The organism is Brachybacterium phenoliresistens (assembly GCF_000576425.1).
GTDB lineage: Bacteria > Actinomycetota > Actinomycetes > Actinomycetales > Dermabacteraceae > Brachybacterium > Brachybacterium phenoliresistens.
In genome coordinates this window covers 105,976-161,901 of record NZ_KK069988.1, presented here as the reverse complement: position 1 = coordinate 161,901, position 55,926 = coordinate 105,976, and the positions used below count along the sequence as shown (strand labels likewise).

Annotated in this window: 50 protein-coding genes and 3 tRNA genes (1 of these 53 only partly in view); 19 read left to right on the top strand and 34 right to left on the bottom strand. The window is 73.2% G+C overall.

The features are described 5' to 3' along the window. From obgE to BF93_RS00715, 4 genes are all read right to left on the bottom strand, one after another. Positions 1-662 carry the start of a GTPase ObgE gene (gene obgE / locus BF93_RS00735; protein WP_084148154.1) on the bottom strand. 952 nt of this gene lie to the left of the window's left edge, so only the first 662 of its 1,614 coding nucleotides appear in the window; it begins with the start codon at positions 660-662; the stop codon falls past the left edge of the window. Between the two features lie 140 nt (positions 663-802). Continuing rightward, positions 803-1,057 (bottom strand): 50S ribosomal protein L27, encoded by a 255-nt coding sequence (gene rpmA / locus BF93_RS00730; protein WP_038370030.1) that lies wholly within the window; start codon positions 1,055-1,057, stop codon positions 803-805. Between the two features lie 45 nt (positions 1,058-1,102). After that, positions 1,103-1,411, bottom strand: coding sequence for a 50S ribosomal protein L21 (rplU, locus tag BF93_RS00725; RefSeq protein ID WP_038370029.1), 309 nt, complete (start codon positions 1,409-1,411; stop codon positions 1,103-1,105). A 287-nt stretch (positions 1,412-1,698) separates the two neighbouring features. Beyond that, entirely contained in the window at positions 1,699-4,995 is a 3,297-nt protein-coding gene (locus BF93_RS00715) for an Rne/Rng family ribonuclease (RefSeq protein ID WP_084148153.1), read from the bottom strand. A gap of 482 nt (positions 4,996-5,477) precedes the next feature. Between BF93_RS00715 and BF93_RS00710 the strand changes: the two genes are divergently transcribed. The 6 genes from BF93_RS00710 to BF93_RS00685 all read left to right on the top strand — a co-directional run bounded on the left by BF93_RS00710 (position 5,478) and on the right by BF93_RS00685 (position 14,574). Continuing rightward, positions 5,478-7,034: a cytochrome ubiquinol oxidase subunit I gene (locus BF93_RS00710; protein ID WP_038370028.1), complete on the top strand. Its 1,557-nt coding sequence runs from the start codon at positions 5,478-5,480 to the stop codon at positions 7,032-7,034. Between the two features lie 14 nt (positions 7,035-7,048). Then, positions 7,049-8,131 carry a cytochrome d ubiquinol oxidase subunit II gene (gene cydB, locus BF93_RS00705; protein ID WP_038370027.1) on the top strand — a complete coding sequence of 361 codons (1,083 nt, stop codon included), beginning with the start codon at positions 7,049-7,051 and terminating at the stop codon, positions 8,129-8,131. Beyond that, entirely contained in the window at positions 8,128-9,867 is a 1,740-nt protein-coding gene (gene cydD / locus BF93_RS00700; protein ID WP_051486353.1) for a thiol reductant ABC exporter subunit CydD, read from the top strand. Before cydB ends, cydD begins: the two co-directional genes overlap by 4 nt. Continuing rightward, on the top strand, positions 9,864-11,690 hold the full coding sequence (locus tag BF93_RS00695) for an amino acid ABC transporter ATP-binding/permease protein (protein WP_051486352.1): 1,827 nt from the start codon (positions 9,864-9,866) through the stop codon (positions 11,688-11,690). Before cydD ends, BF93_RS00695 begins: the two co-directional genes overlap by 4 nt. Further along, complete coding sequence (locus tag BF93_RS00690; protein ID WP_051486351.1) at positions 11,687-12,910, top strand: sensor histidine kinase; 1,224 nt, start codon at positions 11,687-11,689, stop codon at positions 12,908-12,910. The genes BF93_RS00695 and BF93_RS00690 overlap by 4 nt, the downstream gene beginning before the upstream one ends. 281 nt (positions 12,911-13,191) lie before the next feature. Next, a complete protein-coding gene (locus BF93_RS00685) occupies positions 13,192-14,574 on the top strand; it encodes a heparan-alpha-glucosaminide N-acetyltransferase domain-containing protein (protein WP_156954002.1) in 1,383 nt (460 codons plus the stop codon). Positions 14,575-14,655: 81 nt separating this feature from the next. On the opposite strand, the gene BF93_RS00680 is transcribed toward BF93_RS00685, so the two are convergent. The 3 genes from BF93_RS00680 to BF93_RS00670 form a co-directional block, all read right to left on the bottom strand. Continuing rightward, on the bottom strand, positions 14,656-15,300 hold the full coding sequence (locus BF93_RS00680) for a response regulator transcription factor (protein ID WP_084148152.1): 645 nt from the start codon (positions 15,298-15,300) through the stop codon (positions 14,656-14,658). A gap of 117 nt (positions 15,301-15,417) precedes the next feature. Beyond that, entirely contained in the window at positions 15,418-17,763 is a 2,346-nt protein-coding gene (locus tag BF93_RS00675) for an outer membrane protein assembly factor BamB family protein (protein ID WP_198025315.1), read from the bottom strand. A gap of 191 nt (positions 17,764-17,954) precedes the next feature. Continuing rightward, positions 17,955-18,575 carry a TetR/AcrR family transcriptional regulator gene (locus BF93_RS00670; protein WP_038370434.1) on the bottom strand — a complete coding sequence of 207 codons (621 nt, stop codon included), beginning with the start codon at positions 18,573-18,575 and terminating at the stop codon, positions 17,955-17,957. A 296-nt stretch (positions 18,576-18,871) separates the two neighbouring features. On the opposite strand from BF93_RS00670, the gene BF93_RS00665 reads away from it, so the two are divergent. Both BF93_RS00665 and BF93_RS00660 read left to right on the top strand, forming a co-directional pair. After that, on the top strand, positions 18,872-19,072 hold the full coding sequence (locus tag BF93_RS00665) for a hypothetical protein (protein ID WP_038370025.1): 201 nt from the start codon (positions 18,872-18,874) through the stop codon (positions 19,070-19,072). Then, entirely contained in the window at positions 19,069-20,466 is a 1,398-nt protein-coding gene (locus BF93_RS00660; protein WP_084148150.1) for an MFS transporter, read from the top strand. Before BF93_RS00665 ends, BF93_RS00660 begins: the two co-directional genes overlap by 4 nt. A gap of 400 nt (positions 20,467-20,866) precedes the next feature. Here BF93_RS00660 and mutM read toward each other — a convergent pair whose 3' ends face one another. The 6 genes from mutM to BF93_RS00630 form a co-directional block, all read right to left on the bottom strand. Continuing rightward, positions 20,867-21,820 (bottom strand): bifunctional DNA-formamidopyrimidine glycosylase/DNA-(apurinic or apyrimidinic site) lyase, encoded by a 954-nt coding sequence (gene mutM / locus BF93_RS00655; RefSeq protein WP_038370024.1) that lies wholly within the window; start codon positions 21,818-21,820, stop codon positions 20,867-20,869. Between the two features lie 3 nt (positions 21,821-21,823). Then, entirely contained in the window at positions 21,824-22,576 is a 753-nt protein-coding gene (rnc, locus tag BF93_RS00650; protein ID WP_038370023.1) for a ribonuclease III, read from the bottom strand. A gap of 1 nt (position 22,577) precedes the next feature. After that, the gene (locus BF93_RS00645; protein ID WP_051486348.1) at positions 22,578-23,174 is read right to left on the bottom strand and encodes a YceD family protein; all 597 of its coding nucleotides are present in this window, start codon (positions 23,172-23,174) and stop codon (positions 22,578-22,580) included. Between the two features lie 61 nt (positions 23,175-23,235). Continuing rightward, on the bottom strand, positions 23,236-23,727 hold the full coding sequence (gene coaD, locus BF93_RS00640) for a pantetheine-phosphate adenylyltransferase (protein WP_038370021.1): 492 nt from the start codon (positions 23,725-23,727) through the stop codon (positions 23,236-23,238). Positions 23,728-23,736: 9 nt separating this feature from the next. Beyond that, the gene (locus BF93_RS00635) at positions 23,737-24,369 is read right to left on the bottom strand and encodes a GNAT family N-acetyltransferase (protein WP_051486347.1); all 633 of its coding nucleotides are present in this window, start codon (positions 24,367-24,369) and stop codon (positions 23,737-23,739) included. After that, positions 24,366-25,292 carry a helix-turn-helix domain-containing protein gene (locus tag BF93_RS00630; RefSeq protein ID WP_084148149.1) on the bottom strand — a complete coding sequence of 309 codons (927 nt, stop codon included), beginning with the start codon at positions 25,290-25,292 and terminating at the stop codon, positions 24,366-24,368. The genes BF93_RS00635 and BF93_RS00630 overlap by 4 nt, the downstream gene beginning before the upstream one ends. Positions 25,293-25,310: 18 nt before the next feature. Between BF93_RS00630 and BF93_RS00625 the strand changes: the two genes are divergently transcribed. Next, complete coding sequence (locus BF93_RS00625; protein WP_198025314.1) at positions 25,311-25,763, top strand: VOC family protein; 453 nt, start codon at positions 25,311-25,313, stop codon at positions 25,761-25,763. Between the two features lie 124 nt (positions 25,764-25,887). Next, positions 25,888-26,163: an HIT family protein gene (locus tag BF93_RS19680; RefSeq protein WP_198025313.1), complete on the top strand. Its 276-nt coding sequence runs from the start codon at positions 25,888-25,890 to the stop codon at positions 26,161-26,163. Positions 26,164-26,450: 287 nt separating this feature from the next. Here BF93_RS19680 and BF93_RS00615 read toward each other — a convergent pair whose 3' ends face one another. The 4 genes from BF93_RS00615 to BF93_RS00600 form a co-directional block, all read right to left on the bottom strand. Continuing rightward, entirely contained in the window at positions 26,451-27,077 is a 627-nt protein-coding gene (locus BF93_RS00615) for a GNAT family N-acetyltransferase (protein WP_051486345.1), read from the bottom strand. Then, a complete protein-coding gene (locus BF93_RS00610) occupies positions 27,074-27,682 on the bottom strand; it encodes a TetR/AcrR family transcriptional regulator (RefSeq protein ID WP_038370020.1) in 609 nt (202 codons plus the stop codon). The genes BF93_RS00615 and BF93_RS00610 overlap by 4 nt, the downstream gene beginning before the upstream one ends. Positions 27,683-27,788: 106 nt before the next feature. Next, positions 27,789-28,361, bottom strand: coding sequence for a 16S rRNA (guanine(966)-N(2))-methyltransferase RsmD (gene rsmD / locus BF93_RS00605; RefSeq protein ID WP_038370019.1), 573 nt, complete (start codon positions 28,359-28,361; stop codon positions 27,789-27,791). A gap of 1 nt (position 28,362) precedes the next feature. Further along, positions 28,363-30,720, bottom strand: a complete 2,358-nt coding sequence (locus tag BF93_RS00600) for an ATP-dependent DNA helicase RecG (protein WP_084148148.1) — start codon at positions 30,718-30,720, stop codon at positions 28,363-28,365. 257 nt (positions 30,721-30,977) lie between these two features. Here BF93_RS00600 and rpmB point away from each other — a divergent pair, with 257 nt between their 5' ends. Beyond that, the gene (rpmB, locus tag BF93_RS19205) at positions 30,978-31,172 is read left to right on the top strand and encodes a 50S ribosomal protein L28 (protein ID WP_084148147.1); all 195 of its coding nucleotides are present in this window, start codon (positions 30,978-30,980) and stop codon (positions 31,170-31,172) included. 588 nt (positions 31,173-31,760) lie between these two features. On the opposite strand, the gene BF93_RS00590 is transcribed toward rpmB, so the two are convergent. The 3 genes from BF93_RS00590 to thiL form a co-directional block, all read right to left on the bottom strand. After that, positions 31,761-32,843: an NAD(P)-dependent alcohol dehydrogenase gene (locus BF93_RS00590; RefSeq protein ID WP_038370018.1), complete on the bottom strand. Its 1,083-nt coding sequence runs from the start codon at positions 32,841-32,843 to the stop codon at positions 31,761-31,763. A 109-nt stretch (positions 32,844-32,952) separates the two neighbouring features. After that, positions 32,953-33,804: a hypothetical protein gene (locus tag BF93_RS00585; RefSeq protein WP_156954001.1), complete on the bottom strand. Its 852-nt coding sequence runs from the start codon at positions 33,802-33,804 to the stop codon at positions 32,953-32,955. 313 nt (positions 33,805-34,117) lie between these two features. Next, positions 34,118-35,071, bottom strand: a complete 954-nt coding sequence (gene thiL / locus BF93_RS00580; protein ID WP_038370016.1) for a thiamine-phosphate kinase — start codon at positions 35,069-35,071, stop codon at positions 34,118-34,120. A 40-nt stretch (positions 35,072-35,111) separates the two neighbouring features. Here thiL and BF93_RS00575 point away from each other — a divergent pair, with 40 nt between their 5' ends. Then, a complete protein-coding gene (locus BF93_RS00575; RefSeq protein WP_038370015.1) occupies positions 35,112-35,603 on the top strand; it encodes a DUF3515 family protein in 492 nt (163 codons plus the stop codon). 46 nt (positions 35,604-35,649) lie between these two features. After that, the gene (locus BF93_RS00570) at positions 35,650-36,396 is read left to right on the top strand and encodes a hypothetical protein (RefSeq protein WP_038370014.1); all 747 of its coding nucleotides are present in this window, start codon (positions 35,650-35,652) and stop codon (positions 36,394-36,396) included. 18 nt (positions 36,397-36,414) lie between these two features. On the opposite strand, the gene BF93_RS00565 is transcribed toward BF93_RS00570, so the two are convergent. From BF93_RS00565 to leuC, 7 genes are all read right to left on the bottom strand, one after another. Next, a complete protein-coding gene (locus BF93_RS00565; protein ID WP_038370013.1) occupies positions 36,415-37,530 on the bottom strand; it encodes a D-alanine--D-alanine ligase family protein in 1,116 nt (371 codons plus the stop codon). 13 nt (positions 37,531-37,543) lie between these two features. After that, positions 37,544-38,554, bottom strand: coding sequence for an NAD(P)H-dependent glycerol-3-phosphate dehydrogenase (locus tag BF93_RS00560; RefSeq protein ID WP_038370012.1), 1,011 nt, complete (start codon positions 38,552-38,554; stop codon positions 37,544-37,546). Beyond that, on the bottom strand, positions 38,551-39,285 hold the full coding sequence (locus BF93_RS00555) for a lysophospholipid acyltransferase family protein (protein ID WP_038370011.1): 735 nt from the start codon (positions 39,283-39,285) through the stop codon (positions 38,551-38,553). The genes BF93_RS00560 and BF93_RS00555 overlap by 4 nt, the downstream gene beginning before the upstream one ends. A gap of 2 nt (positions 39,286-39,287) precedes the next feature. Then, the gene (locus tag BF93_RS00550; protein WP_084148146.1) at positions 39,288-39,953 is read right to left on the bottom strand and encodes a DUF2867 domain-containing protein; all 666 of its coding nucleotides are present in this window, start codon (positions 39,951-39,953) and stop codon (positions 39,288-39,290) included. A 7-nt stretch (positions 39,954-39,960) separates the two neighbouring features. Further along, positions 39,961-41,277: a UDP-N-acetylglucosamine 1-carboxyvinyltransferase gene (gene murA, locus BF93_RS00545; RefSeq protein WP_038370010.1), complete on the bottom strand. Its 1,317-nt coding sequence runs from the start codon at positions 41,275-41,277 to the stop codon at positions 39,961-39,963. A gap of 174 nt (positions 41,278-41,451) precedes the next feature. Beyond that, a complete protein-coding gene (leuD, locus tag BF93_RS00540) occupies positions 41,452-42,057 on the bottom strand; it encodes a 3-isopropylmalate dehydratase small subunit (protein ID WP_038370009.1) in 606 nt (201 codons plus the stop codon). A gap of 28 nt (positions 42,058-42,085) precedes the next feature. Continuing rightward, a complete protein-coding gene (gene leuC / locus BF93_RS00535; RefSeq protein WP_038370008.1) occupies positions 42,086-43,546 on the bottom strand; it encodes a 3-isopropylmalate dehydratase large subunit in 1,461 nt (486 codons plus the stop codon). Positions 43,547-43,747: 201 nt separating this feature from the next. Here leuC and BF93_RS00530 point away from each other — a divergent pair, with 201 nt between their 5' ends. Beyond that, positions 43,748-44,500, top strand: coding sequence for an IclR family transcriptional regulator (locus tag BF93_RS00530; RefSeq protein ID WP_038370006.1), 753 nt, complete (start codon positions 43,748-43,750; stop codon positions 44,498-44,500). Positions 44,501-44,731: 231 nt separating this feature from the next. On the opposite strand, the gene BF93_RS00525 is transcribed toward BF93_RS00530, so the two are convergent. The 5 genes from BF93_RS00525 to BF93_RS00505 all read right to left on the bottom strand — a co-directional run bounded on the left by BF93_RS00525 (position 44,732) and on the right by BF93_RS00505 (position 47,707). Then, positions 44,732-44,804 (bottom strand) — tRNA-Glu (locus BF93_RS00525). Positions 44,805-44,855: 51 nt separating this feature from the next. Further along, a tRNA-Glu gene (locus BF93_RS00520) sits at positions 44,856-44,928 on the bottom strand. 45 nt (positions 44,929-44,973) lie between these two features. Continuing rightward, positions 44,974-45,045: transfer RNA gene (locus tag BF93_RS00515), tRNA-Gln, on the bottom strand. Between the two features lie 308 nt (positions 45,046-45,353). Further along, positions 45,354-46,883, bottom strand: a complete 1,530-nt coding sequence (gltX, locus tag BF93_RS00510) for a glutamate--tRNA ligase (RefSeq protein WP_038370005.1) — start codon at positions 46,881-46,883, stop codon at positions 45,354-45,356. 47 nt (positions 46,884-46,930) lie between these two features. Then, positions 46,931-47,707, bottom strand: coding sequence for a fumarylacetoacetate hydrolase family protein (locus tag BF93_RS00505; protein ID WP_038370003.1), 777 nt, complete (start codon positions 47,705-47,707; stop codon positions 46,931-46,933). 170 nt (positions 47,708-47,877) lie between these two features. On the opposite strand from BF93_RS00505, the gene BF93_RS00500 reads away from it, so the two are divergent. The 3 genes from BF93_RS00500 to BF93_RS00490 all read left to right on the top strand — a co-directional run bounded on the left by BF93_RS00500 (position 47,878) and on the right by BF93_RS00490 (position 50,269). Further along, positions 47,878-48,834, top strand: a complete 957-nt coding sequence (locus BF93_RS00500; RefSeq protein ID WP_038370002.1) for a hypothetical protein — start codon at positions 47,878-47,880, stop codon at positions 48,832-48,834. A 13-nt stretch (positions 48,835-48,847) separates the two neighbouring features. Continuing rightward, a complete protein-coding gene (locus BF93_RS00495; protein ID WP_038370001.1) occupies positions 48,848-49,381 on the top strand; it encodes a PH domain-containing protein in 534 nt (177 codons plus the stop codon). 72 nt (positions 49,382-49,453) lie between these two features. Further along, positions 49,454-50,269, top strand: coding sequence for a hypothetical protein (locus BF93_RS00490; RefSeq protein WP_038370000.1), 816 nt, complete (start codon positions 49,454-49,456; stop codon positions 50,267-50,269). A gap of 3 nt (positions 50,270-50,272) precedes the next feature. On the opposite strand, the gene BF93_RS00485 is transcribed toward BF93_RS00490, so the two are convergent. Further along, the gene (locus BF93_RS00485; protein ID WP_038369999.1) at positions 50,273-51,268 is read right to left on the bottom strand and encodes a WXG100 family type VII secretion target; all 996 of its coding nucleotides are present in this window, start codon (positions 51,266-51,268) and stop codon (positions 50,273-50,275) included. 89 nt (positions 51,269-51,357) lie between these two features. On the opposite strand from BF93_RS00485, the gene BF93_RS00480 reads away from it, so the two are divergent. Together BF93_RS00480 and BF93_RS00475 are read left to right on the top strand one after the other, a co-directional pair. Further along, positions 51,358-51,879: a hypothetical protein gene (locus tag BF93_RS00480; RefSeq protein ID WP_038369998.1), complete on the top strand. Its 522-nt coding sequence runs from the start codon at positions 51,358-51,360 to the stop codon at positions 51,877-51,879. Positions 51,880-51,963: 84 nt separating this feature from the next. After that, a complete protein-coding gene (locus tag BF93_RS00475; protein WP_051486342.1) occupies positions 51,964-54,522 on the top strand; it encodes a DEAD/DEAH box helicase in 2,559 nt (852 codons plus the stop codon). 15 nt (positions 54,523-54,537) lie between these two features. Here the strand turns inward: BF93_RS00475 and BF93_RS00470 are convergent, their stop codons facing one another. Beyond that, positions 54,538-55,800: an MFS transporter gene (locus BF93_RS00470; RefSeq protein WP_084148144.1), complete on the bottom strand. Its 1,263-nt coding sequence runs from the start codon at positions 55,798-55,800 to the stop codon at positions 54,538-54,540. Positions 55,801-55,926 lie beyond the last annotated feature (126 nt).

Sequence of the window (55,926 nt, the reverse complement as noted above, 5' to 3'; positions counted from 1 at the left end):
CTCGCCCCCGGGATCAGGCCGGGGACGTCGGCGATGGTGTAGCGGAACTCCCCCGCCTCGACCACGCCGAGGTTCGGCACCAAGGTGGTGAACGGATAGTCCGCGATCTTCGGGCGGGCCGCGCTCATCGCCGCGATGAGCGAGCTCTTGCCGGCGCTGGGGTAGCCGACCAGGGCCACGTCCGCGACGGACTTGAGCTCGAGGATCAGCCGACGCTCCTGCCCGGGCTCGCCGAGCAGCGCGAAGCCGGGGGCCTTTCGCTTGCTCGAGGCGAGCGCCGCGTTGCCCAGTCCGCCCTGGCCGCCGCGGGCGGCCACGAAGCGCGAGCCGATGCCCACGAGGTCCGCGAGCACCGTGCCGTCCTCGGCATGGACGACCGTGCCGTCCGGCACGGGCAGGACGAGGTCCTCGCCGCGCGCCCCGTGACGGAGATCGCCCTTGCCGAAGTCCCCGGAGGGAGCCTTCTGGTGCGGCTTGTGGTGGTAGCTGAGCAGCGTCGTGGTGGAGGCGTCGACCTCGAGGATCACGTCCCCGCCGCGCCCTCCGTTGGCGCCGTCGGGACCGGCCAGGGGCTTGAACTTCTCCCTCCGGATCGAGGCGGCGCCGTGTCCGCCGTCGCCGGCCTTCACGCTCAGCACGACGCGGTCGACGAACGAGACCATGGGCTCTCCTCCTGGGATCGGGATGGTGTGATGCTATGCGCGACGGGGGTCCCGCCGCGACGACGACAAGGGGCGGAGCCGTCGGCTCCGCCCCTTGTCTGGGTGTGCTCGCCGCCCCGGTCGCCCGGGGCCGTGCCGGATCAGGCTCCGGCGACCACGTTGACGACGCGGCGGTCGCGCTTGCGACCGAACTCCACGACGCCCGCGGTGAGGGCGAACAGGGTGTCGTCGTTGCCGCGACCCACGCCGTCACCGGGGTGGATGCGGGTGCCGCGCTGGCGGATGAGGATCTCGCCCGCGCCGACCTCCTGGCCGCCGAAGCGCTTCACGCCGAGGCGCTGCGCGTTGGAGTCGCGGCCGTTCTTCGAGGAGCTTGCGCCCTTCTTATGTGCCATGTCGGTACCTTCTTCCGTCTCGTTGTCGCCGGGTGGGGATCGCGCTCAGGCGATGCCCGTGATGGTGAGCCGGGTCAGTTCCTGACGGTGGCCCTGGCGCTTCTTGTAGCCGGTCTTGTTCTTGTACTTGAGGATGCGGACCTTGGGGCCGCGGAGGGCCTCCACGATCTCGCCGGTCACGGTGACCTTCTCGAGCTCCTCCTGCGAGGAGGTGACCTTGTCGCCGTCGACCAGGAGGACGGGAGCGAACTGAACGCTGTCGCCCGCCTCGCCGGCCACACGGTTGATCACGATGGTGTCGCCGACCGACACCTTCTCCTGACGACCGCCTGCGCGGACGATTGCGTACACCACGTCAATGCTCCATCTCGTTCAATGCGAATATGTCTGGTTCCGTCGAAGGCCCGCGGACCAGCGACCGTCGACCGCGCCCTGCCCGATGGGGATCAGGCCGGGCGGGAGGGGCGGTCGCGCGTAGCCGGAGCGACGAACACGACTGCGGCGCCGAAGTGCGCCAGGGGACAGCTTACGATCTCCGCAACCCCCGGGTCAACCATCAAACCCCCCGCGACCAGCGCAGATGCGCTCCAGAGCTGTGGAACGCATCACGCGCGGGCCGCCGGTGGAGATGGTCGCGCCCCTCAGGACGCGGGATCCCCCTCCGAGGCGCCGGCAGGGGCCGACTCCTCCGGGGCGGGATCCGGCGCCGGAGCCGCATCCGAGGCCGGAGCGGCATCGGGCGCCGGGGAGGCGTCGGAGGCGGGCTCCGGCGACTCCTGCGCCGAGGCGGCGGGCTGCTCGGCGGCAGCAGGCTGCTCGGCGGCAGCGGGCTGCTCGGCGGCCGGGGCCGCCTCCCCCGCCGTCTCCTCGGCGGCCGAGGCCGCGCTGCTGCGGGTGCGGCGACGGCTGCGGGACGTGCGGGGGGCGCGCGAGGACTTCTTCGCCGGCTCCTCCGCCGGCTTCTCCGTCTGCTCGGCCTCCGCGGAGCCCTCGGCGGCGTCGGGCGCCGGCGCGTCCGCGGCGGGGGCCTCCGCCGCGGCGTCTGCCGAGTCCGCGGCCGATCCGTCCGCGGGCTTCGCCGTCGCCGGGGCGTCGGCCTCCTCGGAGGCGCTCCGGCCCGCATCCCCGATGCTGATCACCTGGCCGTCGACGACGACCTCCGGGTGCGCGTGACCGGTGGTGGCCGCCGCGATCGAGGCGATGGTCGCCCGGGCGAGGGCCCGGGAGCTCTCGTCCTCCTCGAGGCGGTGCACATCGGCGGAGCGCTCCTCGACCAGGTCGCTCACGGCATCCTTCGCGGAGCCGCCGCGGGACTTGCGCCCCTTGCGTCCCGAGCGGGAGGAGGACGACTCGTCCTCGCTGCGCTCGGCGGCGGGCGCGTGGTCGTGGCCGCCGTCGATGTCGATGGTCACGCCGCGGCCGTTGCAGGCCTCGCAGGTGGTCGAGAAGGTCTCCACCAGTCCCTGGCTGACGCGCTTGCGGGTCATCTGCACCAGGCCCAGCGAGGTGACCTCGGCGACCTGGTGCTTGGTGCGGTCGCGGCCCAGGCACTCGACCATGCGGCGCAGCACGAGGTCGCGGTTGGCCTCGAGCACCATGTCGATGAAGTCGATGACGATGATGCCGCCGATGTCCCGCAGGCGCAGCTGGCGGACGATCTCCTCGGCCGCCTCGAGGTTGTTGCGGGTCACGGTCTCCTCGAGGGAGCCGCCCGAGCCGGTGAACTTGCCGGTGTTCACGTCGACCACGGTCATGGCCTCGGTGCGGTCGATCACCAGGGACCCGCCCGAGGGCAGGTAGACCTTGCGGTCCATGGCCTTGAGCAGCTGCTCGTCGATGCGGTGCTTGGCGAACACGTCCTTGTCGCCGACGTGCTTGGTCAGGCGCTCCAGGAGGTCCGGCGCCACCGAGGAGACGTACTCGTGGACCTCCTCGTAGGTGCGCTCCCCCTGGACGATGAGCGAGGTGAAGTCCTCGTTGAACACGTCGCGCACGACCTTGATGGCCAGGTCCGGCTCGGTCGACAGCGCGGCGGGGGCGCTCTTGGACTTCTGGGCCTTCTGGATCTTCGCCCACTGGGCGCGCAGGCGCTCGACGTCGCGGGTGAGCTCCTCCTCGCTGGCGCCCTCGGCGGCGGTGCGCACGATGACGCCCGCGTCCTCGGGGATGACCTGGCGCATGATCTTCTTCAGGCGCGTGCGCTCGTTGTCGGGCAGCTTGCGGGAGATGCCCGTCATCGAGCCGCCCGGGACGAACACGACATAGCGGCCGGGCAGAGAGATCTGGCTCGTCAGGCGCGCACCCTTGTGGCCGATGGGGTCCTTGGTGACCTGCACCAGCACGGGGTCGCCGCTCTTGAGGGCGAGCTCGATGCGACGCGGCTGGCCCTCCAGGCCCGCGGCGTCCCAGTTGACCTCGCCGGCGTACAGCACGGCGTTGCGGCCCTTGCCGATGTCGACGAAGGCGGCCTCCATGGACGGCAGCACGTTCTGCACCTTGCCGAGGACCACGTTGCCGACCATCGAGGTCTGCGACTTCTGGGCGACGTAGTGCTCGACGAGGATGTCGTCCTCGAGCACGGCGATCTGCACCCGGCCGGAGCGCTCGCGCACCACCATCGAGCGCTTGACGGACTCGCGGCGCGCCAGGAACTCGGCCTCGGTGATCACGGTGCGGCGGCGGCCGTTGTCGCGGCCCTCGCGCCGACGCTGCTTCTTGGCCTCCAGGCGCGTGGAGCCCTTGACGGACTTGACCTCGTCGCGGGCCTCGCGCACCTTGACCACGGTGTTGGGCGGGTCGTCCGAGGAGGCGGCGTCCCCCGTGGAGGAGGAGCTGCCCGAGCGGCGGCGACGACGGCGACGGCGGGAGCTGGAGCCGCTCTGCGCCTCCTCCCCGGACTCGTCCTTGCGGTCCTCGGAATCCTCGGAGGCACCGGCGGCGTCCTCGTCGGCCGCGGTCTCGGGGGCCTTCTCCGACTCGCGCGAGGAGGTGCTCTCCTGACGGCGGCGGGAGCGGCGCGAGGGGGCGGCCTCCTCCTCGGAGTCCTCGGTCTCCTCCTCGTCCTGGCGCCCGCGACCGCGACGGCCGCGGCCTCCGCGACGGCGGCGGCGACGGCTCGCCGAGCCCTCGTCGTCCTCGTCCGCGGCCGGGGAGGAGGCGGCGCCGTCGGCCGAGGTGTCGTCCTCGTCCTCGCGGGCGTCCTCGCCGGCCTCCGGGGCGCCGAAGGCGATGTCGGTGGAGCCCACCGGCGCGTCCTGGGCGCCGACGGTGGTGCGGGGCGCCACCGGGGTGGGCGCCTGGAAGAGCAGGGAGGCGAAGTCGATCTGCGCCTGGGCGCGGCGGTCGGTGTCCGCGCCGCGCGACGAGCCGGCGGCGCCCCGGGCGGTGGCCAGGGCCTCGAGGTCCGCAGCGATGCCGCCGTCGGCGCGGGGGGCGGGCTCCTCGGCGGGAGCCGGGGCGCCGCCGTCCTGCGCGTCCTCGGCCGGCGCGTCCTCGTCCGCGGCGTCCTCGTCCGCGGCGGCGTCCTCGTCGGTCCCGGGGGCGGCGGTCTCGTCCTCGGCCGGTGCAGGGGCGGAGGCCTCGGGAGCGGCCGGGACGTCCGCGGCGGGCGCGTCCTCGGCCGGCGCGTCCTCGGCCGGCGCGGCCTGCTCGGCGGGGGCCTGGGCCGGCTTCTCCTCCAGCACAGGCGGACCGGCGGGGGCGCCGGCGCGGCGGCGCTTGGTGCGGGCCGGTGCGGCGGGCGTCTCGACGACGGCGGCGGCGTGCTCGGGGACGCTCGTGAGCGGGGTGCGGGGGGCGTCCTCCGCGGGGGCGGCCGTCGCTGCGGGCGCTCCGGCCGGCGCTCCGGCGCGGCGGCGGGTCCGGCGGCGCGGTGCCTCGGTGCTGTCGTTCTCGGTGGGCGACGACGAATCGTCGGGCGTGCGGGTGTCCTCAGCCATGGGGGCTGCTCCTTCTGCGAAACCCAGCGCACCCTGCGTCCGCGTGTCATCGTCCCTGGGGACGGAAGTCGTCTGCCCTCGCCGTCGCGCTGCTCCCCGGAATCAGGGAGCGCAGCGATGCTGTCTGCTCGAAGCCACCTCGGTCGCGTAGGACGCGCAGCCGGTGCTCGGCGGGACAACGCCGGGAGGTTCCTCTGCCCGGTACGGGGCGGAGGAGCGCTGTCGACAGTATCGCACAGCACCCGTTCTCCGGCGCAGGCACGTCGCACCGCCGCCCCTCGACCCCCGCCCGGCGCCGGCCCGCCCGCGCCCCCGGGGCGGGCCCCGGGGGCGGGGTCGGACCGCCCCGGCGGCGGTGTGAGCGGCGTTACGCTGAGGGCCGGGTCCTGTGCGTCCCGGTCGCCCCGGGACCTTCGTCCCCTCCCCGTCCCGGTGCGCGGTCGTACGGTCGTCCCAGCGCCCAGAACCTTGGAGGAGGCCTCGTGGAAGCCCTGGACCTGGCACGGTGGCAGTTCGGCATCACCACCGTCTACCACTTCATCTTCGTCCCGCTCACGATCGGGCTCTCGCTGCTGGTCGCCGTCATGCAGACCGCGGCGCACCGCTCCCGGGACGTCGAGCGCGCGGACGCGTGGACGCGGCTCACGAAGTTCTTCGGCTCCCTGCTGATCGTGAACTTCGGGATCGGCATCGCCACCGGCATCGTGCAGGAGTTCCAGTTCGGGATGAACTGGTCGGAGTACGCGCGGTTCGTCGGCGACGTCTTCGGGGCCCCGCTGGCCCTCGAGGGGCTGGCCGCCTTCTTCCTCGAGTCCGTCTTCCTGGGCCTGTGGATCTTCGGCTGGGGCAGGATCCCGGCCCGCGTGCACCTGGCGTGCATCTGGATGGTGGCCCTCGGCACGACCCTGTCGGCCTACTTCATCATCGCCGCCAACTCGTTCATGCAGCATCCCGTCGGCGCGATGCTCAACCCCGAGACGGGGCGCGCGGAGCTCGATCCCTCCCAGGGCTCGCTGTGGGCGGTGCTCACCAACGTCACCGCCCTGGCCGCCTTCCCGCACGTGATCGCCGGCGCCTGGCTGGTCGCCGCCGCCTTCGTCACCGGGGTCGCGGCCTGGCACATGGTGCGCCACCACAACCGTGCCCGGCAGGAGGGGCTGGAGACGGCCGACGGTGCCGCCCACGAGCGGCAGGCCCGCACCGTCTTCCGCCCCGCCCTGCGCCTGGGCGTGGTGGCGATGCTCATCTCCGGGGCGCTGCTCGCGATCACCGGCGACACGCAGGCGCAGATCATGTTCCAGCAGCAGCCGATGAAGATGGCCTCGGCCGAGGCGCTGTGCGAGACCCAGGAGGGCGCCCCCTTCTCGGTGCTCACCATCGGCGGCCCGGACGCCTTCGCCCAGGACTGCTCGAGCGTCACCCACCTCATCGAGATCCCCAACCTCACCTCCTTCCTGGCCACGCACACCTTCGACGCGGAGCTGCAGGGCGTGGACGACCTCAACGCCCAGTACAAGGAGCAGTTCGGCGAGAGCGTCACGGACGTGCACGGCACCGTCCACGAGGCCGACTACCGTCCCAACCTGTTCGTCACCTACTGGTCCTTCCGCCTCATGATCGGCCTGGCCATGTTCAGCGCGGTGCTCGCCCTGTGGGCGCTGTGGATCACCCGCGGTCGCGGGGAGGCCGCCCGCACCACCGGATCGACGGCCTTCGCCTGGTTCGCGGTGCTCGCGATCCCCATGCCGTTCCTCGCCAACATCGCCGGCTGGGTGTTCACCGAGATCGGCCGGCAGCCGTGGGTCGTGGTCCCCAACCCCGATGACCCCACGATCCGCCTGATGACCATGCAGGGGGTCTCCAACCACCCGTCCGCGATGGTCATCACCTCGCTGCTCGTGTTCACCGTGCTCTACGGGATCCTCGCCGTGGTGTGGTTCCACCTCATGCGGCGCGCCGCCCTCGCGGGCATCCCCCTGCCCCGCCGGGACGAGAGCACCGACGAGCTCGACACCCCGACCCTCTCGTTCGGCTACTGAGGAAGGACCCCGCCATGGACGCATTCACCGACCCGACCGGCCTGCAGATCCTCTGGTTCTGCCTCATCGGCCTCATGTTCCTGGGCTACTTCGTGCTGGAGGGCTTCGACTTCGGGGTGGAGATGGACCTGCTCGCGCTCGGCCGCGGCAGCTCCTCGCGCCGCTCCACCATGCTGCGCACCATCGGCCCGCTCTGGGACGGCAACGAGGTGTGGCTGATCGCCGGCGGGGCCGCCATGTTCGCGGCCTTCCCCGAGTGGTACGCCACCCTGTTCAGCGGCTTCTACCTGCCGCTGCTGGCGATCCTGGTGGCGCTGATCGTGCGGGTGTGCGCCTTCAAGTACCGCGACAAGCGCGAGGACGCCGCCTGGCGCGGCGCCTGGGACGTGCTGCACGTGCTGTGCGGGACCGCCCCGGCCCTGCTGTGGGGCGTGGCCTTCTCCAACATCGCCGCCGGTGTGCAGCTGGACGAGAACCGCTGGGTGACCAGCACCCTGGGCGAGCTGCTGAACCCCTTCGCCCTGCTCGGCGGGCTCGTGTTCGTGCTGCTGTTCTGGCTGCACGGCACCCTGTACCTGACCCTGCGCACCGAGGGCGCGATCCGGGCCGATGCCCGCCGCCTGGCGGCGGTCCTCGCCGTGCCCGTGCTCCTCGCGGGCGGCGCCTACCTGCTGTGGCACCAGCTCGCCCATTCGGGCACTGCGGTGACCTGGGCGGCGCTCCTGGTCGCCGCGCTCGCGCTCGGCGCGGTGCTGCCGGCGGTGCGGGCCGGCCGCGAGCGGCTCGCCTTCGCCGCCACCGCGGTGGCCATCGCCGCCGCGACCGTGCAGCTGTTCGCCGGACTGTTCCCGAGCGTCCTTCCCGCGGCGAACGACCCGGCCCTGTCGCTGACCGTCGCCAACGCCTCCTCCAGCGAGCACACCCTGCTGGTGATGACCGTCGTCACCGCGATCCTGCTCCCCCTGGTCATCGCGTACCAGGCCTGGTCGTACTGGGTGTTCCGGCACCGCATCTCCGGGGACGAGGGGCCGATGCCCGGCACCGCCGCCGTGGCCGGCCTGCGCCGGCGCTACCGCGACGCCTTCGAGCAGGAATGAGCCGGACCGGGACGCGCCCGGGCACGCGCCGCGGGCCGATCGATCCGCGCCTGGCCTCGCAGGTGCGGGCCGCCCGCTCCCACCTGGTCCTCTCGACCGTGCTGGGGCTCGTGCAGTCCGCCTGCGTGATCGTCACGGCGCTGGCCCTCGCCCGGCTCGGCAGCGATCTGCTCGAGGACAGGGTCCCGCCGGCGGCCTCCCCCCGCCTGCTGGTCCTGCTCGCCGCGGCCCTCGCGGTCCGGGCCGGAGCCGTCCTCGTCCAGCAGCGCACGGGGCACCGGGCCGCCACGCGCGCCATCGCCGAGCTGCGCGCCCGGGTGGTGGGCCACGCCGCCCGGCGCGGCCCGCGCGCCGGGGCGGGGCGCGGCGCGGACGTCACGGCCCTGGCCACCACCGGGCTGGAGCGGCTGCGCCCGTACCTCGTGGGATATGTCCCCCAGCTGCTGCTGGCGGCGACGCTCACCCCGCTGTGCCTGGTGGTCATCGGGGTCCTCGACCTCACCAGCGCGATCATCGCCGCGGTGACGCTGCCGCTGGTGCCCGTGTTCATGATCCTCGTCGGCCGGCTCACCGAGGGCCGCTCCGCGAGGCTGCTCGCGGACATGCGATCGCTGTGGACCCAGCTGCTGGATCTCGTCGAGGGACTGCCCACGCTCGTCGCCCTCGGCCGCGAGCGCGGGCCGGAGCGCTCCGTCCGCGAGCTCGGGCGGCGCCACCACGCCTCGGCGATGGGCTCCCTGCGCTACGCCTTCCTGTCCGCGATGGTGCTCGAGCTGCTGGCGACGCTGTGCGTGGCGCTGATCGCCGTGAGCATCGGACTGCGCCTGGTGTACGGGCAGATGGACCTCGCCCCGGCGCTCGCGATCCTCGTCCTGGCCCCCGAGGTCTACCTGCCGCTGCGGGCCGTGGGCCAGCAGTACCACGCCTCCACCGACGGGCTGGCCGCGGCCGATGCCGCCTTCGCGGTCCTCGACGAGCCGCTGCCCGCCCCCGGGGACGTGCCCGCCCCGGACCTGCGCAGCAGCATCCTGCGGGCCGAAGCGGTGAGCGTCGCCTCCCGCACCGGCACGGCGCCCCACGCGGCCGCCATCGCCCTCGAGCCCGGCCGGATCACCGCCCTGACCGGTCCCAGCGGCGCCGGGAAGACGACCCTCGCCCACGTGCTCCTGGGGCTGCTGCGCCCCGACGCCGGCGGCGTCGAGATCGTGCCCTCCGGCGGGACGCCGATCCCCCTGGAGCAGATCGACCGGGCGAGCCTGTGGCGCCAGGTCGCCTACCTCCCCCAGCGGCCCGTGCTGCCGCCCGGGAGCATCCGGGAGGTGCTCGCCGCCGCCCTGCCCGCCCCCGCCGCCGGCACCGCCGGTTCCCCCGGCGCCGCGCAGCGCGCGATCGCGGATGCCGCCCGCGCGACCGGCCTGGACGCGGTGATCGCCCTGCGCGGCGAGGATGCGCCCGTGGGCCGGGCCGGGGCCGGGCTGTCCCTCGGCGAGCGCCAGCGCCTGGCCCTGGCCCGGGCGCTGCTCTCCCCCGCCCAGCTGGTCGTCCTCGACGAGCCGACCGCCCACCTCGACGGCGCGAGCGAGCAGGTGGTCCTCGACGCCCTGGACGCCTTCCGCGCCGCGGGCCGCACCGTCCTGGTGATCGCCCACCGCGAGACGCTCCTCGCCCGGGCCGACGCCGTCGTCGCGGTGCACGCCCGGGGGACTGCGGACAGCACCGAGGAGGCCGCCGCATGAGCACCGCACCGCTCGCACGGATCCTGCCGCTGCTGCGGATCCCCCGCACCCGTCTGCTCGCCGCGGTGATCGCCTCCGCCGCGACCCTCGGCGCCGCCTTCGCCCTCGCGGCGGTCTCCGCCTGGCTGGTCACGACGGCATGGACGATGCCGCCCGTGCTGGACCTGACGGTCGCCGTCGTCGGCGTGCGCGCCCTCGGCGTCAGCCGCGGCGTGCTGCGCTGGGCGGACCGCATGCTCACCCACGACGTCGCCCTGCGGGGCGTGGTCGAGCTGCGCACCGGCCTGTTCACGCGCCTGGCCTCCCGTCCCGCCGACGCGATCAGCCGCCTGCGCCGCGGCGACCTGCTGGCCCGCCTCGGCGATGACGCGCAGGAGATGGCCGACCACGTCATCACCGCGGTGGTCCCCGCCGCGGTCGCCGCGGTGATGGCCCTCGCGGTGCTGGCGACCATCGGCCCGCTGTCCCTGCTCGCCGCCGGGACGATGCTGCTCTCCCTGCTGATCGCGACCTGCCTCGCCCCCTGGACGGCGCACCGGGCGGCAGGCGCCACGCAGGCGGCGGTGCTGGAGACGCGGTCCGCGGTGGTCTCCGCCGCGCTCGAGATCCTCGACGACGCCACCGCACTGCGGGTGGCCGGCCGTCTCGATGCCGCCGAGGCCGACCTGGCCGCGGCGCAGCGCGACCACGACCGGGCCGTCGACCGGGCCGCCTGGCCCGCGGCGATCGCCGCGGCGGCCGTGCCGCTGGCGATGATCCCCGCCGTGCTCGGCTCCCTCCTCGCCGCCGGGGCCGTGTGGCTGCAGGGTGCGGCGAGCGCCGGGACCATCGGCATCCTCCTGCTGCTGCCGCTGTCGAGCTTCGAGGCGGCCACCGCCCTGCCCGCGGCCGCCGCGCAGCGCGCCCGCTCCCGTGCCGCCGCCGCCCGCCTGGTCGAGGCCATCGGCCCGCAGGACGCCGACGCGACCCGGACCCCCGCGGCGGAGCCCGGAGCCGGGCGCGACGCCGGCACCGACGCCGCGGCAGCGGGCCGGGCCGTGCCCGCCCTCCGAGCCCGGGGCCTGGACGCCGGCTGGTCCGCGGAGGGCCGCGGGGTGCGCGGTCTGGACCTCGAGCTCGCGCCCGGGACGCGCCTGGCGATCACCGGCGCCTCCGGCATCGGCAAGTCCACGCTGCTCATGACGCTCGCGGGGCTGCTCGAGCCCCTGCGCGGGAGCGTGGCCCTGGAGCCGGCGCGCCCCGACCCCGAGTCCGGTCCGGTCGCCGGGCCGACCGCTGGGCCGACTGCCGGGCCGACCGCTGGTCCGGTCGCCGCCGCGGCCCACCGGCCGGATCCGCACGACGGCGAGGTGATCCTCTTCGCAGAGGACGCCCATGTCTTCGCCACCACCGTACGGGAGAACCTGCGGGTGGCCCGCGGCCAGGTCACGGACGCCGAGATCCGGCAGGCGCTGGCCGAGGTCGGGCTCGAGGACTGGGTCGACGCGCTGCCGGCCGGGCTGGACACCATGCTCGGCCCGGACGGCACGACCGTCTCCGGCGGGGAGCGCCGCCGGCTGCTGCTGGCCCGCGCCCTGGTGCGCGGCGCCCCGATCTCCCTGCTGGACGAGCCCACCGAGCACCTCGACGCGGCCCGCGGCGACGCCCTGCTGACCCGGCTGCTGGATCCGGGTGCGCCGGGCGGTCCGCTGCTGCCGCGGGAGCATACGGTGGTGGTCGTGACCCACCGCCGCGACCGGATCCCGCCCGGCGCCGCCGTGCTCGACCTCGAGCCCGACGGCCGATGGACCCTGACGCCGGGGCGCCCGGGCGGCGACGCATGAGCATCCCGCTGTCCGCCCCGGAGCCGCGCGGTCTCAGCCCGGACCGCGCCCGTCTGCAGGACCTCTCGGTGAAGGTGCTGGCCGCCGAGGAGGTCGAGGACGCCCTCGCGCTCCTGGTCGACGAGGCCGCCGAGGACCTGGGAGCCGTCTCGGCCGCGCTCGTGCTGCCCGCGGACACGGGTCGCTGGGCCTACGAGATCGTCACCGGGGCGCTGGGCCCCTATCTCCTGGGCCAGGAGATCGAGCGCTCCTCCCCGCTGGGCAGGGCGCTGGCCACGGCCGATGCTCCCGCCTCCGAGCACATCGCCGCGATCCGCCTCGACGCCCGGGCGGTCGGTGCGGCCGTCGGCGGTGCCGTCTCCGGCGACGGCGGGATCGGCCAGGACACGGGCGACGGCCGGCGCACCATCCCTGCGGCGCTGTCGCTGGTCAGCGGCGGGAGCCACGGCATCGGCGCGCTCATCGTGTTCTCCCCCGCCTGCGGGGTGCCGCTGCGGGTGGACTGCCGCGAGCGTCTGGACGCCCTCGCCATGCTGCTGGGGCTGTGCCTGGACGGCATCGGCGCCGCGGGCGGCGAGTCCCTCGAGGACGAGCGCGGCAGGATCGCCCGGGACCTCCATGACCTCGCCATCCAGGAGCTGTTCGCGGTCGGCATGGAGCTGGAATCCCTGACCGGCGCGCTGGCCACCGAGGTCGCCGCCCCGTCCGACGCCCGCGTGCGCGGCAGCGTCGAGGCCTCGGTGCGGGGCGTCGAGAACGCGGTCGCGCAGATCCGTCAGGTGGTGCAGTCGCTGCGCCGCGAACGCCCCGAGGCCACCCTCAGCGAGCGGCTGCGCCACGAGGCGGGCCTGGCCACGGCCGGGCTGGGCTTCGCCCCCACGCTGCGCCTGCCCTCCCCGCCGGCGGATCTGGACGCCGAGGTCGAGGCAGATGTCGCCGAGGACGTCGTCGCCGTCGTCCGTGAATGCCTCGCCAACGCCGCCCGGCACGCCCACGCGAGCGCCGTCGCCGTGAACATCACGATGTTCTGGGAGGGCGTGGACCGGGTGCTGCAGGTCAGCGTCTCCGACAACGGCCGCGGCATCGACCCCGCGGTCTCGCGCCGCAGCGGCCTGGCGAACATGGCCAGCCGGGCACGCCGCCACTCCGGCTGGGTGGATGCGCTCGAGCTCGAGCAGGGGACGATGATCAACTGGCGGGTCACCCTGCCGGCGCGGTGAGCGCCGACGCGGGCACGGCATCGGTGGCGTCTCGCGTCAGAGGGACATCCCCGTCCAGGTGCCGACGACGGTCACCCCGTCAGAGGCGTAGGCGGTGATCGAGATGTGGTCGAGGCCCTGGGCGCGCAGCGCCGCGGCCATCGCGCGAGTCTTCGCGGCCCACCGGACCGCCTGCGGGACGGCGACGCCGGAGGAACGCCACCGGCAGATCGGACGTCCCGCTCGTGTCGAGGCCGGTCGCACCGACCTCGCGGGCGATCGGGGCCGTCTACTATCCGGGAGTGACCTCACCTTCCGCCGCCGCGCTTGCTCCCGCGGCACCCTTCACGCCCGGTCCCCGCGCACGCCTGGGCCGTCTGGTGTCCCCGCCTCGCCTGAACGGTCTGGACATCGCCCGAGGGCTCGCCGTCCTCGGCATGGTGACAGCCCATCTCGGCGACATCCCGCCCTTCCGCTGGAGCTCGCCGCTCTCCTATCTCACCATCGTGCACGGCAACTCCTCGATCCTGTTCGCCGTCCTCGCCGGCATCTCCATCGCGCTGCTCACCGGTCGTGAACGGATCCCCCGGCCCGAGGACCTGCCCCGGCTGCGGTTGTCGCTCGTGGGCCGCGGGGCGGCGATCTTCGCGGTCGGCCTGGCACTCGAGATGACCGGCGTGGGCATCGTCGTGATCCTCACGTTCTACGGTCTGATGTACGTCGCGGCCATCCCGGTGCTGCGGCTGCGGCCGTCACGTCTGATCCTGTGCGCGATACCCCTCGCGCTGTTCGGCCCCGTGCTGGTCGCTCTTCTCGAGGCTCTCTCCCTGGGAGCCTATGGAGCCGGCAGCAGCCTCCTGATGGTCGGCGTCTACCGATTCACGACCTGGGCGCCCCTCATGCTGGTCGGCATGGCGCTGGGGCGGCTCCCGCTCACGCAGCCCCGGGTCGCGGGCCTGATCACGGCGATCGGCGCGACCCTCGCCATCGCCGGCACCATCTGCGGTGCGGCGCTCGGCTCCGCGCTGGGATTCCTGGTCCCGGAGTTCTCGTCGGGATACGCCAGCTCCAGCGGCTCCTCATCCTTCGAGGACGCGGAGCCCATGGTGCCCTTCGAGGACGTCGACGGGACGGGACTGCTCTGCTATCCCCCTGCACCGTACGACCCCAGCGTGTACTGCGAACCCGAGGGGTACGGCCAGGCATGGGGCACCGGGAGCAGCTCGTTCTCGTACTCCTGGGACGAGGACATGGGCTGGAGCACCTACCCCGATCGGCTCGCGGAGATGCGACCGTTCGAGATGCTCGTCGTCTCCGTGACATCCTCGGCGCCGCACTCCGGCTCCGTGCTGGAGACCTTCACATCGGGCGGGTTCGCACTGTTCGTCATCGGCGTGTCCCTCCTGCTCTCGAGGCCGATCCGATGGGTGCTCCTGCCCGTCGCCGCGATCGGTGCGATGCCTCTGACCGCGTACACCCTGCATGCTCTCGTGATCCTGGCCCTGACAGGACCTGCGGGCTCTCTCAGCAGCAATCTCGCCTGTCTGCTTCTCGTCCTCGGCCTCGCCATCGCCTGCCTGGCCTGGGCCGCCTTCCTCGGCCGTGGCCCCCTGGAACGCGCAGCAGCCCGATCTGCCGCCTGTTTCGCTGCTCAGTCCGCTCCGCCGGCACGACCTCACGAGTAGGCGCGGCGGTCGACGTCCGGCCCCCTCATCGACGGGGCATCTCGGAGATCGGGATCCCGCCTCGGGCGGGGCACGGACGCCTCACCGCCAGCCGGCGCGGCGGCGCGCGGCCTCCATTGCCGCGACCTGGGTGCGGCGCTGGAATCCGAGGGTCTGCAGGATGACGGTGACGCGGTTCTTGACGGTCTTCTCGGCCACGCCGAGGCGGTCGGCGATCTCCCGGTTGGAGTGCCCGTCGCCGATGAGGGTGACGATGCGGCGGTCCGAGGCGGACAGCTCCGGCCCCTCCTCCTCGTGGCCGGCTGGCCAGATGGAGCGCCCCGCGCGGACGGCGAGCACGCCCTCGACGATGTCCTGGCTGCGCGCGGACTTCAGCATCATGCCGCGGGCCCCGGCCTCGCGGGACTCGGTGACGGCGGAGTCGTCGTCGAAGCTGGTCAGCACGAGGACCACCTGGTCGGGGTCCAGCTCCCGGGCGCGGCGCATGACGTCGATGCCCGTGCCGTCGGGAAGCTGCAGGTCCACGACCAGGACATCGGGACGCACCGCCGGCAGACGGCGGATCGCCTCCGCGACGGTTCCGGCCTCGCCGACCACCTGCAGGTCCTCCTGGGCCTCGATCACGGCGACGATTCCGCGACGGACCACCTCGTGGTCGTCGACGAGCATCACGGTGATCGGCGCCGGGGCGAGCGGACCGGCCGGCGGGGCGGGGGGCGTGGACATGAGGGGCAACCTCCGGGCATGGGTCTCGCCGCGGGTGCGACATCTCGACCCTCCCATTATCGCGGACCGTCCTGGAGCGTCCCTCCCGCGCAGGTCCCGCGCCGCCGTCCGGGGCCGCTACCGGGCCGCGAGGAGCTCCTCGGCGATGCGCGTGGCCTCGGCCCTCGAATGCTCGAGCGCGCGGTCCTCGGCATCGGGGGTGTCCTCGTCCTCCTCCGTGCGCACCTGGGCGATGACGACGACATCGCCCGACCGCGCGACGACGCGCGCGGAGCCCTGCCAGGAGCGGGGCGAGAGCTCGAGATGCGCCTCGTCGGCGCCGTCGATCTGCAGCGGCTCCCCCCGGGACGTGCCGTACACCGCCGCGGCACGGTCGGCGGCCGTCATGCCGCTGAGCGGCCCCGGCCCGGCCTCGTACGCCGCCGCATAGACGAACCCGCTGCGGGCGACCTCGTCGTCCCCCTGCCACAGGCAGGCGGAGACGCGCGGATCCGTGCCCGAGGCGAGCGCGTCCGGCGCCGCGTCGAGGCCCTCGACCGTGATCGTCCCGCACACGTCGGGCACGCCGGTCGGGCCCTCGACGGCCGGGGCATCGAGCGGGCCCGCGCCCGCGGCGACGAGGACGTCGTCCGCCGCCCGGATCGCGATCTGCTCCAGCCGGGCGCCGGAGACCGGGAGCAGGCTCTCCGGGGGCGAGGTGAACATCGACGGCGTCTCGCCGCTGCCGACGCTGATGGCGACGACAAGATTCCCCTCGCGCACGACGAGCTCGACGGCGGCGGAGGACACGGGAGGAGTGCGGAGCTCGTCGTGCGCCGGCGCCCCGACGGTCTCGGAGGTCACCACGATCGCCTCGTCCCCGAGCCCGGCGACCTCGGAATAGGCGCCGTCGGAGCGCAGCCCCTCGAAAGCGGTCCGTGCCCGTTCGGCGCCCGAACGTCGCTCGCCCTCCTCGCCGGTCACGGGATCCGTCGTCCCCGGGGCGAAGGCCGTCGCCCCCGCAGAGAGGTAGACGCCTCCACCCTCCCACGCGCAGCCGAGCGGGGCGGGGCGGTCGGCGGCGTCGCCGATCCCGAGCTCGCGGAGGGTCTCCGGCGCCACCTGCGCGCACAGGTCGACCGTGGGATCCGTGCGGACATCGTCATCGGCCCAGGCGATCGGCGCGGCCGCCGACTTCGGCGCGGGAGGCTCGACCTCGGTGCCCTGCTCCGGCAGCCGGTACGCCGTCGTGATCGCGCCCTGCAGGCCCGAGTCGTCCCCGGGATCCGCCCATCCGTGCACGAGCAGCAGATCATCGACCTTCATGAACTCGAGCACCTGGTCGTCGATCCAGCCCACCGACTCGACCTCTCCCCCGGGCGGACGGTGCATCACCCAGTAGGCGTAGCCGCCGCGCGAGTCGGTGTCGATCGTGCGGCCGAGGTAGGCGCCCGTCTCGTCGACGCCGATCAGCTCGTCGCCCGCGGTGTGCCAGACGAAGGTCTCCTCGCCGCTCGCACGGTCCCACGCCCGCAGGCTCGACCCGTAGGTGCCGTCGATCCCCCCGATCAGGTTCTCGTAGCTCCCCACGATCTCGTCCCCGCCGGGCTGGGCGATGGGGAAGTCCCCGGAATGGATCCTCGGCAGGGGGCGGCCGATCAGCGGTCCGATCTCGCCGGTCGAGACGTCGACCTCCCGGATGCCGGGGACGCCGTCGACGGTCATGTCGAGCACGAGCGGATCGTGCGAGCGCACCTCGTCGATCTCGAGCGCGGTGCCGGGCGTGCGCCAGACCTCCTCCCCGGAGGCCGCGTCGAAGGCGGTGAGGGCCTCCGCTCCGGGCACGATGATGAGCTCGCCGGTGGTGATCGCGCCCGTCCCGGATGCCAGCTCGTCGCCGCAGGGGGAATCCGGCAGGCGCCCGAGCTCCTCGCCCGTGGCGGCGTCGAGCCGGAGGATCCCGCAGGCGGTCGGCACGGTCACCGTGCGATCGGTCGCCGCCACGCTCTTCGGGCCGAGGCCGCCGCGGTGCACCGGGTCCTCGACCTGCTGCGTCCACAGCGTCTCGCCCGTGTCGGCCGACAGGGCCGTGACGGCGTCGCAGTCCGATCCCTCGCGCTGGCTGCTCTGCCAGGCGACCAGGATGCCCGATGCGGACGGCTCGGACAGGCCGCACAGCAGGTTCGTCCCGGTCTTCCAGAGCGTCTCGCCCGAGGTGAGGTCGACGGCCTGCACCCCGGAGGTCATGCCGTCGCCGTGATACGTCGCGAAGTACCGGTCTCCGGAGGTCGCGCTCGTGCTCTCGGGCGTTCCCGCGCCGTCGAAGGGGATGATGGGCACCTCGCCCTCGACTCTCCAGGCGACCTCGAGCGTCGGGACGTCATCCCGCGGGTCGGGCGTGGCCATGGAGCTGAACACGGAGCAGCTGCTGAGCACGAGCGCCATGAGGCTCGTCGCGACCGCCAGGCGCAGGCGCTTCGTCACGGATCCCCCCATCGTCGGCAGCGGTGGGCGTCCAGAATGCCACACGGGCTCCGGCGGACGACCGCCCGCGCGGCATCGGCCGGACGGCGCGGTGCCACCTCCCGAACCAGCCCCAGCAGCGATGCGGCGGGGAACGTCGCGCCGCTGTACGGACCAGTCGTCCGGGCGGGATCCGCGGCTCGAGGTCGAGGTCAGAAGTCGACGAGGGTCCGCATGAACGCCTCGAACTCATCTCCCAGATGCTCGACCTCCGGCTCGAGGATCCATTGGGTCTGCAAGCCGTCCATGGCCGCGACGACGATCCGCGCGGCTCGCTGCGGATCGACGCCCTCCCGGAGTCGCCCGGCCTCCCGGCACGCCTCGAGGATCGCACCGATGCGCGTTCGCGCATCGACGTAGCGCCGCCGAAACGAATCATGCGCCGGATGGCCCGAGGTGACCGCCTCGCCCGCGATGGCGCAATGAAGCGCGACGATGCCCGGATGCGCTTCGTTGTGGCGCATCAGCTCCACGAGCGCGCGCACGGACTCCACGGGCCGGGAAGGGTCCAGCGGGGAGATGTCGAAGCCCCGGTCGTCCCGCAGCTCCAGCACGGCCGTGAGCAGCTCCTCCTTGCTGGAGAAGTAGCTGTAGATCAGCGGCTGGGTCACCCCGATGCGCTCGGTGATCGCCTTCATCGTCGCCCCGCGGAACCCGTTCTCGGAGAACTCGTGGAGGGCTGCCTCCACGATCTCGCGCCGGCGCTCGGCGGACTTCGCATAGGGCCCGCGTCGCCGTCGCGGGCCCGGCCCGGTCGTGTCGTCGTCCGGCATCGCGCGGATCACATCCTTCTCGTTCGAGGGTCGCCCGTGGAGACGGTACCGGCCGCGGAGCTGCCCCGGGACACCCAGAACTTTATACATGATTAAGTTTCTATGGTAGTCTGCGGAGAGCCTGCAGCGGACGAGACGTCCACCTCCGCGCCCAGGCGTGACGCGCTGGCCCCTCACTCCGTCCTCGGCCCGCACCTCCGGGTCGGTCTGCACCGGCCCATCGGCCCCGCCGGGGCCGCTCGCTCATCGGAACATCTCGTCGAAGGGACCCCGGCTTGCACACGGCCTCTGCGCCCATGTCCGTCGTCATCACCAGGACCGCCACCGTCGGCGCCGACGGGGCCGTCTTCCCCCTGCCCGGAGCACCCACCGAGCCCGTCCGGATCGACGCGATGGGCCTCATCTCGCACCGTCGCGAGCGTCTGCTCGCGTCCGACGAGCGCTATCGCTTCGTCAGCGCCATCAGCACGCTCGACACCACAAAGGCCCTCGCATGACGATCGCTCCGCCCGCCCATCCGAAGACCGCCCTCGCGGTCTCGACCTGCGCATTCTTCCTCACCACCCTCGACATCCTCATCGTGAACATCGCCCTCGCGGCGATGGGCGACGATCTCGGCGGCGGCACCTCCGCCCTGCAGTGGGTCGTCGACGGCTACACCGTCGCGTTCGCCGCGCTGCTGCTCTCGGCCGGCAGCCTCGCCGACCGCATCGGCGCGCGCAGGGCCATGGGAGCAGGCATCATCCTGTTCGGCGTCACCTCGGTGCTGTGCGCCCTCGCCCCTTCGGCGATGTTCCTCATCGCCGCCCGCGCAGGGCAGGGAGCCGCCGCCGCGCTCATCCTGCCCGCATCCATGGCGCTCATCCGGGAGGCCTATCCCGACTCCGGCGAGCGCGCCCACGCCCTGGGGATCTGGACCGCCGGCGGAGCGGTCTCCGCCGCTGCCGGCCCGCTCTTCGGCGGGTTCCTCACCATGGTCGACTGGCGGCTCGTCTTCGCGATCAACATCCCCGTGTGCCTCGCGATGCTCGCGATGATGCCCCGGATCGCCCCCTCGCCCCGCCACGAGGGTCGCTTCGACATCGCCGGGCAGCTCCTCGCCGTCATCGCCCTGGTCGCGCTCGTCTACGGCCTCATCGAGGGCGGGGCCACGAGGTTCGCCGACCCGGTCGCGGTCGGCGCGCTCGTGGTGGCGGTCCTGGGCCTGGCCGCGTTCGTCCTCGTCCAGGCACGCGGCGCGCACCCGATGATGCCGCTGTCGCTGTTCCGCCCCCGCGACGTGCGCATCGCCCTGCTCGGCGGGTTCGCCAACATCGGCGCGTGGTTCGGCACCGTGTTCCTCACCAGTCTCTTCCTCCAGCAGGAGCTCGGGCTCAGCCCCGTGGTCGCCGGCCTCGCGTTCCTGCCCGCGGCCCTGGTCGCGCTGTTCGGGAATCTCGGCAGCGGGCCCCTCATCACCCGCTTCGGCCCGCGCGTCCCCGTGGTCTCCGGCCTCGCCTGCGCGACCATCGCGATGCTGCTCATGGCCGCGACCCTCCCCCTGCACAGCCCATGGCTGATCGCCGGCATCGTGGTCATCGCCGCGATCGGTGGGGCCATCGGCATGCCGCCGCTGACCGGCCTCGTCCTCTCCAGCGTCGAGCATGGTCAGGCAGGCATCGCCAGCGCCGTCCTCAACACCTTCCGACAGATCGGCGGAGCCCTCGCCATCGCCGTCTTCGGCGTCCTCGCCTCCACCGCCGTCACCTTCGAGACCGGTGCCCGCATCAGCTTCCTGATCGCCGCCGTCCCCACCGCGCTCGCCGCGCTGTACGCGCTGCGGATCCCCGGCCCCCTGCCGCGCACGGGAGCCTCCGGGGCGGAACGCGCGGAGACTGCGGTCCGGGACTGAGCCCTGCTGCCCCCGAGTTGTCGCAGCAGCCGGCGCGTCACCGCTCTAGTCATCTCAGGCACGGAGCCGCCGGGATCATCGGTCGGTGGTGAGCCGGCCGCGCAGCCAGCGCCGTCCCGCTCCGGAGACTTCGTTCTCGGGAGGGAACGGACGGGGCCGACTCGTCGAGGCAGCCGAGGGATGGCGGCGAGTCACGGTCGCATCGATCCCCGATCCCGCCGCGCCCCGACGTCGTTCGGAGGGGGCGATCGAGGTGCATGCACCTGATCCGGTCGCGGCGGGACTCAGCGACCGAGTTCCCGCGTCGCCCAGGCATCCAGGACGACGGCGATGGGCCGTACGTCGACGGAGTCCAGATCGGGGCGGCATGACGATCGGGGCGAGGTGCGGGCGATCGACCTCACGAGCGTTTCCGCTGGCAGGCCGGACAGAAGTGGCTGGACCGGTTCATGAAGGACACCCGTCGGATCGCCGTCCCGCAGCGGGGGCACGGCTCCCCCTCCCGTCCGTAGGCCGACAGCGAGCGGGCGAAGTACCCGCTGCGCCCGTCCACGTTCACGTACAGCGCATCGAAGCTCGTCCCGCCGACCTCGAGCGCGCGGCGCATCACGGCGGCGGTGGCCTCGAGCAGCGCCAGCGTCCGGGCGCGGCTGACGCGCGACCCGGGGGTGTCATAGCGGACCCGCGCCTCCCAGAGGCCCTCGTCGGCGTAGATGTTGCCGATCCCGGAGGCGATCTCCTGGTTCAGCAGCAGGGACTTCACGCTCGCGCTGCGGGCGCGGATCCTCGCGGCGACGGCCTCGAGGTCGATCGCGGGGTCCAGCAGGTCACGGCCGATGTGCGCGGCGTCCGCGGGGAGCAGGGCGTCGTCCCCGCCCATCCCGGCGGCCTGCCCATCGGATGCCGTGACCAGCGGCGAGGTCCAGAGCCCGCCGAAGATCCGCTGGTCGATGAAGTCGACGAGGGTGCCGTCGTCCAGGCGCAGGGTGATGCGGCGGTGGCGCAGCGGGTCGGGGCGCGGCCCGCTGGAGGCGGCCACGGCATCCGACGACGCGGCGTCGCTCTGTGCGTCGGCCCCGCGGACCCGCAGCTGCCCGCTCATGCCCAGATGCGTCATGAGCGCGACGCCGAGGTCCTCGCCGCCGGCGTCCTCGAGGCGCCACCACAGGAACTTGCCGCGCCGCACGAGGGCGGCCACGCGCACGCCGCGCAGCTGATCGACGAGATCCGCCGGACCGCCCGCGTGGCGGCGCGCGGCCCGCGGCTCGAGCACCTCGACCTCGGCGATCGTGCGGCCGATGACGTGCGGGGCCAGGCCCCGGCGGACCACCTCGACCTCGGGCAGCTCGGGCATGCCTCAGCCCTTGGGCAGCAGCGGCTCGCCGCGCTCGGCGAGGACGGTGCGCACGGCGTGCTGAGCCGCCAGCAGCTCGGCGTCCTTCTTGGAGGCGCCGTCGCCGCTGGCGGTGACGATCCCGGGGACGGTCACGGTGGCGGTGAAGATCCGCTCGTGTTCGGGGCCGGAGTCGGTGATGACGTACTTGGGCACGAGCCCCGTCTCGGCGGCGATCTCCTGCAGGCGGGTCTTGAAGTCGTAGCCGGCCTCGAGCACCTCGTCGGATTCCAGCAGGGGGCGCAGCAGCTCGAGCACGAAGCGGCGCGAGACGTTCTGCCCGCACGCCAGGTGCACCGCGCCGATCACGGCCTCGGTGGTGTCGGCGAGGATCGAGGCCTTGTCCCGGCCACCGGAGAGGTCCTCCCCGCGGCCCAGCTTCACGTAGGCGCCGAGGTCGATGCGCCGGGCGATGAGCGCGAGGGCCCGGGTGTTGACCGTCGCGGCGCGGCGCCGCGCGAGGTCCCCCTCGGGCAGCGTCGGGTGCACGGTGTACAGCTCCTCGGTGGCGGCGAGCTGCAGCACCGCGTCGCCCAGGAACTCGAGGCGCTCGTTGTGCGTGGCCAGGTCGTTCTCGTAGGCGAAGGAGCGGTGCGTCAGGGCCAGGTCCAGCAGCCCGGACTCGCGCAGGTCCGCGGCCTGGGCGCCGTCCAGCGGGAGGCTCGCCAGGAGCACCTCGGCGTCGGCGGCCGGGGTGGAGCGGCGGCGCCGGGCCATCTCAGGCGTCCCCGCGCGTGCCCGTGCCCGGATCGCCGTCCGCGTCCTCGTCCTCGAACAGTCCCTGGAGGGCGGCGAAGCGCGGGTCGATCACCTCGTGGTGATGGTCCGGGTCGTCCTCGAGGCGGGCGCCGCACTGGGCGCACAGGCCCGGGCAGTCGGGGCGGCACAGGGGGCGCTCGGCGGCGTTCACGGCGAGGGTGTCGTGGACCAGCGGGGCGAGGTCGATCTCGTCGCCGTCGAGGGTGACGATGTCGTCCTCCTCCGCGCCGGCGGGGACCTTCTCGGGGTAGGTGAACAGCTCGTCGAGGCGGGCGTCGACGTCCTCCTCGACCGGGTCGAGGCAGCGGGAGCATTCGCCGACCAGGTGCGCCTGGACGGTTCCGGAGACGTAGAGGCCCTCGACGACGGACTCGATCTGCCCGGAGACCTCGATGGGGTCGCCGGCGGGCACGCGCATGGCCAGCGAGCCCTCCTCGCCGGTGGCCCGGGCGGTGCGCTCGTAGGGACGGTGCGCTCCGGGGCGGCCGATCAGGTCGACGACCTCGAGGCGGAGGTCAGACGCAGGGCCTGCGGAGCCGGTGGGTGCAGGTGTCACGGGGTGCTCCTGTTCGGGTCGGGGCGCGGTTCGGCGCGGGCGGGGCCCGCGGGGCCGACGGTCAGGATACGGCCGCGCGGATCGCGCGGGCTGCCGCAGGCGGGAGCATGTCGTCGACGTCTCCCCCGAGCTGCGCCACCTCGCGCACGAGGCTCGAGGAGATGTGCGACAGCGCGGCGTCGGTGAGGAGGAAGAGGGTGTCGATGCCGGCGAGGTGCCGGTTCATCCGGGCCATCTGCTCCTCGTAGGCGAGGTCGAGCTGGGAGCGCAGCCCGCGGACCACGGCGCCGGCCCCGACCTCCCGGCAGAAGTCGACCAGCAGCCCGCGGGGAAGGGCCTGGGAGCGGACGGCGCCGTCCAGGCCCTCCGCCGCCAGGGTCTCGTCGATCACGGCGCGGCGCTGGTCGAGGTCCAGCAGGCCCTTCTTGCTGGGATTGTGGGAGACCGCCACGATCACGTCGTGCCCGAGCGCGGCGGCGCGCCGCACGAGGTCCAGGTGGCCCAGGGTGAAGGGGTCGAAGCTGCCGGGCAGCACGACGGTCGACTGGCTCATGGAGCAAGCCTAGTCGTCGGCACCGTCGCCCGGCGTCCCCGCCGGGCCTCCCGGTGCCGCGGGATCGTAGAACTCGGAGGCGAGCAGGGCGTAGGTCAGCGCGTCCAGCCAGCGCCCGCTGCGGTGCAGGGAGCTCTCGCGCTCCCACGCCTCGCGCCGCATGCCGATGCGCTCCATGATGCGCCAGGAGGCGGTGTTGTCGGCGAAGCACACCGCCTGCACGCGGCGCACGTCCAGCCCGTCGAAGGCGATCTCGAGCAGGGCCGCCGCGAACTCCGTGCCCAGCCCCCGGCCCTGGTGGGCGGGGTCCAGCACCCAGCCGAGCTCCGCCTCGAGGCCGCGGGCCTGCGCGGCGACATCGGCCTGGGACCACGGGGGCTGCCGGTGGATCTTGCCGACGGCGATGATCTCGTCCTCGTGCAGGCCGACGACGGAGCTGTCCAGCAGCTCGAGCCAGCGCTCCTGGTGGGCGGCCTCGTCCGTGGGCAGCACGGTGGTCCATTCCTGCACCTCCGGGCGCCGGTACCAGGGCCAGATGGCGGCGGCGTCCTCCGGGCGGCCGGGCCGGATCTCCAGGCGGTCCGTGCGCTGGGGCCAGGAGAGGTCGTCCAGGCGCGTCTGCTGCGTCGCGTCCGTGGTCATGGCTCGAGGGTATCGCCGCCGGCGGCCGTCCCCGGGGACGCCGGGCCCGTGCCCGCCCGGGCCGCGTCGCGGGTCGCGGCGGCGTACCGTGCCGGCGTGCGCCCGGTGACGGCGCGGAAGTCGCGGATGAAGTGGGACTGGTCGAACCAGCCGAGATCCTGGGCGAGCGCGGGGATCTCGCGGGGGTCCCCGCGGTCGATGGCGGCGACGGCGTCCATCACCCGCGAGCGCATCAGCATCCGCTTGGGGCCGATGCCGACGTGCCGGTCGAACATGCGCTGCAGCGAGCGGGCGCCGATGCCGGCCCGGTCCTCGAGCTCCGACAGGCGGCTGATCTCGCTGCGCTCGAGCAGCGCGAGGATCCCGAGGAGCTCCTCGTAGCCATCGGGGTCGCGGGGCTCGCGCGCCAGCAGCCAGGCATCCAGCATCCCGGCGGCGCGGACGGCGTCCTCGGGCAGGTCCGCCGGCGGGAGGTCCTCGCCGAACCAGTCCGCGGCCGGGATCGTCCGGTCCCTCAGGGGCCGCAGGTCCCGGGGCATCCGCGCGGCGGGCACGAGCGCTGCGGCTCCGCCGATGCGCAGCTTCACCCCGACCACGCTGCCGGTGCCCAGCAGCGACACCTGGAACAGCTCCCGGGAGACGGGACCGGTGATCCAGGTGCCGGCGCCGTCGGTGCCCGCGCGGGCCACGCCGCCGCGCTCGAGCGTGAGGTTGATCGACGGCTCGTCGACGGTGACCACCGGGAAGATCTCGTCCTCGCCGAGCTCCCAGCGCACCGACCAGTAGCGCTCGACCCAGCGGGCCAGGCGCGGATCGGGCGGCGCGAAGTCGTATCGGGTGCGGGCGCGGAACTCCTCGGGTCCCAGCACATGGCCGTACATGTGCTCGGGTGTCGTCTTCGTCCAATCCATCGGCTCGGCCATGGTGGAAGTCTGGCAGGCATGAACACCGCACCTGCCGATGACACGACCACCCCCGCCGACGCCGCCCCGCAGGACGCCGCCTCGCAGGAGGCCGCCTCGTCCCCCGACCCGGTCGCCCGGCTCGCCATGATGACCCTGGATGCCGCCGAGACCGCACCGATGGCGGCGTTCTGGCATGGCGTCCTGGGATGGCCGATCTCCTACCAGGACGAGGACTACGCCATGCTCACCGGACCCAGCAGCGCCCTGGGCATCGGCCGGATCCCGGACTTCCAGCCGCCGGCCTGGCCGGACGCGGGCCTCAAGCAGTACCACCTCGACCTCGCCGTGACGGACCTCGAGGCCGCCGCGGCCCGCTGCGTGGAGCTCGGGGCGACGCGCCCCGTGCAGCAGCCGGGCAGCACCTGGATCGTCCTGCTGGACCCGGCCGGCCACCCGTTCTGCCTCACCGACGCCTCGGCCTGGGGCTGATCGGGCGCGGACGCGGTTCCGCAGGCGCGGGGCGACGCCCCGGGGTGACACCGGTTCTCATCGAGGCGTGCTTTCCTGCGGCGACACGCCGACCTGCGACATACCCGCGTGCCATCATCGGTCGATGACCACCGACGGCTGTGTCTTCTGCCGGATCGCTGCACGGGAGCTCGATGCTTCCGTGGTGCTCGAGTCGGCGACTGTCCTGGCGTTCCTGGACGCAGACCCGGTCACGCCAGGTCACGTCCTGGTCGTGCCCAGAGCTCATCTGCCGACGCTGGCAGATCTGGACGAGGACATCGCAGCCGAGATGTTCCTGGTGGCCCGATCGGTGGCGGGCGCTCTTCGACAGTCATCGCTCCGATGCGACGGCGTGAACCTGTTCTATGCCGACGGTTAAGCCGCGTTCCAGGAGGTGCTCCACTCGCACCTGCATGTCTTCCCGCGCTTCGAGGGCGACGGCTTCACGATCGAGGCCAGATGGGGATCGAACCCCCAGCGCTCAGAACTCGACGCTCACGCCGCAGAGATCCGAGCCGCGCTCGAGGGCGGGCCCTGAGCTGATCGCAGACGCGCGAGGACGGCAGACGGAGCAGTGCCGCCTCGACAGTCGATGTCGGGCGAGTCGCAGCGGGGTGCCGGACCTCGTCGGTGCTCCGGCGCGGCCGCCGGACATCGGCACGGTCATCAGCGGGGGTCGGGAGACACGTCCGCGGCCTGTCGGCGCTCCGCGGGACGGCACGTCATCGAGATGTAGGACGAGAAGCCGGCCCATCGGGCGAACCGCACCGGGCGGGCGGCCGATTCCTCGAAGCCGACCTTCCGGTAGAGGCCCAGCGCGGGCGCATTGGTGTCCTTGATGTCGCGCAGGACGAACTCCTCGTACGGCAGGCGCAGCAGCTCCTCCATCAGCGCGGTGGCGACCCCACGTCCCTGGAAGGCTGGGGCGGTCGTGACGAACCCGATCTCGGCCAGGCCCGGCCGCGCCTCAGGATGGGCGCCGAGGAACTGGCTGCGCACGATGTGGTAGCTCACCAGGCCGTGCCACGGCCCGAGCCGGCGCTGGAAGGTCCGGCGGTCGGGGGCGAAGCACTCCTGGTCGCCCACGGTCACCGAGGCGATCGCCGCCGGCGCGCCGTCCACGAGCGCGACGTGGAAGCGCTCGGGCAGGAGCATGTGTGCGAAGGCGTCGCCCAGCACCTGCGGGTCCTTCGAGAAGTAGGCGAAGTCCTCGGCGAAGCCGCGGACCAGGACGTCCGCCGCGGCGCGCCGCGCGTCCTCCCCCAGCTCGTCGGCCCGGCGGATCTCGATCATGGGTGCTGCCCTCCGGTGAGAAGGCGGAGGACGATGTCGACGTCGGGCGCATCGGCCCCGTCGCCCATGACCTGCCGCATGGTCGCGATGCCCGACAGCATCGCGCAGTAGTGCGCGGTGGTCTGCTCGGCGTCTCCGGAGGCGAACTCGCCGCTGCCCTGCCCGCGCCGCACGAGCTGCGCGAAGGCGCTCCAGAGGCTCCGCTGCGCGCGGGCCAGGCGGCGTGCCGCACCGGGCGGCGTGTCGGTGAGGACGGCCTGGTTGATCACCAGGAAGAACTCCCTCCCGCCGTGCTCGCCCGCCAGATCGTCGAGGAAGGTGGTCGTGAAGTCCCGGACCAGCGCGAGGGGCGGCCCCTCCCCTGCGAGGCGTTCCGCGGCGGCGACGAGGCCGGTCGACGCCTGTGCGAGGAGGTGCTCGAAGAGCTGCTCCTTGCTGGCGTGGTGGCGGTAGATCGAGCCGATGCTGAGCCCGGCCTCCGCGGCGATCTGCCGCATGGAGGCGGCGGCGAAGCCATGCCGCGCGAACACCCGGACGGCTGCGGTCTCGATCGCCTCCTGCGTCGCAGCGCGGAGCACGTCGTTCTGGGCGGGCGTCCGCGGCATCGCACCTCCAAGGAATGAACAGATGTTCACTCTATGGGGCAGGCGTTCCGTCGGCAAGGGCCCCGGGCGCCTCACGAGGCCGCCATCGATCCCGCGGCGGATGCGTCTAGGACGGGCCGCCGTACTGCAGGATGGTCTCCCCGTAGCTCTTGGTGCCGTCGTCCGTCCAGTCCTCGGGCCAGGCGACGGGGCGGCTGCGGCTCGAGCGCTCGATCACCACCAGCGCGTCCTCGCGCAGGGCGGGGCGGAGCGTCTGCAGCATCTGCTCGAGGTCCTCCGTCGGCAGGTCGTAGGGCGGGTCCAGGAACACCAGGGAGGCGCGGACCTCGGGCGCGGTCGCTGCGGCGGCCAGCTGCGCGGCGACCTGCTCGGCCCGGCCCGCGCGCACCTCGCATCGCGGGGCGAGCCCCAGACCCGCGGCGGTCTCGCGCAGCCGTCGCGCCGTGGGGGCGTGCATCTCCACCAGCAGGGCGCTGTCCGCGCCGCGCGAGAGGGCCTCGAAGGCGAGGGCGCCCGTGCCGGCGTACAGGTCCAGCACGCGGGCGTCCGCGATCGCACCCCATCCCTCCAGCCGGGAGAACAGCGCCTCGCGGACGCGGTCGCTGGTGGGGCGGGTGCCCTTCCCGGGCGGACCGGGGATGGTCCGGCCCCCGAGGGTCCCGGCGATGATGCGGGGCATCTCAGCTCCTCTCGACGTTCGGGTCGGCGTCGCGCAGCCGCTCCTCGACGGCGCGTGCGAGCTGCGGCTCGCCCTCGAGGCGCGGATCGGCCGCGACGATGTCCTCGGCGTCGGCGCGCGCCTGCTCGATCAGCCGCACATCGCGGACCACGTCCAGATAGCGCAGCGTGCGGCCGAGACCGGACTGCTCCTCGCCGACGAGGTCGCCGCCGCCGCGGTGCTCCAGGTCGAGCTCGGCGAGCTCGAAGCCGTCGTGCGTGGCCGCGACCCGGGACAGGTGCTGCGAGGCGGGCGAGCCCTCCTCGGTGCGGGTGGCGAGGAAGGCGATGCCCGGGTGCTCCCCGCGGCCGATGCGCCCGCGCAGCTGGTGCAGCTGGGACACGCCGAACCGCTCGGCGTCCAGGACGATCATCACCGCGGCGTTGGGGACGTCCACGCCCACCTCGATCACCGTCGTGGCCACGAGCATGTCGAGACGGCCCTCGACCATCCTCGCCATCGTCTCCTGCTTCTCCTCGGCGCTCTGGCGGCCGTGCAGCATGCCGATGCGCAGGCCCGCCAGCTCGGGGCGCTGCGCCAGACGGGCCGCGGTCTCCACCACTCCGCGCGGGGGCGCCTCCTCCTCGCCCTCCGGCGCGGGCTCGGCCGACAGCGCCGACCACAGGGGCGCCGGAGCGTCACCGCGCCCGCGGCGGCGCGAGGAGCCTGCCGCGGGCTCCTCCTCGATGTGCGGGCACACCACGAAGACCTGCCGCCCCGCGGCGACCTCCTCCGCGGCCCGCTGCCACATCCGCGCCTCCCACGCCGGCCGGCGCTCATGGACGACGAACGACGTCACCCCGGGCCGGCCGCCCGGGGACTCGCGCAGCGAGAGCACATCGAGGTCCCCGACGACAGCGAGGGCGGCGGTGCGTGGGATCGGCGTCGCGGTCATGACGATCACGTGCGGGCTGCGCCCCGCCGCTCCCTTGGCCCGGACCCGCCGGCGATGATCGACGCCGAAGCGCTGCTGCTCGTCGATCACGACGAGCGCCAGGGAGGCGAACTCGACGCTCTCCGAGAGCAGGGCATGGGTGCCGATGACGATCCCCGCCTCCCCGCTGGTGATGTCGAGCATCGTGCGGCGGCGCTGGGCGGTCCGGCTGGAGCCGGTGAGCAGGCGCACCGCCGTCGCCTCCGGATGGGCGTCCAGCTGCCCGGCCCGGCCCAGATCGCCCAGCAGCGTCGTGATGGTCCGATGGTGCTGCTCGGCGAGGACCTCGGTGGGCGCCAGCAGCAGCGCCTGATGGCCGGCGTCGACGGCCTGCATCATGGCGCGCAGGGCGATCACCGTCTTGCCCGAGCCCACGTCTCCCTGCAGCAGGACGTTGGTGGGATGGTCCCGGCCCAGGTGGGCGGCAAGGTCCTCGCCGATGGCGCGCTGGCCCGCGGTCAGCTCGAAGGGCAGGCGGGCATCGAGCAGCCGGGCACGCGATCCCCCTGCGGGCAGGGGCGGCGCCGGGGTGCGCGCGTCCAGCGCGCGGCGCAGGGCGAAGATCGTCTGCAGGACCAGCGCCTCCTCGAACAGCAGCGTCTCCCGACCCCGGGAGACGTCCTCGAGGGAGCGCGGCGTGTGCACCAGGCGCATGGCGTCGGCGAGGGGATCCAGGCCTCGGGCGCGGCGGATCCGCTCCGGGATCGCGGGGATCAGCAGGCCGGCGCTGTCGACCGCGGCGCGGAACGCCTCCTGCATGGTCTGCTGGGTGGCGCTGCGCCGCAGCGGGTAGATCGGCAGCGGCACCATCGCCTCCCGATAGGAGGCCTCGTCGTCGACCAGCACATAGCGGGGATGGACGATCTGGGGCTCGCCCGCGTCCGAGGAGGTGCGGAACTTGTCGGGGCGGAAGGAGACCGTCCCGAAGACGACGATCCGCCGGCCGGGGCTCAGCCGCTGCCGGTGCCAGGCGACCAGGTGCTCCTTGGACAGGAAGAACGTCAGCGTCAGCGTGTCGCGACCATCGGAGACCACCACCTCGAGGATCGAGCCGGGACGGCTCCGCATCCGCCGATCGCTCGCGCCGACCACCTCGACCAGGACGCTCACGTCGTCGCCCTCGCGCAGTGCGTGCAGCGAGTGCACGGGGCCGGGGACGACGTAGCGGCGCGGGAGGATCCGCAGCAGGTCGTCGAGATGGCGCGGGTCGAGCTTGCGCGCGGTGGTGAGCAGCTTGCCCTCGAGCACCTCCTCGAGGGGGACGTCTCCCCTGCCCGAGCGGTGCTCCCTCCATTGATCACCGATCAGGGTGTAGAACTCGTGCTCGAGCAGCGGGTCGTCCAGCTGCTCCCGGCGCGGCTGTCCCCGGCGCGGCGGCGTGGCCATGTCTCTCCCCTCTGCTCGCGGCGGGCGGCGGCGTATCGTGGTGATGTGCCCGCCGACCGGCGAGGACGTCCGCTCCATCGTGCCACCCGGCACCGACCCTGTGTCTGAATCCACAGGCCGTGTCCGGCCGCCGCACTTCGCTCCCACCGGTCGAGGGGATATAGTTCTGGGGTTGCCTTGCGCGCCTGCTGGGCAGGCAGCCCCCCGCCGTCCGGCGACGAGGCACCACCGATCATTCGATTTCTCAGGAGACAACAGTGGCTTCCACGTGTGACATCTGCGCCAAGAGCCCGAGCTTCGGCAAGAGCGTGTCCCACTCGCACCGCCGCACCTCGCGCCGCTGGAACCCGAACATCCAGTCCGTGCGCACCGTGATCAACGGTACGAGCAAGCGGGTCAACGTCTGCACCTCGTGCATCAAGGCCGGCAAGGTCGCCAAGCTCGGCGCCTGACCTGCGACTGACCGCATCGCGCACGCGCCCTCGTCCTTCGGGACGGGGGCGCTTCGCTGTGCCTGGCGCCGCAGAGGGCCCGCTCCTGCCCCTCTCCCGGACCTGCGAGCTTCCGCACCGCCATCGCGAGCAGGGCTCGACACTCGCCTCTGGGGGGTCATGAACAGCACTTATTTGCTGTAGATTCTCTAACGCGCAGAATTCCCTGTTCCGCACCGGGGCTTGTACGACCCTGCCGCAGCACGGCGAGCGCCGATCGGGCGAGGCGACGTGGTCGCAGCGGCATCGGACGGAGCGATCCCGTCGCGACCGGATCGAGCGGGATGATCCCGTCGCGACCGGATCGAGCGGGATGATCCCGTCGCGACCGGATCGAGCGGAGTGATTCCGTCGCGACCGGATCGAGCGGAGTGATTCCGTCGCTACGACAACGAGCGGAGTGATCCCGTCGCTTCCCGGCGAGGAAGCGACGGGATCATTCCGCTCGTGTTCGAGGCGACCACGTCACGCGCTCCTCCCGAGGCGGGACGGCGCCGGCGGGAGCGCGGTGCGCGCAGATGCGTCGCGACCGCGCTCCGCGATGCGCGGTCAGACCGCGACGGGCTCGGCACCCTCGAAGGTGGCGGTGTCGATGACCACGCGGAAGTAGACCTCGCCGGCGACGACGCGGTCGTAGGCGGCATCGACCTCGTCGATGCCGACCGTCTCGATCTGCGCCGCGATGCCGTGCTCGGCGCAGAAGTCGAGCATCTCCTGGGTCTCGGCGATGCCGCCGATGTTGGAGCCGGCCAGCACCTTGCCGCCGCCGATCAGCGAGCCGAAGCCGAGGGTCTGCGGGGCGGGCGGCAGGCCGACCACGGCCATCACGCCGTGGGGCGCGAGCAGGCGCAGGTAGGAATCCACCGGGATGTCGGCGCTGATCGTGTTGAGGATCAGGTCGAACTCCCCGCGATGCGCCTCGAAGAAGCCGTCCTCGCTCGTGGCGAGCATCCGACCGGCCCCGAGGTCCAGGGCCAGCTGCTCCTTCTTGCGGCTGCGGGACAGGACCGTGACGTCGGCGCCCATGGCGGCGGCGATCTGCACGCCCATGTGGCCGAGGCCTCCCAGGCCCAGCACGGCGACCTTCTTGGCACGGCCGGCGACCTTCTCGCCGGCGCCCCAGCGCGCCAGGGGCGCGTAGGTGGTGATGCCCGCGCACAGCAGCGGTGCGGCGACGTCGAAGTCCAGCCCGTCGGGGATGCGGCACACGAACCGGCGGTCGACCACGACCTTCTCGGCGTAGCCGCCCTGGGTGATGGTGCCGTCGACATCGGTCGAGTTGTAGGTCCCGACATTGCCGTTGAGGCAGTCCTGCTCCTGGCCGGCGACGCAGGACTCGCAGGTGCCGCAGGAGTCGACCATGCAGCCCACGCCGACGCGGTCGCCGACGGCGAAGTCGGTCACGGCGCTGCCGACGGCCGAGACGACGCCTGCGATCTCGTGGCCGACGGTCAGCGGGAAGTGCGCCTCGCCCCACTCGTTGCGGATGGTGTGGATGTCGCTGTGGCAGATTCCGGCGGCCTTGATGTCGATGACGACATCGTCGGGCCGCGGGTCGCGACGTTCGATCTGGGCCACGCGGAACTGCTCGTCAGGGCCGGTCTTCTGCAGGGCCTTCACGGTGATGGGCATGGGGTCGCCTCCCGGGAACGGGGTCGGATGGGAACCTGATCAGGCTACTCCTCGGAAACACCGCGTGGGGCGGGCCGGGATGCGCGACCACGGCGCGGCCGATGGCCGCTCAGCTGCCCTCGAATCCGTGCACGAAGGAGACGGTGAACGAATGGCCGTCCTGCGTGCACGTCACGCCCCGCTCCTGGTCGACCGTGCACGCGGCGCCCCGCGCATAGAGGATCTGGCCGTACTCCAGCGGGACGAAGGTGTTCTCGGGGTCGATGAGCTTCTCGGCGGCGCTGATCGGCTCCGGCGGGGAGTCGGCCCGCATCGCGACGCCGTTCGCCTCGATCATGGCTCCTCCGTCCGCCAGCACGGACGTCCCCGGAATGTCCTTGTGTCCCTCGCACTCGACTCCCGGCCTGAGGCCGTCACCCGGGTCGTTCGTCGGATTGTCGATGATCGCGCAGCTCCAGGTCCCGCTCGGGGAGATGAAGCCCCATTGGACCTCCTTGCGGCCGTAGCCCGAGGTCGAACGACCCGTCGGCGTGACGATGGGTCCGTCGGACGGGAGCTCGGTCGCGGCTTCGATCGTCATGATCGCCGCACCGTCCTTCTCGCACCGCGAGGAGTAGGTGTCGGGCTCGTAGCCCATCCTCGCGAAGAGGATCGGCTCGCAGGCCCACCCGTCGACCTCGAGGTCCTCGCCGGGCACTCGTCCCGGCGCCGGCTCCGCGTCGCGCTCGTAGGCGAACATGACCTTCGTCGCCTCCTCGCACGGGACGTCCCCCTGGGCGATGACGAGCGCCCAGCCGGCTTTCTCGGAGCAGCGTCGGCCCTCCGGTGTCCTCTCCGGCGCGCTCGGTCCGGCCGCCGTGCTGCTCGGCGACGCCTCGGCGCCGCCGGCGTCGGACGGCGCGCTCGGTGCCGGCTCCGTCTGCGCGGATTCCGCAGTGCCGGCCGCGGTCGGCGTCGTCACCGGCTCCGCACCGGGACCGCAGGCGGCGAGGAGCAGCGCCAGCGAGGAGACCAGCAGAGCCCCCGATCGATGTGCTCGGGGCCCCGGCGCCCCGCTCTCCCTGACGATCGGCCGGCTCTCCCCCGCGATCGGCCGGCGGTCCATGGTGCGATTGCTGACGTGCCCGAACATCCCTGCCCCTGTCTCGTGATCGGTCCCCCCGCTGATCGGCGCGACCACGGCTCGACCTTATCCGGATGCGCAGACGCTCCACAGCGCACCGACGCCGAATGGGGACGACGGGATGGGGACGAAGGGCGACCGGACCGGTGGATCAGGCGAAGTGGTCCCAGCCCTCGCCGGGGATCTCCGCACCGTCCAGGAGCACCGCGGGCGTCGCTGCCGCGGGTCGTTCCCTGACGGTCCCGATGGCCCGGAAGCCGGGCGGGACGCTGCCGGGCGCGAAGGCGGCGAGCATGGCATGCTCCTCGCCGCCGTGCAGCACCCAGTCCCAGGCGTCGGCGCCGAGCTGCGCGGCGGCGCCGTCGAGGGCGGCGGCATCGGCCGCGAGTGCCTCGCGGTCCAGGTCCAGCAGGACGCCGCTGGCCTGGGCGAGACGGGTTCCGTCGCGGACCAGGCCGTCGGAGAGGTCCATCATGGCGTGCGCGGTGCGGCCGGTGCCCCAGCCGAGGGACAGGTCGGGATCGGGGGCGTTGTGCCAGGGCACGTGCTGCCCGGCGTGGTCCCCGGCGAGCAGCTGCGCGAGACCGGCCGCGCTGCGCCCGAGCTGCTCGGTGCCGATCGCGAGCACGTCCCCTGCCCGCGCCCCGGAGCGCTGGACGGCCGGGGCGTCCCCCTCGAGGGCCCCGACGGCGGTGACGGTGATCGTCAGCTGCTCGGAGCGTCCGAGGTCGCCGCCCACCACGCTCGTGCCATGTCGGCCGCAGCGCTGGGCGAGACCGCGGCTGATGCCCTCGAGCACGGCGAGGTCCGTGGACTCGGGGGCGTTCAGCGCGACCACGACGGCGCGGGGCCGCGCCCCCATGGCGGCGACGTCCGCGAGGTTCTGCACGGCGGCCTTGGCGCCGATCCATGCCGGCCGCGTCGCGGGGAGCAGGAAGTCCTGGCCCTCGACGAGGGAGTCGGTGGTGATCACCAGGCGCGGGCCGGGCAGGCGCACCACCGCGGCGTCGTCGCCGGGGCCGACCTCCACGTCGCCGCCCTGGGCGAAGTGCGGGAGGATCGCCGCGAGCAGTCCGGATTCGTGCAGGTGAGCGATGGAGGGCATAGGAGAAGTGTGCCCCAGGCGGGCCCGGTACGCTCGGAGGGTGCGCCTCGTCCGACCCCGCCTCTCCGCCCTGGCCGCCCTGGCCCTGCTGGCCCCCGTCCTCGCCGCCTGCGGCGCGACCACGGTCCCGGCCGGGCCCGATGCGGCGGACCCCGCCTGCGCGGACATCGTCGTCGGTGCGCCGCAGCAGATGCTCGGCCAGCCGCTGCACGAGACCGACAGCCAGGGGACCCTGGCCTGGGGCACCGGGGAGGACACGATCGTCCTGCGCTGCGGGGTGACGCCGCCGGGGCCGACGACCGATCTGTGCACGACCCTGGCCGACTCCTCCGGCCGCGAGGTCGACTGGATCGTCCGCGAGGAGGACGGCATCGTCCTGTTCACCAGCTTCGGCCGGGTGCCCGCCATCGACATCTCGGTGCCGCGCTCGGTCGCGCCGGACCAGCCCTCCGCCGTGCCCCTGGAGTTCACGCAGCTCATCTCCGCGATCCCCGCGACGTCGCGCTGCATCGGCCCCGGCGACGCCGCATGATCGCATCGGTCCCCCGCCCCCGCCCCCGCCCTGAAGGAGATCGTCCATGAGCACGCCGAGGCCTTCCGACGTCGGCGGGTCGGAGCCGGGCCCGGGCGGCGGCTCCCTCGGCCCGTCCCCGCAGGGGGCGCCGGGCCCGACGACGACCGGTCGCGCGGGCTGGTGCCTCGCCGGGGCGTGCGCGGTGATGCTGGTGGGAGCGCTGGGGCTGGGAGCCGCCGGCTACGGGGTCTGGACGACGCTGCGAGACCAGGAGACGGTCACCAGCACCCGTCCTCCCGCCGCCCCGGTGACCGAGGACCCGGAGGAGGCGGCGGCCGTCCCGGACCCGACCACCGATCCCGCCGCGACCGCTGACCCGGTCCCCTCGCCCGACCGGGACCCCGACCCCGGGGCCGATGAGGCGACCGCCACCGAGCCTGCCGTCGTCGGCGCGGCGGAGGTGGAGCTCGTGGTCACCGATGTCGTCGAGGTGGATCGGATCGAGACCGCTGCCGGCACGGTCATCACCCCGGAGAACGGGGTGCTGGTCACGGTGCACGTGGACATGACCAACCACGGCGGGAGCGTCATCGAGCCGAGCATCGACGCGATCACGGTGCGCGACGGCGACGGGGCCCTGCACCCGGTCCGGGTGCTGTCGTTCACCACGGACTCCGCCGGGTTCGCGCCGGGGGCGACCGTGACGCTCGAGGTGACCGTCGACGTCCCTGCGGGGACCCGGATCGCGGAGGTCGGCTACACCGACCCCGAGCTCACCGGCGGGCAGGAGCTGATCGCCCTCGTGCCGTGAGCCGGCCGCAGGGCGAGGTCATCGCAGGCCGATGCGACGGGTGCGGGCCTGCTCGACGAGCTCGGTGATCAGTCCGCTGTACTCGAGCCCCATGTTCTCCCAGAGCACCGGGAACATCGAGTAGGGGGTGAAGCCGGGCATCGTGTTGACCTCGTTGACGAGGATCGCGCCGTCCGCCGCGACGAACACGTCGACCCGGGCCAGTCCCTCGAGGCGCAGCACCTGGAAGGCGCGCGCGGCGATGTCGCGGATCTCCTCGAGGACGGCGTCGCTGAGCTGCGCGGGGACCTGGATCTCCACGGTGCCTTTGCCGAAGTACTTGGACTCGTAGTCGTAGAAGTCGAGGTCCTCGCCGATGCGCACCTCCCCGGGGATGGTGGTGCGGGGCTCCTCCCCCGCAGCCGCCTGCAGCACGGCGCACTCGACCTCGCGGCCGCTGACGCCCTCCTCGATGAGGATGCGGGGATCCTCCGCGAAGGCGGTCTTCACGGCGTGCTCGAGCTGCGCGAGATCGCTCACCTTGGTCACGCCGAGGGAGGAGCCGGCGCGGGCCGGCTTGACGAACCAGGGCAGCTCGAGGGTGCGGGCCACCGTCTCGGTCACGTGGTGGGCCTCGCGCGCCCAGCGGTCCTCGTCGATGGTCACGGCGCGGGCCGTCGGGATGCCGGCGCGGGTGAGCGCCGCCTTGGTGGCGCCCTTGTCCATGCACAGCGCGGAGGCGAGCACGCCGCTGCCCACGTAGGGGATGTCCAGCAGCTCGAGGGCGCCCTGGACGGTGCCGTCCTCCCCGTACGGCCCATGCAGCAGCGGCAGGACCACGTCGACCTCGGCGAGGGGCTCGACCCGGTCCTCGCGGATCACGCGCAGGGCGACCTTCTCCCCCGGGCCGACGGCGCTCGGCGGAAGCAGCACCTCCGGGCCGGTGCCGGAGACCTCCGGGGCCTTCCCGTCGACCAGGGTCCAGGCCTCCGGGTCGTCGGAGACGTGCACCCAGCGACCGTCCCGGGTGATGCCCACGGCGATCACGTCGTAGCGGCTGCGGTCGATCGCGCCGAGGATGCCGCCGGCGGTCACGCAGGAGATGCCGTGCTCGCCGCTGCGGCCGCCGAACAGGAGGGCGATGGTCGTGGTCATGGGACGAGACTAGTCACTCGGGCCGGACGGGACGGGCCAGCAACGCCGCTGTGACATCCTCGATACGCGCCCGGTGGTCGACCACCTCGACGACGGCGCGGGTGATGGGCATGTCCACCCCCAGGCGCTGCGCGAGGGCCGCGACGGCGCGGGCCGTCTCCACGCCCTCGGCGGTGCGTCCGACCTCGGCGGCGGCCGCCTGCACGTCCAGGCCGCGGCCCAGCGCCGCACCCAGGGAGTGGTTTCGCGAGAGCGGGGAGGCGCAGGTCGCCACGAGGTCCCCCATGCCGGCCAGGCCCGCGAAGGTGGCGGCCTCCCCGCCGAGCGCCACGCCCAGGCGGCTCATCTCGGCGAGCCCGCGGGTGATCAGGCTGGCCCGGGTGTTGTCGCCGTACCCCAGCCCCGCTGCGGCGCCCACGGCGATGGCGACGATGTTCTTCACGGCCCCGGCGACCTCGACGCCGATCACGTCGGAGGAGGTGTAGGTGCGCAGGCTCGGCCCCTGGCACCAGCGGGCGACCTGCTGCGCGACGGCCTCGTCGTGGCCGGCGACGACGCTGCCGCAGGGCTGGCCCTCGGCGATCTCCGCCGCGAGGTTCGGGCCCGAGAGCACCGTCACCTGCGACGGGTCGATGCCGCCGGCCTCGACGAGCACCTCGCTCATGCGCAGGTCGCTGCCGCGCTCGATGCCCTTGGCGAGGGAGACCACGGGCACGGCCGGCAGCGCGCCGTCCATCCCCGGGGCGGAGCGCCAGGCGCGCAGGCTCTCCCGCAGACGCTGCGCCGGGACCGCGACGACCAGGGCCGATGCCCCCTGCGTCGCCTCGGCGATGTCGCTGCTGGCGCCGATGCCCGCGGGCAGCTCCCGCGCCCCGAGGTAGTCGCGGCAGCGGTGCTCCTCGCGGATCTCGCGGGCGAGCTCCTCGCGGCGCGCCCAGAGGGTCACCTCGTGCCCGGCACGGGCCAGCAGGAGCGCGAAGGTGCACCCCCAGGACCCTGCCCCCAGGATCGCGAAGGCGGTCATGGTCGTCCCTCCTCGGGTCGGTGGTGGTCGCCGCGCGGGTCGTGGACCGCGGCGGGAGGCTGCTCGCCGCGGATCCCGGCCAGCATCGCCGTGATCCGCGCCATCAGCTCGGCGGTGACGCGCTCGGCGGCCTGCTTCTCCGACTCGCCCGGGGCGCGCACGACCGCGAACGGCTCCCCCACCTGCAGCGTCAGGGGCCTGCGGGGGCGCGGCAGCGCCGCGCGCGGCCGCCAGAACTCCCGCGATCCCGCGCAGGCGATGGGGATCAGCGGGGCGCCGCTGCGCAGGGCCAGTCTCGCCGCCCCGAGGCGGGCCCGCATCGGCCAGCCGTCGGGGTCGCGGGTGTACGTGCCCTCGGGGAACAGCATGATCAGCTCGCCGCGGCCCAGCGCCGCCTCGGCGGCGGAGAGGGCATCGGCCGTGCGGGCGCTCCCGCGGGCGACCGGGATCTGCCGCGAGGAGCGCAGCAGGGCCCCGAGCACGGGCACGGCGAACAGGGAGGACTTGGCCAGGAACCGCGGGGCGATCCCGTGGGCCTGCAGCAGGTGGCCGTAGGCGATCGCGTCCCAGGGGCCGGCGTGGTTGCCGCAGGCGATCGCCGCCCCCTGGACCGACAGGTTCTCGGCGCCGATCCAGGTCGGCGGCGCCAGCAGCCGCGACAGGGGGCGCAGCACGAGCTGCGCGAGATCGATGACGACCCCCGCCCGCCGCTCCGGGGGACGTCGGGTCATGCTCAGACCCCTGCGGTTCCGCCGGGGCCGCGACCGATGGCGCGCTGCGCGCCGTGGCCGACCTTGCGCGCGGCCTGCGCGGTGATCGAGCGGGTCGCACCGGCGCCGCCCGCGGTCACGGCCCGGCGCCGCACGGTGGTGGCGGCGCGGCGGGCCAGGGTGTTCACGGCCGCGGCGTGCATGAGGCGCCGCGGGGCGAAGGCGAGGCGTCCCCGGATGCTGCGGTACTTCACGGCCGTGGTGACCTGGAGCAGCTCTCCGCCGGGCAGCAGCGCCACGCCGATGCGGACGCTGAGGTTCTCGTCGTCGTCCCGGATCAGCGCCTCGCCCCCGCGGACCTCGTCGCTGACGTACTCCTTCTGCGGCGGAGGGACCATGTCGAACAGGCGCACCGCCTCGTCCCGCAGGGCCAGCAGGCCCCGCTTGGACAGCGGCGTGTTCTCGTGCGAGAAGATCGCCTCGGCCCAGACCCGCGGGTCCGGCTCGTCGACCCCGCGGGTGGGGACGATCACCACGTCGCAGTAGTCCGGCACGGGGATGTCGCGCAGGGCGAGGGAGGAGGCGGCGCCGTGGCCGACGCCGCCCTCGCGCGCCGCGCTGTCGGCGGGATCCGCGGCGATCACCTCGGGCTCCGCGCTGTGGCGGGTGTCGGGGGCGGTCTCGCTCATCGGGTCCTCAGTCCTCCCAGTACTCGGCGCCCAGCGCCGTGAGCTTGTCGCGGAAGCTCTCGTAGCCGCGGTCGATCAGGTCGATCCCCCGGATGGTGGAGACGCCCTCGGCGCCGAGCGCCGCGATCAGGTACGAGAAGCCGCCGCGGAGGTCGGGGACGGTGATGTCGGCGCCGTGCAGCGCCTTGGCCCCGGAGATCACGGCGGAGTGGTTGTAGTTGCTGCGGCCGAAGCGGCAGCTCGAGCCGCCCAGGCATTCGCGGTAGACCTGGATCTTGGCGCCCATGTCGTTCAGCGCGCTCGTGAAGCCCAGGCGGTTCTCGTACACCGTCTCGTGGACGATGGAGATGCCCTCGGCCTGCGTCAGCGCGACCACCAGCGGCTGCTGCCAGTCGGTCATGAGCCCGGGGTGGACGTCGGTCTCCACGGCGATCGAGCGCAGGGGCGTGCCGGGGTGGAAGAACCGGATCCCCTCCTCGGTGATCTCCATCCCGCCGCCGACCTTGCGGAAGACGTTCAGGAAGGTGGCCATCGGCTTCTGCTGGGCGCCGCGCACCATGACCGAGCCCTTGGTCACCAGCGCCGCGCAGGCCCAGCTGGCGGCCTCGATGCGGTCCGGGATCGCCACGTGGTCGAAGCCGCCCAGGCGGTCCACGCCCTCGATGGTGATGGTGCGGTCGGTCTGCAGGGAGATGATCGCGCCCATCTTCTGCAGCACGGCGATGAGGTCCTCGATCTCCGGCTCGACCGCGGCGTTGGTCAGCTCGGTGACGCCCTTCGCACGGACCGCCGTCAGCAGCACCTGCTCGGTGGCCCCGACGCTGGGGTACTCGAGGTGGATGCGGGTGCCGTGCAGCCCCTCGGGCGCGGTGATGTAGATGCCCAGCTCGCGCTTGTCCACGTGCGCGCCGAACTTCCGCAGCACGTCGAGGTGGTAGTTGATGGGACGGTCGCCGATCCGGCAGCCGCCGAGATCGGGGATGATCGCCTCCCCCAGGCGATGCAGCAGCGGACCGCAGAACAGGATCGGGATGCGCGAGCTGCCGGCGTGGGCGTCGATGTCCACCACGTGCGCGCGCTCCACGGCCGAGGGGTCGAAGCGGATGGTGCCGGTCTCGGCATCGCGATCGACCTGGACGCCGTGGATCCGCAGGAGCTCGGAGACGATCGACACGTCGCGGATGTCCGGCACGGAGCGGAGCACGCTCGGCTCCTCGCCGAGCAGCGAGGCGACCATCGCCTTCGAGACGAGGTTCTTGGCGCCGCGGACGGTGATCTCACCGTCCAGGGGACGCCCTCCGCGCACGTGGAATGTGTGGGTCATATCGTCCTTGGAATGGGCTCAAGGTCCCCGGGCAGGTCCCGGCGACGACCGGATCACCATACCGGAGCGGGCCCGTCGCGGTCTGGGACCCACGGCACATCGGGATGCTTCCGACATGCGGATGCGGGGGCTCCGAGGGGAGCCCCCGCATCCGTGGTCCGTCGGCGGGACGCGTCAGTCGGCGATGCGCGCCGGCAGCGTCTTGGGCATCCAGGCGGGGCGCCGGGCCTCGAAGGCCTCGATGTCCTCCAGGTGCCGCAGGGTCAGGCCGATGTCGTCCAGGCCCTCCATGAGGCGCCAGCGGGTGTACTCGTCGATGTCGAAGCGGAAGGTCGCATCGCCCGCATGCACCTGCTGGGAGACGAGGTCCACGGTCACCTGCGTGCCGGGCTGCTCCTCGAGGATCTTCCACAGCTGCTCGATGTCGTCCTGCGCGAGCTGCGCGGCCACCAGGCCCTGGTTGCCGGCGTTGCCGCGGAAGATGTCGGCGAAGCGGCTGCACAGGACGGCCTTGAAGCCGTAGTCCCGCAGCGCCCAGACGGCGTGCTCGCGCGAGGAGCCGGTGCCGAAGTCCGGGCCCGCCACGAGCACGGAGCCGGAGCGGTAGGCGTCCTGGTTCAGGACGAACTCCGGGTCCTTGCGCCAGGCGGAGAAGAGGCCGTCGTCGAAGCCCGTCTTGGTGACGCGCTTGAGGTACACGGCGGGGATGATCTGGTCGGTGTCGACGTTGCTGCGGCGCAGCGGCACGCCGATGCCGGTGTGGGTGCTGAACTTGTCCATCAGGGTCTCCTTGTCCGTGCGGGCGCGCTCAGGCGGTCTTCTGCTCGCCGGCGGCCGCGGCGGCGGGGCGGGAGTCGACGTCGATCGGGTCGAGGTCCAGCGGCGAGCTGAGCGTGCCCCGCACCGCGGTCGCCGCGGCGACGATCGGGGAGACGAGGTGGGTGCGCCCGCCCTTGCCCTGGCGTCCCTCGAAGTTGCGGTTCGAGGTCGAGGCCGCGCGCTCCCCGGGCTTCAGCTGGTCGGGGTTCATGCCCAGGCACATCGAGCAGCCGGCCTGGCGCCATTCGGCGCCGAAGGCCTCGAAGATCTCGTGCAGGCCCTCCTGCTCGGCCTGGATGCGCACCCGCGCGGAGCCGGGGACGACGAGCACCCGCACGTCGGGGTGCTTGGTGCGCCCCTGCAGCACCTCGGCGAAGGCCCGCAGGTCCTCGATGCGGCCGTTGGTGCACGAGCCCATGAAGATGGTGTCGACGCGGATGTCCTTCAGCGGCGTGCCGGGGACCAGGTCCATGTACTCCAGCGCCCGCTCGGCGGCGGCGCGGGAGGTGTCGTCGGTGAAGTCCTCGGGGGCGGGGACATCGGCCGAGAGCGGCAGGCCCTGGCCCGGGTTGGTGCCCCAGGTGACGAAGGGCTCGAGCTCGTCGGCGTCGATGACGACCTCGGCGTCGAAGGTCGCGTCGTCGTCCGAGCGCAGGGTCTTCCAGTAGGCGACGGCCTCGTCCCACAGCTCGCCGGTCGGCGCGTGCGGGCGGCCCTTGACGTACTCGAAGGTGGTCTCGTCCGGAGCGATCATCCCGGCGCGGGCGCCCGCCTCGATGGACATGTTGCAGATGGTCATGCGGCCCTCCATGGAGAGGGCGCGGATGGCCTCGCCGCGGTACTCCAGGACGTAGCCCTGGCCGCCGCCGGTGCCGATCTTCGCGATCACCGCGAGGATGATGTCCTTCGCGGTCACGCCGGGCTTCAGCGTGCCGTTGACGGTGATGGCCATGGTCCGGAAGGGCTTCAGCGACAGCGTCTGGGTGGCCATCACGTGCTCGACCTGCGAGGTGCCGATGCCGAAGGCCAGCGCGCCGAAGGCGCCGTGGGTGGAGGTGTGCGAGTCGCCGCAGACGATGGTCACGCCCGGCATGGTCAGGCCCAGCTGCGGCCCGACCACGTGGACGATGCCCTGGTCCACGTCCCCCAGGGAGTGGATGCGCACGCCGAACTCCTCGGCGTTGCGGCGCAGGGTCTCGATCTGCGTGCGGCTGGTGATGTCCGCGATCGGCTTGTCGATGTCGATCGTGGGGGTGTTGTGGTCCTCGGTCGCGATCGTCTGGTCCAGGCGGCGCAGCGGCCGGTTCTCCTGGCGCAGCCCGTCGAAGGCCTGTGGACTGGTGACCTCGTGGAGGAGCTGGAGGTCGATGTACAGCAGGTCCGGCTCGCCGTTCTCGCCGCGGCGCACCACATGATCGTTCCAGACCTTCTCAGCGAGCGTCCCCGCCATCTCGGACTTCCTTCCTCGCGTCTCGGACGCGCCTCGCACGACCGGGCCGGGGGCCGCGGTGCCGAGGAATCTTCATTGGGGCGTGATCCCGCCCCGAGGCCCTGGTCGGGCCCGCGGAGCGGGGTGTCGTGGTGACCATCGTCGGGTGGTCTGCATGACGCCGCACTTGCGTCTCACGCACTAAGACGGCAATATCGGAGCATGGACACACACGTGACGGAGGACGCCGGCAGCGGCGTGGGCGTGCTCGACAAGGCCGCCATCGTGCTCGGTGCCCTCGAGGCCGGGCCCGCGACCCTTGCGCAGCTCGTGCAGCTGACCGACCTGGCCCGCCCCACGGCGCACCGCCTGGCCGTGGCGCTCGAGCACCACCGCCTGGTCGCCCGCGACATGCAGGGCCGCTTCGTGCTGGGCCCGCGCCTGGGCGAGCTCGCGGCGGCCGCCGGCGAGGACCGCCTGCTCGCCGCGGCGGGCCCGGTCCTCGGGGCGCTGCGCGACCACACCGGGGAGTCGGCGCAGCTGTACCGCCGCCAGGGCGATCACCGCGTCTGCGTGGCAGCCGCGGAGCGGCCCATCGGCCTGCGCGACTCCGTCCCGCTGGGCGCCACGATCACCATGAAGGCCGGCTCCGCCGCGCAGATCCTGCTGGCATGGGAGGAGCCCGACCGCCTCCACCGGGGCCTGCACGGCGCCCGCTTCACCGCCACGATGCTCTCGGCGGTGCGCCGCCGCGGCTGGGCGCAGTCGATCGGCGAGCGAGAGCCGGGGGTCGGCTCCGTGAGCGCCCCCGTGCGCGGCCCCAACGGGCGCGTCGTCGCCGCCCTGAGCGTCTCCGGGCCGCTGGACCGCATCACCCGCCAGCCCGGCCGCCTCCACGCGGCCGCCGTGATCAGCTCCGCCAACCACCTCACCGACGTGCTGCGCCGCGCGAGCACCGAGGTCCTCGGCGAGTAGAGCCCGACCACGCACCGCACGGCCCGCCCCCTCCGACGGACCGTTCTGCTCCGGATCCTCCGCGACCCGGTGCAGGACGGTCCTTTCTCGTCCCGCTCCCGAATCTCATCCCGCTCCCGAATCTCGTCCCGCGCCCGCGCGAGGCCGGCGCCGGGAAACGATCGCCGGGAGACGATGGATGCCGGAAACGGAACAGGACCGGCATCCATGCGGATGCCGGTCCTGACTCTGTACCCCGTACCGGATTTGAACCGGTGTTACCGCCGTGAGAGGGCGACGTCCTGGGCCGCTAGACGAACGGGGCGAACCCATGGCCTCCGAAGAAGCCGGGTGCAGCTCCCGAGAGAGCTGCTCGTACCCCGTACCGGATTTGAACCGGTGTTACCGCCGTGAGAGGGCGACGTCCTAGGCCGCTAGACGAACGGGGCGCGGGCCGGACGACACGTCGGAAGAATCCGACGGATCGAACTGCGCTGGGGTACCAGGACTCGAACCTAGAATGACGGTACCAGAAACCGTTGTGTTGCCAATTACACCATACCCCATGGTGATAAGCACGATTCGAAGCTCCGATCCTCCGAGGCTCTCACCTCGTGGAACCGGCGTTCCGTGCCGTACCGAGGTATGACTCTATACGGTCCACGAGCACACATCAAACCGAGAGGGCCCATTCCGCCTGTGACGCTCCCCACCCGGGTATCGGGCGAGGTCGCAGCGGGTTTTCCGACGGCCTCCCGCGGCCCGGGCGCCTCCCCGGAGCACGAACGCCCGCGGGCCCCGGGGCGCAGGGTGCGCACCGGGGCCCGCGGGGCCGCCCAGGAGGGCCGAGGAAGGCTGAGGAGGCTCAGGAGGCTCAGGAGGCCGCGAGACGCTCCCGCAGGGCGCGCAGGCGCGCCAGGCTGGAGTCGCGCCCCAGCAGCTCCATGGACTCGAACAGCGGCGGGGAGATGCGCCGCCCGGAGATCGCGCTGCGCAGCGGCCCGAACGCCAGGCGGGGCTTGATGCCCATGTCCTCCACGATCGCGCCGCGCAGGGCGGCCTCGAGCGCCTCGGTGGTGAAGGAGACCTCCCCCAGCGCCTCGACCTCGCTGATCGCCCGGTCGAGCACCGCCACCGGGTCCTCGCCGAGCTTCTTCAGGGCGTCCTCCTGGACGACGAGATCGGCATCGGCCGTGAAGAGGAAGCCGAGCATGTCCGGTGCCTCGCCGAGCAGGTTCATGCGGGTCTGCACCAGCGGCGTGGCCGCGGCCAGCAGGCGGTGCTGCTCCTCGGTGATCGGGTCGGACACGAGGCCGGCGGCCTGCAGGTAGGGCACGAGGCGCTCGACGAGCTCCGCCTCGGGCAGCAGGCGGATGTGATCGGCGTTGATGGCCGTCGCCTTCTTGATGTCCACCCGCGCGGGGTTGGGGTTCACATCGGCCACGTCGAAGCGCTCGACCAGCTGCTCGCGCGAGAAGATGTCCTGGTCCGCGCTGTAGCCCCAGCCCAGCAGGGCGAGGTAGTTGACCATGCCCTCGGGCAGGAAGCCCTGCTCGCGGTAGAGGAACAGGTTGGACTCCGGGTCCCGCTTGGAGAGCTTCTTGTTTCCCTCCCCCATCACGTAGGGCAGGTGCCCGAACAGCGGCTCCTGCTTCGCGACGCCGATGTCCACCAGCGCCCGGTACAGCGCCACCTGGCGGGGCGTGGAGGAGAGCAGGTCCTCCCCGCGCAGCACGTGCGTGATCTCCATGAGCGCATCGTCCACGGGGTTGACCAGCGTGTACAGCGGCTGGCCGTTGGCGCGCACCACGACGTAGTCCGGGGTCGAGCCGGCCTTGAAGGTGATCTCCCCGCGCACCAGGTCCGTGAAGGTGAGGTCCTCGTCGGGCATGCGCAGGCGCCAGGTGGGCTCGCGGCCCTCGTCGCGGAAGGCCTGCTTCTGGGCGTCGGTGAGGGTGCGGTCGTAGCCGTCGTAGCCCAGCTGCGGGTCGCGCCCGGCGGCGCGGTGGCGCTCGGCGATCTCCTCCGCGGTGGAGAAGGACTCGTAGATGTGCCCGGCCTCGATGAGCTTCGCGATGACGTCCTGGTAGATCTCGCCGCGCTGGGACTGGCGGTAGGGGCCGTGGGGCCCGCCGACCTCGACGCCCTCGTCCCAGTCGATGCCGAGCCAGCGCATCGCGTCCAGCAGCTGCTGGTAGGACTCCTCGCTGTCGCGGGCCGCGTCGGTGTCCTCGATGCGGAAGATCATCTTCCCGCCGGTGTGGCGGGCGTACGCCCAGTTGAACAGCGCCGTGCGCACCAGGCCCACGTGCGGGGTGCCGGTGGGGCTCGGGCAGAAGCGGACCCGCACCTCGGCGGGGGTGTCGCGGGGATCGGACGGGGTGGACGCGGCGGTGGTGCTCACGCGGAGGCTCTCCTCGATGACGGGTGGGACGGGTCGCGGCGGGCGGTTCAGCGCCGCACGACGGGGTTGGTCAGGGTGCCGATGCCCTCGATGGTCACGTCGACCTCGCTGCCCTCGGCGACGGAGCGCACGCCGGCGGGGGTGCCGGTGAGGATCACATCCCCGGGGAGCAGGGTGACCACGCGGGAGATCTCCGCGATCAGCTCGGGCACGGAACGGATCATGTCGGCGGTGGTGCCGTCCTGCGCGACCTCGCCGTCGACGGACGAGCCGATGCGGGCGTCGGAGACGTCGAGATCGGTCTCGATCCACGGGCCCAGCGGGCACGAGGTGTCGAACGCCTTGGCGCGGAACCACTGCTTCTCCTCGCGCTGGGCGTCGCGCGCGGTGAAGTCGTTGGCGCAGGTGTACCCCAGGATCACCTGGGCGGCCTGCTCGGCGTCGATGTCCTTGGCGATGGTCTTGACGACCACGGCGAGCTCCGCCTCGAGGCTGACCTCGTCGCTGTAGGACGGCAGGACCACCGGATCGCCGGGGCCGACGACGGCGGTGTTGGGCTTGAGGAACAGCAGCGGCTGCTCGGGGACCTCGTTGCCGAGCTCGGCGGCGTGGGCGGCGTAGTTGCGGCCCACGCACACGACCTTCGACCGGGGGATGACGGGGGCCAGCAGGCGGACGTCGGCCAGCGGGGTGATCTTCCCGGTGGGGCGGATCTCGGTGTACAGGGGGTCGCCGGTGATGCCGTAGACCATGTCCGTGCCGTCCTTGTCCTGGACGATGCCGTACATGGGGTCCTCACCGGTGGTGTATCGGACGATGCGCATGCGCTCCAGTCTAGGCCGCGGCCCCCGGTCCCCCGGCGGGGCCGGCGGCGGGGCGCGGTCCTCCGACGGGCCGCGGGGCGGGCCGGTCGCGCTGCCGGCGCGCGCCGCTGCGGGCCGGGCGCGACCGAGCTCACGTCCCCGTCCGGCAGAGCTCCTGACACACTGGCCCCATGCCCCTCCCGGTCCCCGAGCCCCGCCGCATCCTGGACGCAGAGGCCGCGGCCGCCTCGCGCGCGGAGCACGAGGCACGGGCCGATGCGCTCACCGCGGGGCACCGTGCCCGGCGCGCGGCCGGGCAGAAGCATCCCGTCGAGGACTTCCTGTTCACCTACTACCCCTTCAGCGCCGCGCGTCTGCGGCGCTGGCACCCGGGGTGGGAGACCGCCTACGACGCCGCCGCCGATCCGCGGCCCGGCGCCGACGAGCGCCCCGCGGGCGACATCCGCCCCGGCGGCGAGCGCGGCTGGTACGTCGACACCGAGACCGCGGGGACGACGCTGCGCCGCGCCGATGTCCCGCGCTATCTCGCCGAGCGGGCCGATGCGCTGGACTTCATGGTCCGCCTGCTGCGCTCCTCCTCCCTCGCGCGGCGGGCGCCGAACTTCTCCTGCTTCGGGCTGCACGAGTGGGCGATGGTCTACCGCCTGCCCCCGGGCGCGCAGCGCCACGAGGACCTGCCGCTGCGCCTGGGCCAGGAGGCGACCGATGCGGTCGTCGAGGGCGAGCGCCTGGTGTGCTCCCACATCGACGCCTTCCGCTTCTTCACGCCCCCGGCCGTGCCCCGCAATGCGCTCGCCCCCACCCGGGCCACGCAGGTGCAGCGGGACAATCCCGCCTGCCTGCACGTGGGCATGGACCTCTACAAGTGGGCGATGAAGCTGGTGCCGCTGGTCCCCTCGGATCTCGTGCTGGACTGCTTCGAGCACGCCCGGGACACCCGCGTGCTGGACATGGAGGCGAGCCCCTACGACGTGCGGCCGCTGGGCTACGGCGTGGTGCCGATCGAGTCCGCGGAGGGCAAGGCCGAGTACCGGCGGCGCCAGCGCGCGCTCGCCGAGCGGGCCGATGCGCTGCGCGAGCGGATCCTCGCGCACGTCGAGCCGCTCGCCGGCTCCGCCACGGCTTGAGAGGATAGGCCCCATGGCGCACTCCCCCGATCCGCATCGGCCGCAGGTCCTGTACACCGTCTCCCTGGCCTGGTGGATGCGCCTGCTGAGCATCGCCCTCGCGCTGCTGCTGGAGCTGGCGATCGGCGTGCCCGTGCTCCTGGCCCTGCTCGACGGCGACGGCAGGATGATGCTCGCCGGTCTGATCGTGCTCCCCCTGCTCCTCGCCGTCCTGGTGATCACGCTCCTCGCCAACCTCCAGCGCTTCACCGTCACCACCACGGGCATCACGATCCGCGGCTGGCTGGGACGCCGGCGCATCCCCTGGGACGAGGTGGCGGTGGTCGAGGTGGACCGCAGCACGCTCGGCCGCGGCGCGACGGTCGTCGTCACGCGGGACGGGCGGCGCGTGCGCTCCGAGCTGACGGCGGCCCGGTACGCCCTGCGGCGCGGGGAATCCGTCTCCGACCACGGACCGGACCTGCTGCAGCCGGCCCGGCCCACCCGGGCGGCGATCCAGGCGCATCAGGAGCACCTGCGCCGTCGGCACCCCGGCACGCCTCGCTGACGGTCCCTCGACATGTGAGGATGGTCCCGTCGGTCCGGTGGACCGCGCCGCCCAGCCCACCTCGGAGGTCCCGTGAACACCGATGCCCCCACCCGCCAGACCGCGGCCGCGGCCGCCCTCGCCCCGCACGCCGCGGGGGATCCGCAGGTCCTCACCTCGATCACCGATGAGGAGATCCTCGCGCTGACCGGCGACGGCATGGGCTTCGACCTGCCGTGGGTCACCGCCCGCGAGGCCCGGGCGGAGGGCTTCTCCCGGGACGAGGCACGGCTCTCGGCGGCCCGCTCGCTGGTCGCGCGCGGGCTGTTCGCCCCCGAGTCCGCGGTGGCGGCCCTCGAGCGGCGCGAGCCCGTCGGGGACCCCGAGGCATGGACCCCGAACATCCTGCTCACCGGCATCGTGGCCCGGCGCATGCTGGTGCCGCTGCAGATCCGTGCCGACGGCCCGACGGTGGAGCGGGTGTCGATCGCCAGCATGTTCGTCGATCACGACGGCACCGTGCTGCAGGAGCTCGTCTCCCCCGACGGGATACACCACTTCTCCATGAGCGACACCGCGCATGCGGCGGACGTGCTGCGCCATCGGATCGATCCGGGCGGCCATGCCGCGGGCTCCCCCGTCACCGACGTCGTCACCGGCAGCTACGAGCAGCTCGAGGCATCGGACGGGATCGGCCCGCTGCTGCGCGGGGCCGAGCACCGCACCCGCGTGCGGGTGACCGACCGCCGGGATCGCCTCTCGCCGTCGGTGCTGGTGGCATCGGGGCCCGGCGGCGTGGTCGTGGTGCAGGAGGCGGAGGACGGCGAGCTGCTCGAGGCCGTCGCGGCCTCGGCGGACCAGCTGGAGGAGCTCGCCCTGTCCCTGTTCACCATCGCCCCGCAGGGCTGAGCCTCACCAGGGCAGCTTGTCGTCGATCCAGTCGTTGGCGCCTTCCGCCCAGCTCTCGATGGCGCCCTGCGCGTCGTCCGGGATGATGTTCTCGACGAGGGTCTGCGAGCTGTCGATGATCGGATCGATGACCGGGACCTGGTCCCGGATCCACGCGCTGCCGTCGGCGAAGAGGCCCTCCGCACCGTTGAGCACATCGGTCGGCACGCCGACCGCGTCGAGCAGGAAGCGGCTCGTGGAGCCGCCGCTGTCCCCGCCGTTGATCGCGTCGAGCTGCGCGAGCGCGGTCGCCCCCGACCACAGGGTGTCCAGGGTCCCGGTGACGGTGCCGCCGATCTCCCCGGCGGCCATGACCGGCGGGAACGGGACCAGGCTGAGGACCCCGAACGTGGTGTCCGCCGCGTTGATGCCGTAGGTGATGAGTCCGTCGGCGGTGCCGTACAGCTCGCCGTCCTGGAAGCTCTGCATCGCGTCGTACAGGCCGATGCCCATGCTCGCGACGTCCATCGGGAGCCCCGCGATGGTGGCGGGGGTGCCGCCGAAGATCCCGAACAGGTCCATCCCGGCCGACGCCGTGTTCCAGGCCAGGTTGCCCAGCAGCCCCGATTCCGGCCCGCCGAGAAGATCGCCGAAGAACCCGTCGCTCTCCTTCGGCTCGTAGTCCTCCAGCCACTGCTGGATGGCGTCCCAGATCGAGCCCTCCCCGTCGCCGGGGGTGCCGCCGCTGCCGCCGTCGCCGTCGCTGGTGGAGTCCTGGTCCTCGGCGTTCCCCTCGAGCACCCGGCTGCGCTCGGCGAGCCGCTCCACGGCATCGCGGACGAGGGCCAGGACCATCCCGTTCCACCGCTCGCGGAAGGCGTCGGCGTCGGGACCCACCCAGGTGACGCCGTGCACGGTGCCGTCGAGCGAGGCGACCAGGTCCTCGATGCGACCGGCGCCGTTCTTCGTCGACCCGGCGAGTTCACGCAGCTGATCGGTATCGGCTCCCAGGAAGCTCATGTCGGACCCCTTCTCGTGACGGACGCACCCGCGGCGCTGCGTCTGATCCTAGAGTCGACCTGCGCTCCGCACGATGGGGAGGAGTACCCATGCCCGAGATCCGCGCGACCGAGGTGCTGTACCGCGCCGCCCCCGGCGTGCTCGTCCGCGTCCTCGTGACGCTCGTCCTCGTCGGGCACGCCCTGACGATGATCGCTTCCCTCCTGCTGGCGCTGCTGGTCCCGGAGCGGCCTCACGTGCTGCTCGCGCTCGTCGTCCTGCTCGGCTGGGGTCTCACCGGGGTCGCCATCACCCTCCTGCTGCGCCCGGCCTTCGAGGTGCGCGCCGACGGGATCGTCGACCGCCGGTATCTGGGCGGGCGGCGCATCCCCTGGGAGGAGATCACGGTGATCGAGGTGGACCGCTCGCTCATGAACCGCGGAGGAACCGTGGTGGTCCTCCACGACGGCCGCCGGCTGCGCCCGGCGATCACGAACGCGCGCTTCGCGATGAGCCGCGGCGAGTCGACCTCCGACCACGGGCCGGACCTCCTGCAGCCGGCCCGGCCCGCCCGGGCGGCGATCGACGGCCACCGCCGCTGGCTGCGCGGGGAGCGCCCGCCGCACGGATGAGCCGCCGGCGGCCAGCCCGGGCGGCGGGACCGGCGGACCGCTGAGCGTCCGCGGGCGTCGCCGCCCCCTGGCAGACTGGACCCCATGCCTGCCCTCTCCCCCTTCCTGCCCGAGCCCGATGCCGATCAGTCCCCGGACGCGATCATCGACGCGTTCATCGCGGCGCAGGCGGAGCTGGGGCGCAGCCTGTACCCCCATCAGGAGGAGGCGCTGCTGGCGATCGCCGCCGGCGACCACGTGATCGCCGCGACGCCCACCGGTTCCGGCAAGACCACGATCGCCTATGCCGCGCTGTTCGCGGCGCTGTCCCGCGGGCAGCGCGCGTACTACACCGCGCCGATCAAGGCGCTGGTCAGCGAGAAGTTCTTCGAGATCGTGTCGATGTTCGGCGCCCAGAGCGTGGGCATGATGACCGGCGACGCGGCCGTCAACCATGAGGCCCCGATCATCGTGTGCACCGCGGAGATCCTCGCCCAGCACGCCCTGCGCGAGGGGCCCACCAGCGATGTGGGCCTGGTGGTGATGGACGAGTTCCACTTCTACGGCGACTCCCAGCGCGGCTGGGCCTGGCAGGTGCCGCTGATCGAGCTGCCGCGCACCCAGTTCGTGCTCATGAGCGCGACCCTGGGCGATGTGTCGTTCTTCGAGGAGGACCTCGCCGAGCGCACCGGGCGGCCGGTGAGCACGATCGCCGATGCCCCGCGCCCCGTGCCGCTGGACTTCCGCTGGTCCGACGTGGCCCTCGAGGACACCCTGCAGGAGATCCTCGAGGACCGCGACGCGCCCGTCTACGTCGTCCACTTCACCCAGAAGGACGCGCTCGAGCACGCCCAGGCGCTGCAGGGCAGCAAGATCCTCACCGCCGAGGAGAAGGAGAAGGTCCGTGAGCTGATCGGCGACTTCCGCTTCTCGAAGGGATTCGGCACGGTGCTCTCGCGCCTGGTGCGCCAGGGCATCGGCGTCCACCACGCCGGGATGCTGCCGAAGTACCGGCGCCTGGTGGAGCGCCTGGCCCAGTCGGGCCTGCTGAAGATCGTCTGCGGCACCGACACCCTGGGCGTCGGCATCAACGTGCCGATCCGCACCGTGCTGCTGACGGGCCTGGCGAAGTTCGACGGCCGCCGCCAGCGCCTGCTGAACTCCCGCGAGTTCCACCAGATCGCCGGGCGTGCGGGCCGCGCCGGATTCGACACGGTCGGGCACGTGGTGGTGCAGGCTCCGCCGTGGACGGTCGAGTTCGTCAAGGAGCAGGCCCGGGCCGCCGCCCGGGCGAAGACGGGCCAGGCCCCCAACAATGCGAAGAAGCGCAAGAAGGAGCCCAAGCCCCGGATCCCCGACGGCGCCGTGAACTGGTCCGAGGCGAACCTGACCAAGCTCGTGGAGAACGCCCCGGAGGCGCTGCGCCCCCATCTGCGGATCACCGCGTCGATGGAGCTGGCGCTGATCGCCCGTCCCGGCAGCGCGATCGCCGCCGCGCGCCACCTCATCATGACCAGCCATCAGACCCGCACCCAGAAGCTCAGGCTCGTCAAGGACGCGGTGGAGATCTTCCGCAACCTGCTCGAGGCGGAGATCGTCGAGGTCCGGGCGGAGCCCGACCACCTGGGCCGGCGCATCGGCCTGGTGGACGACCTGCAGCTGGACTTCACCATGAACCAGCCGCTGGCCCCGTTCGCGATCGCCATGATCGACTCCCTCGACGAGGAGTCCGAGACCCTGGCGATGGACACCGTCTCCATCATCGAGGCGATCCTCGAGGACCCGATGCAGGTGCTGCTGGCCCAGCAGAACGCCGCCCGCGGGGAGCTGGTGGCCGAGCTCAAGGCCGACGGCGTCGAGTACACCGAGCGCATGAAGCTGCTCGAGGAGGTCACCTGGCCCAAGCCGCTGGCGGAGGACCTCGAGGCGGCCCTGGCGATCTACCGGGCGAAGAACCCGTGGGTGCGCGAGAGCGACCTCTCCCCCAAGTCGATCGTCCGGGAGATCTACGAGACCGGGCAGACCTTCAGCGAGTTCGTCCAGCGCTACCAGCTGACGCGCTCCGAGGGCATCGTCCTGCGCTACCTCTCCGACGCCTACCGGGCCATGCGCCGCACGATCCCCCAGGACCTGCGCACCGAGGGCCTCGACGACGTCATCGAATGGCTGGGGGTGCTGGTGCGCGGCATCGACTCCTCCCTGCTGGACGAATGGGAGTCCCTCACCCATCCCGAGGATCTCGGGCCGGACACGGCCACCGAGGTGCGGCCCACCACGCCGCGCGGCCTGTCCGCGCAGACGAAGGTGCTGCGCACGATGGTCCGCGCCGCCATGTGGCAGCGGGTCGAGCACTTCGCCTTCGAGCGGGAGGCGCGCCTGGCGGAGCTCGACGGCGCCTCGGGCTGGGACACGGCCCGCTGGGCGGAGGCCATGGACGCCTACTACGACGAGTACGACGAGGTCGGCATCGACGGGCCCGCCCGCTCCCCTCAGCTGCTGCACATCTCCGAGGAGTCCAAGGTCTGGCGGATCCGCCAGGTGCTGGACGATCCCGAGGGCAACCACGACTGGGCCATCGAGGCGGAGCTGGACCTCGAGGCGACCGACGAGGCGGGAGAGCCCGTCCTGGCCGTCACCCGCGTCGGCGAGATCGGCGGGCGCTGACCGGGACGGACCGTCTCAGGCAGCCGCCGGCCGATCCCGCCGCCCCACGTGGGCGGTCAGCGCGAGGGCGCCGACGGCCGCGGCGAGCAGCGCTGCGAGCGCCGGACCGTAGGTGCCGAAGGACTCCATCGAAGCCGCCATCAGCAGCGGCGGGACGAAGCCGCCCAGCCCGCCCGCGGCGCCGACCACGCCGGTCACCGCGCCGATGGACTGCGGCGGCGCGACCCGGGCGACCAGCGCGAACACGGCTCCGGCTCCGAGGCCCAGCCCGCCGGCGGCCAGCAGGAACGCGGCCGTCCCCCAGGGGGCCAGCGGCGGATGCACCATGAGCACGCCGGCGGCGAGGGCGAGAGCCGCATAGGAGACCAGCAGCATCCGGGCGGCGGTGAAGCGATCCGCGAGCACCCCGCCGAAGGGACGCAGGATCACGGCGACCACCACGAACCCGGCGGTGCGCAGGGCGGCGTCCCCGGGAGAGAGCTCGTACCAGCCCACCAGCAGGGTGGGCAGGAACACGGTGAAGGCGACGTACCCGCCGAAGGACAGGGCGTACAGCGCCCCGGTCTGCCAGGTGATCGGCAGGCGCAGGGCGCCGGCCGTCTGCCGCAGCGGGTTCGCGGTCGAGGGGCGCCAGCCGGGCGCGGGGCGCATCAGCACGGCCGCCACCCCGGCGTACAGGACCAGCGCCGCGGCGGAGGCGAGGAACGGGGCGGCCGGTCCGGCCGCGCTGACCAGCGGGACGGTGGTGAAGGCGGCGATGGCCGTGCCGCCCATGCTCGCCCCGTAGATGCCGGTGGCCATGCCGCGCCGCTCCGGAGGGAACCAGGAGTTCACGAACGGGATGCCGATCGCGAAGATGGTGCCGGCGATGCCCAGCAGCAGTCCGCCCAGCAGCAGGCCGGCCAGGGAGTCCTGGCCGACCAGGCCCAGGAACAGCACCGGGACGACGGCGGCGAGGGATACGGCGGGGAACATGATCCGCCCGCCGAAGCGGTCGGTCAGCGCGCCGATCGGGATCCGGCCGACGGCCCCGACGAGCACGGGGATCGCCACGACGAGGGAGGCGTCGGCCACGGTCCCCCGCTGGACGAGGACCGGGCCCAGCGGGCTCAGCAGCGCCCAGGCCCAGCAGCTCACGCCGAAGCCGAGGGTCGCGAGCACCAGGGCGCGCACCGCCCCGGCGGGCAGGGGACGTGCGGCGGGGAGCGTTCCCGTGGGAAGGCTCCCGGTGCGCGGAGCGGTGGTAGGGGCGGGGGGCGCGAGCGGATCTGCGGTCATGAGGGGCCTCTGCTCTCCCGAGGAACGGCAGGTGAGCCCTCAGAATCTGCGAGACCCCGGTCTCCTTCCACCCTGCGGTCCGCCGGCAAGACCGAACATCACGGTTCGGTCACGGCGGGGGGCCGC

Bases quoted from the DNA above. Each gene is read 5' to 3' on its own strand.
- BF93_RS00670 (WP_038370434.1), bottom strand. From the start codon at position 18,575: ATGCCGGACGACGACACGACCGGGCCGGGCCCGCGACGGCGACGCGGG.
- BF93_RS00470 (WP_084148144.1), bottom strand. From the start codon at position 55,800: ATGACCGCAGATCCGCTCGCGCCCCCCGCCCCTACCACCGCTCCGCGC.
- BF93_RS00500 (WP_038370002.1), top strand. From the start codon at position 47,878: ATGCCCCTCCCGGTCCCCGAGCCCCGCCGCATCCTGGACGCAGAGGCC.
- BF93_RS00495 (WP_038370001.1), top strand. From the start codon at position 48,848: ATGGCGCACTCCCCCGATCCGCATCGGCCGCAGGTCCTGTACACCGTC.
- BF93_RS00560 (WP_038370012.1), bottom strand. From the start codon at position 38,554: ATGACCGCCTTCGCGATCCTGGGGGCAGGGTCCTGGGGGTGCACCTTC.
- BF93_RS00610 (WP_038370020.1), bottom strand. From the start codon at position 27,682: ATGCCGCGGACGCCCGCCCAGAACGACGTGCTCCGCGCTGCGACGCAG.
- BF93_RS19680 (WP_198025313.1), top strand. From the start codon at position 25,888: ATGACCACCGACGGCTGTGTCTTCTGCCGGATCGCTGCACGGGAGCTC.
- BF93_RS00680 (WP_084148152.1), bottom strand. From the start codon at position 15,300: ATGTCCACGCCCCCCGCCCCGCCGGCCGGTCCGCTCGCCCCGGCGCCG.
- BF93_RS00715 (WP_084148153.1), bottom strand. From the start codon at position 4,995: ATGGCTGAGGACACCCGCACGCCCGACGATTCGTCGTCGCCCACCGAG.
- cydB (WP_038370027.1), top strand. From the start codon at position 7,049: ATGGACGCATTCACCGACCCGACCGGCCTGCAGATCCTCTGGTTCTGC.
- BF93_RS00615 (WP_051486345.1), bottom strand. From the start codon at position 27,077: ATGATCGAGATCCGCCGGGCCGACGAGCTGGGGGAGGACGCGCGGCGC.
- leuD (WP_038370009.1), bottom strand. From the start codon at position 42,057: ATGGACAAGTTCAGCACCCACACCGGCATCGGCGTGCCGCTGCGCCGC.
- BF93_RS00625 (WP_198025314.1), top strand. From the start codon at position 25,311: ATGAACACCGCACCTGCCGATGACACGACCACCCCCGCCGACGCCGCC.
- BF93_RS00565 (WP_038370013.1), bottom strand. From the start codon at position 37,530: ATGACCACGACCATCGCCCTCCTGTTCGGCGGCCGCAGCGGCGAGCAC.
- rpmA (WP_038370030.1), bottom strand. From the start codon at position 1,057: ATGGCACATAAGAAGGGCGCAAGCTCCTCGAAGAACGGCCGCGACTCC.
- BF93_RS00690 (WP_051486351.1), top strand. From the start codon at position 11,687: ATGAGCATCCCGCTGTCCGCCCCGGAGCCGCGCGGTCTCAGCCCGGAC.
- mutM (WP_038370024.1), bottom strand. From the start codon at position 21,820: ATGCCCGAGCTGCCCGAGGTCGAGGTGGTCCGCCGGGGCCTGGCCCCG.
- BF93_RS00480 (WP_038369998.1), top strand. From the start codon at position 51,358: ATGCCCGAGATCCGCGCGACCGAGGTGCTGTACCGCGCCGCCCCCGGC.
- thiL (WP_038370016.1), bottom strand. From the start codon at position 35,071: ATGCCCTCCATCGCTCACCTGCACGAATCCGGACTGCTCGCGGCGATC.
- BF93_RS00485 (WP_038369999.1), bottom strand. From the start codon at position 51,268: ATGAGCTTCCTGGGAGCCGATACCGATCAGCTGCGTGAACTCGCCGGG.
- BF93_RS00630 (WP_084148149.1), bottom strand. From the start codon at position 25,292: ATGGCCGAGCCGATGGATTGGACGAAGACGACACCCGAGCACATGTAC.
- BF93_RS00570 (WP_038370014.1), top strand. From the start codon at position 35,650: ATGAGCACGCCGAGGCCTTCCGACGTCGGCGGGTCGGAGCCGGGCCCG.
- BF93_RS00475 (WP_051486342.1), top strand. From the start codon at position 51,964: ATGCCTGCCCTCTCCCCCTTCCTGCCCGAGCCCGATGCCGATCAGTCC.
- leuC (WP_038370008.1), bottom strand. From the start codon at position 43,546: ATGGCGGGGACGCTCGCTGAGAAGGTCTGGAACGATCATGTGGTGCGC.
- rnc (WP_038370023.1), bottom strand. From the start codon at position 22,576: ATGGCCCGGCGCCGCCGCTCCACCCCGGCCGCCGACGCCGAGGTGCTC.
- coaD (WP_038370021.1), bottom strand. From the start codon at position 23,727: ATGAGCCAGTCGACCGTCGTGCTGCCCGGCAGCTTCGACCCCTTCACC.
- cydD (WP_051486353.1), top strand. From the start codon at position 8,128: ATGAGCCGGACCGGGACGCGCCCGGGCACGCGCCGCGGGCCGATCGAT.
- BF93_RS00530 (WP_038370006.1), top strand. From the start codon at position 43,748: ATGGACACACACGTGACGGAGGACGCCGGCAGCGGCGTGGGCGTGCTC.
- BF93_RS00590 (WP_038370018.1), bottom strand. From the start codon at position 32,843: ATGCCCATCACCGTGAAGGCCCTGCAGAAGACCGGCCCTGACGAGCAG.
- BF93_RS00635 (WP_051486347.1), bottom strand. From the start codon at position 24,369: ATGACCACGGACGCGACGCAGCAGACGCGCCTGGACGACCTCTCCTGG.
- BF93_RS00600 (WP_084148148.1), bottom strand. From the start codon at position 30,720: ATGGCCACGCCGCCGCGCCGGGGACAGCCGCGCCGGGAGCAGCTGGAC.
- rsmD (WP_038370019.1), bottom strand. From the start codon at position 28,361: ATGCCCCGCATCATCGCCGGGACCCTCGGGGGCCGGACCATCCCCGGT.
- BF93_RS00505 (WP_038370003.1), bottom strand. From the start codon at position 47,707: ATGCGCATCGTCCGATACACCACCGGTGAGGACCCCATGTACGGCATC.
- BF93_RS00660 (WP_084148150.1), top strand. From the start codon at position 19,069: ATGACGATCGCTCCGCCCGCCCATCCGAAGACCGCCCTCGCGGTCTCG.
- murA (WP_038370010.1), bottom strand. From the start codon at position 41,277: ATGACCCACACATTCCACGTGCGCGGAGGGCGTCCCCTGGACGGTGAG.
- BF93_RS00555 (WP_038370011.1), bottom strand. From the start codon at position 39,285: ATGACCCGACGTCCCCCGGAGCGGCGGGCGGGGGTCGTCATCGATCTC.
- BF93_RS00550 (WP_084148146.1), bottom strand. From the start codon at position 39,953: ATGAGCGAGACCGCCCCCGACACCCGCCACAGCGCGGAGCCCGAGGTG.
- BF93_RS00695 (WP_051486352.1), top strand. From the start codon at position 9,864: ATGAGCACCGCACCGCTCGCACGGATCCTGCCGCTGCTGCGGATCCCC.
- BF93_RS00665 (WP_038370025.1), top strand. From the start codon at position 18,872: ATGTCCGTCGTCATCACCAGGACCGCCACCGTCGGCGCCGACGGGGCC.